Genomic DNA, 57,671 nt, shown 5'->3' on the forward strand with positions numbered 1-57,671 from the left:
TCAGCCTGCGCTTCTCGGCGACCATCCGCACGGCCCGCTCGATCAGCTCCTCCGGGTACTTCCTCTGCGCTGGCATGAGCGCATCCTTCCAAGCTTCAGCGTTCGATACCGAACCCGGAGCGGTTCAAGGCATGGCGGCAATGTACGGGCCACTCCAACCATCTGAGAAGTCGTCACGGCACAGCGCACCTGATCTCTCGTAATCTCCCAGATCAGCCAAAACACCGGGCAAAACGCCAGAAAGGACCCACCTGCAACGCACCTCCGCCAAGACCACCAAGCGCGTCGTCATCCATATTCCCTTCCCCGCCTGCGCCACCACCGCTCCTGAAGGCGCAAACCGATCTACGCGCCGACCCAAGGAGTGTCCACGGCGGACACCCGTACCCTCCGCGGCGATGGCCACAGCCCTGCGCGGAGGGTCTCCCGAGAGATTCGGTCAGAGCCGCACGCGGCCCTGATTCCCGGATCTGACGCAGAACAGCCGGGTGCAACCTGGTCCAGCCCCGTGCTCAGAAGGGGAGTGGCGCTGTCTGACCGGCAGGTTCGTCACAGCCCTGCCCCACAGAACTGGGCGAGACGATGGATCTGTCCGTCGACATACTGGGGCCGGGCATCCCGTTGTCGAAGGAGAGGTATCAGTGGAGGATCCAGGGTTCAGTGTGCAGGTGACCGAAGCCGGGGGCCGAGTGCGTTCACGCCTTCTCTGAGTACGTCCGGATCAGCGAGGACAACCAAGGAAGCACTGAGCGGCTGTTCGATCTGCTACCGCCGTCGGCTCCACACACGTCCAATGCCGGGGACCTTCACGCATATGCTCACGCCCGCTTCATCATGGCCGCCCGCAAACCCCTCGGACGGGACGCGCACGGGTTCTGACGGCCTCACCCATGCCGACGGGTCTTCTCGTCCACACCCCGGACAGCGAGCAGGCCCCGCCCATAACCTGACCTTGACGAGAGGACCAGGAGGGCGGAGCCATGGCTTTCGAGAGTAGCGGAGCGGATCCGAACGCAGAGCCCATCCGTTTTGGCCAACGCATGCAACTGCTGCGCACCCGGCGGGGGATGACCCGGGAGGTACTCGCCGGCCTGCTCGGCAAATCGCCGTCCTGGGTCAAGCAGATCGAGAACGGCCGGTTGCAGATGCCGCGCCTGGACACCGTGCTGGCGATCGCCGAAGCGCTGCGCGTGCGCGACCTCTCCGACCTGACTGGCGGACGGAAACTGGACGCGGGCATGTTCATCGGTCCCGGCCACCCCCGCCTCCCTGCCGTGGCGGAGGCCGTCAACGCCCTGCCAGGCCCCGCCCGGGACCGTCAGGCAGCGTCTGTGGCCCACCTGCGGGCGCGGCTCGCGTCGGCCTGGGCGGCTCGCCACTCGGCTCCGAACCACCGGGACGTGGTCGGCGCGCTGCTCCCGGACCTTATCCGGGACGCCCAACTTGCGGTCCGTCAGGCCGACTCCGCCGCCGACCGGCGAGCCGCCCAGGCGGCGCTGGCCGAGGTGTACTGCCTGTCTCAGTTCTTCGTGGCCTATCAGCCCGACAGCTCCCTGTTGTGGCGGGTCGCCGAGCGGGGCATGGTGGCCGCGCAGGAGAGCGAGGACCCGCGTGCCGTCGGCGTCTCCGCCTGGCTCGCCGCGCAGGCTCACCGCGACTCCGGGCCCGGCCACTTCGACGCGGCCGACAGCGTCACGACGAACGCACTCGCCTACCTGGAGCCGCTTCTGGCGGACGCAACTGATGACGTCCTGTCCATCGCCGGGGCGCTGACCTTCGAAGCCGGGTACACGGCGGCCAGGCGCGGGGACACAGGCGTGGCCTGGGCGCACTGGGATCGGGCACACGAGATGGCACAGCGGCTGCCCAGCAGCTTCTACGACCCCATCACAAGCTTCTCCCGGGCGATCATGGGCGCCCACGCGGTGACCGTGGCAGTGGAACTGCACGCGGGCGGGGAGAGCGTGAGGCAGGCGGCACGGGCGGAGGCCTCCGTGATTCCGTCCCGTCCCCGACGCGCACGGCACCGCATCGAGCAGGCGCGCGCCTACCAGCTCGACGGCCGGGCGGAGGCGGCGCTGGCCACGCTGGAACAAGCATGGGAAGCCGCACCGGAGACGATCAAGTACAACGGCTACGCCAAGCGGATCATCCTCGAAGAAGCCGAGGCTGCTGCTCCGGCACGCAGGCAACGGGCTGCGGACCTGGCCGCGAAGGTGGGCCTGCTCGCCGCCTGATCCTCTGACGAGGGGGCACATTCTGTGCCCCCTCCGGAGAGTGGGCGTACCTACCGTCCGTGACATGGCCGTCACAGGATCTTTCACCGCTGCGGGCGCTGCGCCCGCCTCTTCCGCTCCCCTCCCACGGGCCCATGTGACCCCTGCGTGCAAGGTCGGCGCTGACCGGTGGCCGGACCTGCACTCGCAGTGCAGGGCACCGGGATACCAGCACACTTCGCTCGGGTGGACTCCGGTCTCCTGCGCCTGCGCCTGCGCCTGCCACCAGGGGGCGTCATGAGCGGCGGGACGGTGGTGTTCGAGCCGCGTGACGGCATGTACCGGCTGGTCGTCAACGGGAAGCCACTCGAAGGCGAGCCGGGGCAGCCGCTGCGCTTCGAGACCGCCGCTGAGGCCGAGCGCGTTCGGGACAGCCGGGAGCAACTGTTCGGGGGCCGACGGTGAGCCGCCCTCGCCCGACGTACCCGGAGACGAAGATCCCGTTCGTGTGGCCGACGGTCGGCGCGCGCACCTGGACGGCCCCTGAGCGATCGTTCTTCGGTACCTGCAACCCGGCGGGATCCGCTGACGATCACGTCTGCCCGGTCGGCGTGTACCGGATCAACGGGCGCGTGATCGGCTGCGACTGCATCTGTCACGCCGCCCGCCGAAAGCGGCTGGCCGCACGGTAGAGCCGCCCACAGACCGCAGGACCCTAGGTGCAATGTCAGTACACGGTGTCCTTCTAAACGGTGAACCTCGGTGAGCTGTGAGTGGAACCGGGTACCTGATGGCGCATCAGTCCGCAGAAGCGGGCGGGTGCCTCGGGCTGTCCGTAGCAGATGTGAGGTGTCGTGATGAGAGCCGCGAAGCTGACCGTCCTGGCCGGTCTGCTGGCTGCGACCGTGGCTGCCGTGCCGAGCGCAGCCGTGGCACAGGGGCCAGCGGTGCTGGGGACGGGGCACACGTCGCGGTTCGTGCCGGGCCCGTGCCCGGCCACGCTCCCGCACGGCGTGAAGGCCGCCTGCGGCTACCTGGTGGTGCCCGAGAACCGGGACCGGCCCGACGGGCGGACGCTTCGACTCGCCGTCGCGATCGTTCCCGCCCAGTCTCCGCGGCACCAGCACAGTGACCCGATCGTGTTCCTGCCCGGAGGACCGGGGCAGGACGCCATCAGCGACATTGCGCAGATCACCGCGACCGGTCTGAACCGGGACCGCGATCTCGTCGTCATGTCGCAGCGCGGGACGCTGTCCTCGCCTCCCGCGTTGACCTGCCCCGAGGTCGACAGGTTCTACCAGCAGCGGATCGGGCTGCGCTATGACGCGCCGTCGACCGGCCGCCTGTACGTGCAGGCGGTGTCCGCCTGCCGCGACCGGCTGGCCGGCGAGGGCGTCGACCTCGCCGCGTACAACTCTTCGGAGAGCGCGGCCGACCTGGCGGACCTGCGGACGGCCCTCGGCATCCGGGAATGGAACGTGTTCTCCCACTCCTACGGAACCGAGCTGGCGCTGACGTACATGCGCAGGTACCCGCAGGGGATCCGCTCGGTGACGCTGGACGGGGTGGTGCCGCCCTCGGTGGCGACGCCCGGCTGGACCTGGAGCAGCGTCAAGGAGTCGTTCGACAACATGACCGGTGCGTGCGCGGCGCAGCCTGCCTGCGTGCGGCGCTACCCGCAGCTTGCCGCCGTGTTCACCGACCTGGTGAGCCGTTTGGAGGCACACCCGGTCACCACGCGGGTGACCGTGCCGGGGGTGGCCGGGCCGGTGAAGGTCGTTCTGGACGGCGGAGCGCTGGTGAACTGGATGGTCCGGGCCAGTCACACTCCGGCCGAGTTCCCGCTGGCGGTGGACGAGTTGGCCCACGGCAACCCGCGGGTGGTCGCCGAGCAGTGGGCGAGCACCCGCCTGCCCGGCAGTGAGGGAGTCTTCGCCCACGGTCTCTCCCTGAGCGTGTGGTGCAGCGAGTGGGTGCCCTTCGAGACCGCACGCGAGCAGCTGACGGCCGGTCTGCGGGCCTTCCCGACCTTCCCGATCTCTGTCCTGGCCCAAGCGCCACAGCTGGCGTTCTTGCGCCAAGCGTGCCGCGCCTGGGACGTCCCCGCGGCGGACCCGTCCATCCGTGCGGTCACCCGCAGTGCCATTCCGACCCTCGCCGTCTCCGGGAGCTTCGACGCGCAGACGGGCGCGGTCTGGGGCCGCTACGCCGCGTTGACGCTGCGCAACTCGTTCGTGGTGACGCTCGCCGGCGTCGCGCACGGCGTGTTCGACAACCCCTGCGGCTCACACGTGATCACCTCCTTCTACGACCGCCCCGACCATCCCGACACCCGCTGCGTGGCGTCGGTGCGGCCGGTGCGGTTCATCATCGGGCCGAGGTGAACGCGGTGACGCCGACAGCCGTGGACCAAGCCGACAACACCGCTGACGCCGTCGTCTACGCCGCTCCCGCAGCTGGCGTGCGCCGCGCCGTCCGCCCGCTTTCGCGGCGCAACCTGCTCGGCATCGCGGCGGGTGGCGCGGCTCTCTCGCTCACGCCCGTGCCAGCCTGGGCCGCCGCCCGACGGCCTCCCAGCCCCGGGGAGCGCGCATTCGAGTCGCTGCTGCGGGAGCTCGACGCCAGGATCGAAGCGGCCATGAGGGCCTACGCGATCCCCGGGGCGGCGGTCGGCCTGCTGCTCGGGGACCGCGAGTACGTCAGGGGATACGGCGTCACCAACGTCGACCACCCGACACCCGTCGACCCGGACACGCTCTTCAGGGTCGGCTCCACCACGAAGACCTTCACCGGCACAGCGCTGATGCGACTGGTCGAACGAGGCAGGATCGACCTCGACGCCCCCGTCCGCCGGTACCTTCCCGAGTTCGCGGTGGCCGACCCGACCGCCTCCCGCAAGGTGACGGTCCGCCAACTCCTCAACCACAGCTCAGGCTGGCTCGGTGACGACTACCAGGACTTCGGCCGCGGCGACCACGCGGTCACCCGCTTCGTGGACTCCATGACCCGCCTGCCCCAACTCACTCCGGCCGGACAGACCTTCGCCTACAACAACGCCGGACTCTGCGTCGCCGGCCGCATCCTGGAGGTCACCACCGGAACTACCTACGAGGCCGCCGTACGCAGCCTGCTCCTGGACCCGCTCGACCTGCGCCACAGCCACTTCTTCAGCGACGAGATCATCGGGCTCAACATCGCCGCCCCCCACAACGTCATCGACGGCAAAGCGGTGGTGGAGCCCTCCTTCTGGCACCAACCGCGCAGCCTCGCCCCGACCGGCGGACTCGTCTCGAGCGTGCGCGACCAGCTGGCCTGGGCCCGCTTTCACCTCGGCGACGGCACCGCCCCCAACGGCACCAGACTGCTGAGCAAGGCGTCACTTGAGCGGATGCGCTCACGGCCGGGACCTGGCGGAACCATCGTCGTGGAACTCGACGGGATGGGCGTCACCTGGATGCTGCGGCCCACGGCCCAGGGACCACGGATCGTGCAGCACGGAGGCACCTGGCCGGGCCAGGTCTCCGGCTTCCTGATGGTGCCCGACCGCGGCTTCGCGCTGACCCTGCTCACCAACTCGGTCGGCGGCTCGCACCTGCGCGACGAGCTCTTCACCGACGACTGGGCACTGCGACGCTTCGCCCGGGTCAGCAACCTCCCCGCCGAACCCCGACACCTGAGCGCCGCGGAACTGGCGCCCTACGAGGGCCACTACCTGAACCAGCGGATCAATGAGGCCGGCACGTGGGAGGAGACCCACGTCGAGTTCCGCGCCCAGCGGGGCCGCCTCCAGGGAACGACGACCACCCAGGGCGAGACCAGCGAGCTCGGCGTGGCCTTCTACCGCCGGGACTACGGACTCGACCTCGACCCTTCCGGCCGACCGATCGGCACCCGCAGCGACTTTCTGCGCGGACCCGATGGACGGGTCCTGTGGTGGCGCAACCACGGACGGCTCCACCGCCGCACCGACCAGCGGAAGCCCTGACCCACCACAAGCCTGCTCGCGCGGCTACCCCGGTGGACCTGCGCTACTTCGCCCGCGATGTTCGCACTCTCGGAAGACCAGCGGGCGAGCCACGCACGGCGAATTCAGTGCAGTGCCTGGGCGACGTGCAGCACATCACCCGCCGTCATACTTGGATCTTGCTCCTGAACTGTCAGAGTGTAGGAGCCGTCGAACCAGGTAAGCGTCTCACCCAACTGTTGACCCTGAGTCGACCGTACGACGATGAGCCTGGCCGGATGGCTGCCAACACTGACCGGCTGCCCATCCGTCGGTACGGAGTCGCCAGCAGTTTGCGTGATCCACATGACGCCGTGGGAGATGCCTCCTGCATAGCCTCGTTGCCACGAAGGCGTCGGAGAAGTCACGAAGTGGGCCCCTGAACCGTCAACGTGCACGGTGGGACTGTCAGCGTTGAAGACAACGTCCGGCGTCTGTGCATATCCTGCCGGGAGGTAGCCGGGTTGCCGCAGGTCAGCAGCCAGAACGGTGCCAACTCCTGGGCCCTGCCCCTGGTTGACTTGGCGGCTGCCTAGCGGCTGTCTCAGCGACACGGACAGGTGCTGGGCCGTGCCACCATCGCATACTGCCTCGCTCGGAGCGTGCCGATGACGGACCACCTCAAGTGTCACGGCCCGGGAGGTTTCCTGGGCGATGAGACTGGGCCGATCCTCGCACCCGCTCCAAAACACGGAGGCAGTCAGAGTGCGCCCGTCGGTGCCCACCAAGACCTCACCAGTTACTGCGCTGTTCGCAGCAGGGGAGGCGGCTCCGTCAAAGTAGCCTGCTCCCCAGGCTGACAGGCCGGCCACGGCGACTGTCCCGAGCGCCGTAAGTGTGACGACCCCAGCGCGAGTTATCCGATGTGCCACCCTGCCCACCTCACTCCAGTGCCCGTCCGGTGGGGCCCTTGGCTGTCTCCCCAGGGCCCCACCGGCAAATGCCAGCCGATTGCCTCAATGCAGCCGGCATCAGATCTCCCTGGAGAGTAGGGGGTCCTCGACCCTGGCCCATGCTGGGGCGGGGATGCCGGCCGCAGCGGCCCATGCGAGGGCGCCTTCGGCCGATGCGGGCACCCCCGGCCGGGCGATGGTGTTCAAGTGTGTCGAGTCGGCCCAGGTCCGGTTGGCGGGCCGCGATGCGTGCAAATCGATGGTCTCTCCGATGCCGGCCGCGCGATACTGGACCGCCATGACGAGCGACCATGACTCGGTCGGTCCGACGTTGCGCCGCGTTCTGGCCAAGGCAGGCGGACCGGAGCTGCTGGACCTGCTGGCCAAGGGGCTGACCGGGACCGACCTGACCACACTGCTCCTGGAAGTCTTCCGACGCCGCGCCGACAGGCTCACCCCGGCCGAGGTGATGCGGCGCTATCGCACCGACCGGTTCGTGACCCCGGCCCCGACAGCGTTCGCGCAACTACGACGAGCCGAAGACTTCCTGCTCTCGGCGCTGCCGGACGACTTCCAGATGCTCAGCCTGGCTCCGCTCGTCCCCCTGGCAGCGCATACGGCGGTCGCGACCGTCGACCCGCGCAAGATCGTCGCCACCATTCGTGGCAGCGAGGTCGCAGCCGACCCGACCAATGCCCTGGCCCTGGAGGCAGCCCAGCGGAGATCCCAGGCCCTGGCCGCAGATCCCCGCTCGGCCGTGCCGGTCCGGCTGGCCGCCAGCCAACGCGTCGTGCGCGCCCAGCACTTCGACGCGCCCGGCATGCTCGCCCACTTCCAACTGTTCGCCCTGGTGACCGCCGGCCGGGACACCGGCAGCCGGGCCTTCGAGCAACAGCACCTGGTCGAGCACCTGCATTTCGCCGTCCGGGCGATGGCACGTGCGGGATTGCACCAGACCGAGATCCGCATCACCTGCCTCGACGAGTCCGCCGCTCCGATCCTGGCCCGCACACGCGCAGAGCTGGCCGGAACACCCGGCGTTGACATCATCGACGATCCCGACCGCGTGACCGGACGCGGCTATTACACCGGCCTGTGCTACAAGATCTACGCAACCGTCCATGGTCAGCAGCTGGAGATCGCGGATGGCGGGTTTGTCGACTGGACCCAGCGCCTCACAGGAAGCCGCAAAGAACGCCTCCTCATCAGCGGATTCGGCGTTGACCGACTCGCCGCAATGCTGACGCCACCCACCGACGCCGCACCATGACTTCCGCGCCGGACCAGGTAGCAGTTCCACAGGGTTTGACCCGCGGCGCCGGCAGCCCCGGCAGCCGCCCTCGCGATGGTGTTCAAGCTCGTCGAGTCCGCCGAGGAACGCTGACGGGCGATCACCGGAGCGTCCCTTGTTGCCCTGGTCCGCTCCGGGGCCAGGTTCGAGAACGGCGTCCTGGTCGAGCGGACGCAGGCCGGTGCTGCCTGATCGCCTCGCCTCAGTCCGCTCGGCGAGGTGTCGTCGCGTCGGAGGCCTCGGCAGCCTCTGCTTGGCGGAGCACGTCGTAACCCGCGAACTCGAACATCCGCGTGCCGTGGCGCAGTGGCTGAGGGGCGCCGGCGAAACGGTGCACACCGACGCCGAAACCCGCCTCCACCGCTGACAGCCACTGCAGTTCGAACCCCTGTGCCTCGAACCAGTCGCAGATCTGCGGCACCCGGTCGGGGGCGCCGCGGTGTCGTGTCCAGATGACGGTGCCGTTGGTCGTGCACAGCTGGTTGCAGGCCGCGATGGTGCGCTCGATGTCCGGGTCGGTGATGTTGCCGAAGACGCCACACACAAGGACGAGATCGGCCGGGGCCAGGTCCTCGTACTGGTCGATCAGGGAGGCGTCGCCGGTCACGATCTCAACCTGCCGCAGGCCTGCCTGGTCGGCTTTCTCCCGAGCGGCAGCGGTGTTGCGCGGGTCCAGCTCGACGAGCCTGGCCCTCACATCGTCGCGGCGGGGATGATCGACCAGAACCTCCAGCAGATCGCGGCCATCCCCGGCGCAAAGGCTGACCACCCTCACCTCACCAGCCGGGGCCTCCGACAAGGCCGCAAGGATCCGTCCTTGAACCGCCTGCAGGCGACGTGCCATCAATGAGTCGGCCACTTCGTACTGGTCGTGCCAGGCTCTCCAGTCCACGAACGGATGCTACGACCCCCAACCATCCACTGGCGACCTGTTCGTGACCCACACGACCGCAATCGGTGAGAAGTATCAGCCCATAACGCAGTCAAGGCCCGGCAGATACCGGGCCTTGACCATCTGAGTAGCGGGGACAGGATTTGAACCTGCGACCTCTGGGTTATGAGCCCAGCGAGCTACCGAGCTGCTCCACCCCGCGTCGGTACGCAGGACTCTACGGCACCAACCCGAAACTGCCCAATCGCCTTTCACCTGCCCCGGGCCGCGCCCGATTGCCCACGTGCGACTCGTCCACCGCTGAGGTCCACTCGCGGCCGGGAACTCGGACGGGCCCCCGCTGGACCGACTGAACCGCCGCACCTGGAACAAAGGGCCCGCGTGTCTGCCCGTCCGACGGTCCCGCCGCCGGGCCGAGTCGGTCCCGCGAGTGGTGAGGGCTCGGCTGGCGGAAAGGGCTTTCGCGTGCCGCCGACAGTGCGTTAGCCTTCCCCAGCAATTCGTGGGGATCATGGGGATGCTGTTTCCGGGGGCTTCCAAAGCACGCGGAGAGCCTCACCCGCCCGTCGGCCGTGACCGCCCGCGCTCACCCCCTTTTTCCCTTATGGGAGACGTGCGTGAACCGCTCTGCCCTGCTCCGCTTCACGGCCACGCTGGCTGTCCTCGGCACCTCCGCGCTCGGCTACGTTCCGGCGGCCATCGCCGCAACGCCCGTCGCACAGACAGCGACCGACGCCGTCATTCCCCCGAGCACCACCAACAGTCCGCGCACGGACACTGTCTTCGGCGCCGGCCCCGGGGGCTTCCTTCATGCTCCGGAGGGCGACCAGAACCTGGTGTGGTCCACGTACTCGGGCCAGGACACCCATCTCCAGGGACTGCTGAACAGCACCACCGTTTCCCACGGTGCGGACGTCCTGGTGGCACACCCGACCAACCAGGGCTACCTGCTGCACGACATGGACACCGGGGCCGACACGCGGTTCACCCTTCCCACCGCTGACGCGTACGAGGCCGCCTTCGGCTCGCGCATCGTCAGCATCGCGCCGGGATCCGGCTCCACCCCGGCAGCGCTGCAGATCTTCAGCTCGGCGGGCGGCCAGCAGACCATGACGACGGCCACCGGCTGGCCGAGCGGCTCCAGCATCGGCACGGTGGTAGGCGGCGACGCCGACGCCGCCCTGATGACCTACCTGGAGGGCACGCAAGAGGGCCTGGTGCTGATCGACCTGAACAGCGGTCAGGTCACCCCCGTGTTCAGCGGCCTGACCAGCAGCCAGTTCAGCACGGTTCTCTCGGACCAGTATCTCGGCTGGTACTCCGTCGGTGCCACTTCGACGCTGCATCTCATCCGCCGTTCCGACCCGAGCGCCCCGGAAACGACCGTTTCCCTCCCCGCGCCCCAGATCGCGGGAGCGACCCAGATCGGACTGACCAAGGTCGCGATCGCGGGCAACAATCTGCTCCTGCAGTACACGTACATGGTCGGCGCAGCGTCGACCCACCGGTTCGCGCTCTACCAGATGCCCCTCGCCGGCGGTACGCCGACGCCGCTGATGCCGATGTTGACCTCCCAAATGGTGCCGCTGCCGAACGGCGCGGTGGCGGTCGGAGGGTCCTCGGATTCCGACTGGGGAGTGCACACGTTCACCACGGCCGCCGACGGCTCAGTGGCGGCGACGCTGACGTACGCGGACGCACAGGCGACCTACGCCGTCCGCGGGCTTTCCCTGGCCAATGGCGTCCTGTACGACATCACGGGCGTCGACGCACAGGACGAGAAGCTGTACAGCCGCGCCGTCCAGTGGGGTGGTGCCGCGCCCACCTACCAGGGCGAGACATACTTCGCGTCGCCGGTGCCCACCGACTGCTCCGCCCAGGCCACGTGCGCGCCGCCGCTCGCCTCCCCCGGGGCCGTCGCGCAGCTTGTGCGGGACAGCAGTGCGCCGTACGACTCGATCCAGGTGACCGGCGCCGGCTACGACGTCTACCCCGGCACGAGCGGCGGCGCCTTGGTCGACTCCGACGGCCAGTGGACGGTCTACAACGGCGCCAACGGCACGCAGTACATCGGCACGGACACCGTTCCGGGTCTGCCCGGGAACGTCCTGTGGACCCGTCCGGCCGGGGCTGCGACCCTCACCGACGGCTCCTACGAGTGGGCCGCGGGTGCCACGCCGGGCTCGATCAGCCTGGTCGACCTCGCCCGCAAGGCGACCCAGCAGACCGTCCAGACCGGCGCCGCCTGCGTCCCCACCGAGCTGCAGACCGCCGCGGACCGCTGGATCTACTGGTCCTGCGGCGTCTCCGGCCCGGCCGGTGTCTACGACCTGGCGACCCATCAGGACGTCACCGTGCCCTCCGGCTACGCCGAGCTCGGCGACGGCTACGTGGTCACCCACGACGAGACCGCCGGCGAACTGGTCCTCACCGACATCCACACCGACACCCCCGTCACCTCCGACCTGGCCGCCCTCCCCGCGGGCGCGGTCCCGGACGACCGGAACGTCACCTGGGCCGTGGACAAGTCCGGCGGTGGCGGCATCGCCTACGTGGACGCCCAAAGCACCATCCACCTCGTCAACCCGCAGATCCCCGCGTCCACGACCCAGCCGACCGTCAGCACCACCCTCCAGGCCGGCGAGCAGCTGACCCCGGGCACCAGCATCACCAACTCCTCCGTCTCCTGGGTGATGCAGTCCGACGGAAACCTGGTGGCCTACCTGGCCAACGGCGGCACCACGCCCGGCCCGGCCGTCTGGGCCAGCAACACCGCCGGCCACCCCGGAGCCCACGCCGTCATGCAGACGGACGGCAACCTGGTCGTCTACTCCGCCACCGGCACCGCCCTGTGGGCGAGCCACACCGCCGGCCACCCCGGCGCGCACGCCACCCTCCAGGCCGACGGCGACCTCGTGGTCTCCACGGCGAGCAACTCCGCCCTGTGGGCCGCCGGCACGAACGCCCGCCCGCAGCAGATCGTCGTCGGTACCGTCATGAAGCCGGGCTGGTGGGCTCACTCCCAGCTGACCGAGCTGGTCATGCAGTCCGACGGCAACCTCGTCCTCTACCGCAACCGCGACGGCGCGGCCCTGTGGGCGAGCCACACCGCCGGTCACGCCGGCGCCTACGCCGTGATGCAGCCCGACGGCAACCTCGTCGTCTACCGCCCGGGCGGTGCAGCCCTGTGGTCCACCCGCACCAACAACCACCCCGGCGCGTACGCCCTCGTACAGGACGACGGCAACTTCGTCGTCTACCGCCCCGGCGGCAGCCCCACCAGCGGCGGCGCACTCTGGGCAAGCGGCACCAGCGGAAAATAGGGACACCCCCGAGCCGGCGCGCAGGCCACCGGGACCCACACGCGCCGTCCTCGGCCCCGGCGGCAACCGCTGGCTCTGGCTGCTGATCAGTTCCGACTCAGTGCGGAACGGCCCGCGAAGCGTGCCGTTGCGCCCAACTCCTCTTCGATCCGGATCAGTTGGTTGTACTTCGCGGTGCGGTCGGAGCGGGAGAGCGAACCCGTCTTGATCTGACCGCAGCCCGTCGCCACTGCCAGATCCGCGATGGTGGTGTCCTCCGTCTCACCCGAGCGGTGCGACATGACGGCCGTCCAGCCCGCCTGGTGGGCCGTGGTCACCGCGGCCAGCGCCTCGGTCAGAGTCCCGATCTGGTTGACCTTCACCAGGACCGAGTTGCCCACGCCGGTGCGGATGCCCTCGCGCAGCAGCGTCTCGTTGGTGCAGAACACGTCGTCACCGGTGAGCTGGCAGCGGTCCCCGACGCGGGCGGTCAACTCGCGCCACCCGTCCAGGTCGTTCTCCGCCATCGGGTCCTCGATGGAGACGACCGGGTAGGCGTCGATGAGCTTGGTCAGGTAGTCGGCGTGCTCGGAGGGGGTGCGGCGCACGCCCTCGCCCGCGTAGTCGTAGACCCCGTCGCGGAAGAACTCCGACGAGGCCGGGTCCATGACCAGGCCGATGTCCGCGCCCGGGCGGTAGCCGGTGCGCTCGATCGCGGTCATCACGAAGTCGAGCGCCTCCTCCGCGGTACGCAGCGCCGGAGCGAAGCCGCCCTCGTCGCCGACACCCGTCGAGTGCCCCGCGGCCAGCAGATCGCGGCGCAGCGTGTGGAACACCTCGCTGCCCATGCGGACCGCGTCCAGGAAGGTGTCCGCTCCCACCGGCGCGATCATGAACTCCTGGAAGTCCAGCGGATTGTCGGCGTGGGCGCCGCCGTTGACGATGTTCATCATCGGCAGCGGCAGGAGGTGGGCGTCGGGGCCGCCGAGGTAGCGGTAGAGGGGCTGGCGATGTGCCGCCGCGGCGGCCTTGGCGGCGGCGAGGGAGACGCCGAGGATCGCGTTGGCGCCGAGCCGGGACTTCGTGGCGGTGCCGTCGAGAGCGACCAGCGCGGCGTCGAGACCGGCCTGGTCCGCCGCGTCCCGGCCGCGCACGGACGCCGCGATCTCCCCGTTGACGAGGCTCACCGCACGGTCGACGCCCTTGCCGTGCCAGCGCGCGGAGTCGCCGTCGCGCAGTTCCACGGCCTCCCGGGCGCCGGTGGAGGCACCGGACGGGACAGCCGCGCGCCCCAGGGACCCGTCCGCCAGGACGATGTCGACCTCGACCGTGGGATTGCCCCGGCTGTCGATGATCTGGCGCGCGAGGACGGTCTCGACTGTGCTTGCGGACATGGGAGTTCCTTCCCGTTGTCGTGTGCCGTGGCCCTGGCTGCGACGACGCTGGCGCTGAGCCCGGCAACGCAAACAATACAGCAATGCTGCTCAGTTCTGCTGCTCAGTTCTGCTGCTCAGTTCTGCTGCACAGTATTGCTGTACAGGTCAGGTGCGCAGCCTTGCTGGTCAACGGGGTAAAGTGCGGTATGCCCACCTCGGAAGCCGCCGCCATCGCCGCCGAACTGCGCACCGCGATGGGCAAGCTCACCCGCCGGGTCAAACACGAGGACCACATCCCACTGGGCCAGGCCGCCGTGCTCGGTGCACTCGACCGCAACGGCGCCATGACCACCAGCGACCTCGCCGCCGATCAGCGCGTACGTCCCCAGTCGATGGCCCGGTCCGTGGGGCTGCTGATGGAGCAGAACCTGATCACACGCCGGGCACACCCCACGGACGGCCGCAAGTCGCTGGTCGAGCTGTCGGACGCGGGCCGGGCCGCGCTCGAAGCGGAGCGCAACCGCCGGGCCGGCTGGCTCGCGCAGGCGATCGAGGCCGAACTCACCGACGAGGAGCGGGCATTGCTGGCACGCACTGCCGCCCTGCTGGAACGGCTCGCCACACGCTGACGCCCCGACAGACGCCCAGCGCTCGCAGGGCCCAGAGCTTCTGGCAGGGTGGGCCGGTGACGCTGTTGATATTGAAGCTCGTGCTCGCTCCCCTCCTCGTGGTGGGGTCGTCCCTGGCGGGGCGGCGGTGGGGACCGTCGGTCGCCGGCACGCTTGTGGCGCTCCCGATCGTGGCGGGGCCCATCTTGTTCATCACGTACCTGGAGCACGGCCAACAGTTCGCCGCACACGCCGCGTCGGCGTCGTTGCTCGGCCTGGTCTCGCTCGCGGTGTTCGCAGTCGTCTTCGCCAGGCAGGCGCGGACGCGGTCCTGGCCTGCCACTCTGGTCATCGGCTGGCTGGCCTGCCTGGCCTGCGATCTCCTCCTCTCCATGACCTCCCTTCCGGCACCGGCCGGACTGGGCCTCGCGATGGCGGCGACCGCCCCCGCCACAAAGGCGGCGAGCGCGCTCACCCAGCCCGGAGCGCCCAGGGCCCTGCGCCCGCCGGCGTGGGACCTTCCGGCTCGCGCGGCGGTCACCGCCGCGCTCGTCCTCGCACTGACGACAGCTGCCGCACATCTCGGCCCTGACCTGACCGGGGTGCTCGCGCCGTTCCCGATCGGCACCAGCGTCGTGGCCACCTTCGCGCTGGCGCAGGGTGGGGCACCGGCCGCGCATGCGACGCTGGCCGGGGTACTGCGAGGCCTGTGGGGGTTCGCTGCTTTCTGCTTCCTGGTCGCGGTCCTCGCCGTCCCCGTCGGCGGCCCGGCGGCATTCGCCGCCGCCACTCTCGGCGCGCTCGGGGTCCAACTGACCGTCCGGCGGATTCACCACGTACGCGACCGGACAACGACTCCAGTCCCGCTGCCTGCGACCGAACCGGCGCTGAACAGCGGAGGTTGAGGTTCAGCAGGTCGAACGGGCCCGTTCGACCTGTCCGCGTCGGGTGGGATCACCCTGCCGGAAGTCATTCCGGCATCGCCGCGTGTGTCGGTCGCTCCAGCTGAGCCGGGCTCAGAGAAGTTCGGCGCGAGCGGCCTGGACTCCGGCCTGGAACCTGGTCTGTGCGCCGAAGGAGTCCATGAAGTCCCGGATCAGCCTTTGCACGGTGCGCGTGGAGATGCCGAGCTGGCGGGCGATGCTCTCGTCGGTGAGCCCGGACGCCAGCAGCGTCAGAAGTTCCCGGCGGCGCCCCGCTGCACCCGGTTCGCCCTCCGCCTCGGCTCGTGGCACGCGCATCGCCTGGGACCAGGAGAGCGCGAACAGGCCGGACAACGCGTCGAGCAGCGAGCACGGGCGCACGACCAACGCGGTCTGCAGCGCCGTCCCGGTGCTCACCGGCAACAGGGCCCACCGGTCGTCCACCAGGGCCAACTTGAACGGCAGTGTGGCAAGCATCCGGCAGTCTTCACCGATGTCCATGAACTCCCGGATCGTCGCCAGCCGCTCCGGATCGCGCACGGCGGCGTGCTCGTAGATGACCTGGACGGCCACTCCGCGTCTGATCACCGCCGCCTCGTCCGCGGGCGAGGCGACGAGGATGTGGGGTGCCTTGTCCAGGACCCGCAGGCTGGTTCGGGCGCTGTGCTGCAGTGCCCGCCAGCAGGCCGCGATGGCCTCCTGGCCGCTCACCACCTCGATCAACTCGTCCGGCCCCACTGCCTGGTGGCCCTGCCGGTAGTTGCGCATGAGCTCCTCGACGCGCCCGCGCAGTCGGGTCAGGTCGGCCTCCCGCGCCCGCACGAGCGCCTCCAGGGCGATGTCGGGTGCGGTCGCATACCAGGCGTCGGGCGCGTCACCGCGGCCGGTGTGCTCGCTGCTCTCGTCCCACGCGCCGGCGTCATCGTGCCGGGCGGCGACGACCAGGCCGAGTGCGGCCAGGGAGTGCAGCTGTGCATGGACGCGATCGTGTGCCATGTCGAGTCGCCGGCCGATCTCGGCCGTGCTCAATCGGGGCTCGGTCAGCAACCGGAGATAGAGATACTCCTCGACGGCCGAGAGGCCGAGGCAGTCGAGCAGCGCCGCTGCACCGTCCGTGCGGCTTGCAGGCATGGATGGCCCCTTTCCGCGGCTTGGACGGCGAGGCCGATACGGGGCCGGAGCACGCCGGTCGCCGCATGGCATGTTCCCGCCATTTCAGGTTCCGGCATCGTCCCACGTCTATACCCAGGAAATCCACAGGATCCAGTCTGAGCGCTGTACCGGACGGCGCGTCAGCACGGCTGTGTCGCCGTCGAGACCACCCCACCCCACTGGGAGCCCGACCATGTCCGTGGCCAGAACCCGCGCCACCGGGGCGATACTCGCCGCCGCCTGCTGCGTGACCATCGTCGCCGTCCCGGCGACAGCGACCGCCGCGACCCCGCACACCAGCCGGACCACCCCCACCACCGCGTCCGGCCCCGCAGTCGCCCACCACTCCGCCGCCCGCCCGTTCGGCGCCCACCACGGCCGGGCCCGGTTCGCCGGCGGCGTCTGGGGCGGCTACGTCGCCCAGGGAAGCGGATTCCAGAGCATCTCCGGGTCGTGGACCATGCCCCAGGTCACGTGCAACACCAGCAACGACCTGTTCGCGCCCTGGGTCGGCATCGACGGCTACGGCTCGCAGACGGTCGAACAGACCGGTGTCCAGGTGGACTGCTCCAGCGGTCAGCCCGTCCTGTCCGGCTGGTACGAGATGTACCCGGCGGCGCCGCAGTACTTCAGTGACCCGGTCTCGGCCGGTGACTCCTTCACCGGCTCGGTCACCACCGACGGCTCCGGCAACTACACCCTCACCCTGGCCGACACCACCAAGGGCTGGTCCGAGAACACCACCCAGTACCTCGACGCGCAGGACGTCAGCGCCGAGGCGGTCATCGAGTCGCCCAGCCAGAGCTACCCGTCCTTCAACGAGCTGGACTTCTCCGGCATCACCGTCAACGGCCAGGTCTTCGACTCCTTCTCGCCGCAGGCGATCGACAGCGGCCAGTACACCGAAACCTCCCTGAACAACGGCTCGTTCGCAATCGTCCCCGCCTCCGGGGCCGCCGCCGGGACCGCGCGCAGCCACACCGCGTCGTCGTCCATCGGGCACCGGCCGTCCGTGATCCGGTACTGACCGCTCCCTCTCGTTCTTCCCGCTTGCCGCTCCCCGCTTCCGCTTCCCGCTGACACGTCAGCACCTGCCGGAGCGCCCGAGGCGCTCCGGCAGGCCACCAGCCTGGACTTCACAGAAACGCGAGTGACATGAACCCCTCACCCTCCCGCCCCCGCGGACGCCGGGTGCGTGCCGTGCTCGGTGTGGCCGTAGCGGCAGCGCTGCTCCCGGCATCCCAACTCCTCGCCGCGCCACACGCGTCCGCCGCCCCCGCCGCCTCCGCCGCACCGGGCGCGTCCCAGTCGCACGGGGCCGACACCGCGGCCCGAAGCGCGGACGGCGGCGTGGTCCACTTCGTCCGCAGCCACGGGCACCTGGTCCGGGTCGTCACCCACGGGCGCTACGGCATCGTCGCCGCCGACGGCACTTCGGCCGTCCCGGCCAGACGGCGCGCCAACTCCGGCGGCCTGCAGTACAACGGCGGCGTCGTGCAGCACAGCCCCAGGGTGTACCTGGTCTACTGGGGTTCCCAGTGGGACAACGACAGCAACGGCATCCAGCCCTACATGACGAACCTCTTCAACGGGATCGGCACCAGCTCGGACAGCTGGTCTGCCACCACCACCCAGTACCCGGACTCCAGCGGCACCGGACCCTCGTTCACCGGACCGGTACTGGCCGGCAGTTGGGTCGACGACAGCGCGCCCGCCCCGGCCGCCGCGCAGCAGGCCGACATCGCCGCCGAGGCCGACGCGGCCGCCTCCCACTTCGGCGTGGCCGGCGACCCGGACGCCCAGATCGTGGTGATGAGCCCGCACGGAACCTCCCCCGACGGCTGGCCCTCGTCCGGATTCTGCGCCTGGCACGACTACACCGGCAGCGTCTCGTACAGCAACATGCCCTACCAGCTCGACGCACCCAGCGGCAGCCGCTGCCCGAACGCGGCCTTGGGCGGCAAGCTGGACGCGTTCAGCATCGTCGAGGGGCACGAGTTCGCCGAATCCGTCACCGACCCGCAGCCGTCCAGCGGCTGGGTCGACGCGAACGGCGAGGAAATCGGCGACCTGTGCGAGAGCAACTTCCAGGACGTCACCCTCTCGACCGGCACCTTCGCGATGCAGCCGCTGTGGAGCAACAACGACGGCGGCTGCGTGATCACGCCGGGCTCGGGCACCGGTTCCGCCACGGCCCGCTGATCGGCCCGGCCCAGGCCGGGCCCTGCCGGGCCGGCCGACCCCTCGTGTGGCAGGCCCGGCAGGGATGCTAGAAAGCCCTGGTGACCGATCATCCTCAGCAGCCTCCGACCGTGCGTCTGTTCGTTGCGCTGGCCCCGCCCGACGACGCCAAGGATGAGTTGGCGGGCGCCCTGCAGTTCGCCTACGAGAAATACGCCCACCTGCGGTGGAATCGGATCGAGGACTGGCACATCACTCTGGCGTTCCTCGGCGAGCTCCCGGTCACGCTCATCCCGCTCCTCCGGCCGGCCCTCGCCCGTCTGGCTGCGGGTCGTCCTTCCCTGGGCTTGGGCCTGGATGGCGGCGGCCACTTCGACGAGCGGCTGCTGTGGACCGGGATCGAGGGGGAGCTCGACGGACTGCACGTCCTTGCCGAGGACGTCCGGAACTCGGTGCGGGCCTGCGGCATCGCCTTCCAGGAGCGCCCGCTGCGCCCCCACCTGACGTTGGCCCGGGGACGGCGCGGTCAGCAGGCCGACATCCTGTCGGCGGCCGCGAGCCTCACCGATTTCGCCGGCCGCACCTGGCAGGCCGAGCGTCTCCACCTGGTGGGCAGCAACATCGGCCGCGGCCCAGGGGTGATCCGCTACCGCGACATCGAGTCCTGGCGGCTCGCCGGCGGATCCTGACGGCTGGGGCGGCGCCGGGCCTGCCCTCCGTTCGTCTCGGCGTGGGTCAGCCGATGGTGGCGGTGTCGATGACGAAGCGGTAGCGGACGTCGGAGGCCAGGACTCGCTCGTAGGCCTCGTTGACCTGGTCGGCGGAGATCACCTCGATGTCTGCGCCGATGCCGTGTTCGGCACAGAAGTCGAGCATCTCCTGGGTCAGGGCGATGCCGCCGATCATCGAACCGGTCAGGGTCCGACGAGCGCTGCTGAGCAGGAAGCCGTTGACGACCATCGGTGCGGGGCCGGCGCCGACGTTGACGAGGACGCCGTCCACGGTGAGCAGTCCGAGGTACGCGTTGACGTCGAGGTCGGCGCTGACGGTGTTGACGATCAGGTCGAACCGCCTGGCGAGCTCGGTGAACGTGGCCGGGTCGGAGGTCGCGTGGTAGTGGTCGGCACCGAGGCGGCGGCCGTCCTCCTGCTTCTTGAGCGACTGGGACAACACGGTGACCTCGGCGCCCAACGCGTGAGCGATCTTGACGGCCATGTGGCCCAGGCCACCGAGTCCGACGACCGCAACCTGCTTACCGGGGCCCGCGCTCCAGTGTCGCAGCGGGGCGTAGGTGGTGATGCCCGCGCACAGCAGCGGAGCGGCGGCGGCCGAATCGAGGCTGTCGGGGACGGACAGCACGAAGTCGGCGTCAACGACGATGTGGGTGGAGTACCCGCCCTGGGTGGTGGTGCCGTCGTGGTCGGTGAAGGCGTAGGTGAAGACCGGGCCTTCCGTGCAGTACTGCTCGTCGCCGCCGAGGCAGGGGGCGCACCGGCCGCAGGAGTTGACCAGGCAGCCGACCCCGACGCGGTCGCCGATCCGGTGCCGGGTGACGTCGGTACCGACCTCGGTGACGGTGCCGATGATCTCGTGGCCGGGGACGACGGGGAAAGGCTGGGGACCCCACTCGCCCCGGACGGTGTGGATGTCGGAGTGGCAGATGCCGACGTACTGAATGGCGATCAGGACGTCGTTCGGCCCGACGGGACGGCGTTCGACGGTGGTCGGGGCCAGCGGCAGGCCGGCGGCTGGGGCTGCGTAGGCTTTCACGCGCATGGCTGCTGTCCTTTGACGGGAGTGGGGCCGGGTTGAGTTGGCGGCGGGTGCAGTGGTGCCACCCGACGGGAGTCCCTTCCGTTGGGGGATCACGGCTCTGGCATCCAGATAACCGCGCTTCCCGGCGACGAGCGAGGCACCACGGATGTACGTGCCGGTACATCCCTCTCCTGGCGGGCAGGCTGTCAGGACGGGACGTGGATCCGGTGCCGCAGACCGCAGCTCCCGTGGACCTTCCGAAGCCGGGGAGGTGGATAGGGTGAGGGCGTGTCTGGTTCACCCTCTCCCTCCCCCGCCTCGTCCTCGTCCTCGTCCTCGGCTTCGTCCCCGGCTCCGTCCCCGGCGGAGCCCGCGTCGCCGCGGGGCGGCTCGTTGCGCAGCGAGTACCGGGAGCTGACCCGGAAGCGGCTGCTCGACGCGGTGCGTGAAGTGCTGGAGGAGACGGACTACGCGGCCGCCACGGTCGAGGAGATCGTGCGGCGCGCCGGGGCGAGCCGGGCCACGTTCTACGTGCACTTCCGCTCCAAGGGGGAAGCGGCCGCAGCGCTGCTGGACCGGGTGACCCCCTCGGACCGGGGTGCCTATGCCAGCCTGCCCGAGGCGGCCCGGACGCGAGCCGGGCTGCGCCGCTGGCTGGAGGAGTCCTTGGACTGGTACGAGTCGCAGGCTCGACTGCTGGCGGCGCTCAACGAGGCGATGGCGGTCGAGGGTACGGTCGCCGAGCGCCGTTCGGCGGCGGTGGAGCGGCTGGTCGAGGCGCTGCCGGAGTACCTCGAACGCTGGGGGGACCCGGCGCGGGCGCGGGTGCGCCTGCAGCTGCTGCTGCGGCAGTTCCACCAAGTGGCCATGGACACGGTGGTGCAGGGCGCATGGCAGCCTGACCGCGCACTGCTGCTGGACGAGATGACGGAGGCGTGGTGGGCGGTCCTGGGCGGCGAGGAACGCGCGCCCAGGACCTGACCACCACCCGGGGCCGAACCGCCGCCCGGGGACCTGCCCCCGGGGACCTGACCGCCACCCAGGCCCGCCGCGTCAGTCCGCGCCGACCCCGGTGAGCAGGCGCAGCTCCACCGCGTCCTGGTCCACACCCGACGCGCCTCCGGTGCCGCCGCCAGCGCGGCCGTGGCGGCTCCCCGCCCAGCCGAGCAGGAACGACGCCGGGATCGAGACGATGCCGACGCTCTGCAGCGGGAACCAGGCGAAGTCGAGGGCGGGGAAGAGCGTGCCGGGTCCCCCGGAGACGGTGGGCGAGATCGCCTGCAGGCCGATGGCCAGCGCGGCGCCGCCGTAGACGGACCAGAGCAGGCCGGTGCGGTTGTATCCCCGCCAGAAGAGGCTGTGGACGAGGGCGGGCAGCACCGCGGACGCGGCAACCGTCACGGCCAGCATGGAGAGGAACTGCACGTTGTAGCCCTGGGCGGCGATCGAGAGCAGGATGCCCACAGCGCCGAACAGCACCGCCGACCACCGGACCGTGCGGACCTCCTTGGCCTGGCTCAGGTGTCCGCGGCGGACGGCGTAGGCGTGGACGTCGTGCGCGAGGCTGGCGGCGGCCGTGAGGGTGATGCCGGCGACCACGGCGAGCACGGTGACGAAGACGGTGCAGGCGACCGCCGTCAACAAGGTGACGCCCGCCGTGGTGGAGGGACCGCCCGCCAGGTTTCCGGCCAGAAGCAGCAGTGCCGCTTGGCCGTTGGGGTTGACGGCGGAGATCATGGCGCTGCCCACCACCGCGGCGGCGCCGATGCCGAGGACGGCCAGGGCGAGGCTGTAGACGCTCACCACGCCGAACGCGTACCGGGTGGCGCGGCGCGCTGTGGCACCGTCGGACATGGCGCTGATCCGCATGATCATGTGGGGCATGCAGGCCGCACCCAACACGACGGTGATGTGCAGCCCAGCGATGTTCACCGGGTTGCTCGCGGTGACGCCGAGCTGTGAGGTGGAGCGCAGGTAGGTGGCGGGGTGGCCGCTGCCCTGGGCGGCGGCGGAGAGAAGGGCGTCGGGGCTCCAGTGGAAGTGGGCGAGGAGGCAGACCGTCGCCCCGGCCAGGGTGACGGTGACCAGGAGCACCTTGGCGATCTGCATCAGGCTGGTGCCTTTCATGCCGCCGGCGACCGTATAGGCGATCATCAGGGCGCCGATCAGCACGATGCAGGTCTGCTGCGCTCCGGCGCTGTTCATGCCGAGCAGCATGGCGGTGGCGGCGCCTGCGCCGCTCAGCTGGACGACCAGGAACGGCAGTGACACGGCGAGCGTGGCCACGGTCGCCGCGATCCTCGGCGCGCTGCCGGGGGCGCGCAACGCGAAGATGTCCCCCAGCGTGTACCGGCCGGCGTTCCGCAGTGGACGAGCGAGGACCAGCAGCGTGCCGAGCGCGAGCGCGGTGCTGACGTCGAGCAGGATGCCGTCGTAGCCGGACAGCGCGATGACGCCGGTGGTGCCGAGCATGGTCGCAGCGGAGGTGTAGTCCCCGGAGAGTGCGAGGCCGTTCTGAAACGGCGTCAGGTTGCGGTTTCCGGTGTAGAACTCCCCGATCTCGTCCCGGTCCGGCCCGACCAGGACGCAGAGCAGCAGCGCCAACCCGACGAAGGCGAGGAACGCGATGAGCACCGGAGTGTGCGTGCCCTGGCCGGCGCCTGGCACCGGGGCGGAAGGCGCGGCGGCCAGCAGGGTCGGGCTCACCACTCGGCCCGTCGATGCGTCGGGTTCCGGTTCCGTGCACCAGCGGTCGCGGCAGTCGCGGCGGCCTCCTGCTGCTCTTGGCGCGCCTTGATCCGGTCGGCTTCCGGGTCGAGTTCCCGGGCGAGGCGGCGGTCGTAGGCGAAGGTCGTGCACACGGCCAGGACCCCGAGTGCTCCGCAGAGCAGCAGACCCAGGTTGATCCGTCCGATCACCTCCCTCGCCAGCACTCCGGGCGCGGCTCCGGCCAGCAGCACGAGCGAGACAAAACAGGCGCCGTTCACGCTCACCAGCCGCCGGTCGATCCGGCGGAGACTGTGCCGCAGTCCGTCGACCCTGACCGGCTCCGGCGACTGTGGCCGGACGTGCCGCGGCGGCTGCGACGCGCCACCGAATCCGGCTGGCGGCTGCCCTGAGCGGGACATGGGATGCATCGAAGCGCTCCTCGGTGCGAGAGGGAAAAGCGAGGGGGGACCGCGCGCCGCGTGCGCGGCCTCCGGACAGCGGCGATGGAGTGGCGTCAGCGTAGCCAGCCATGAGGTCACTGACTAGACATACGTCTAATGAAGAGATGTCGTTTCACATACTGGTCGGTCGGCGGCCTGCTCGGCGCCGCGCTTCTCGCCGAAGGCGCGGGAGGGCGCGGGAGAGCGCGGGGAGAGCGCGGGCAAGGGCGCGGACGGCGCTCGGGATCGGCCTGGGTCACCAGGCCCCCGGCCGCGTCGAACGCGCACGCTCGCAGGACGGCAGCCCGGGCCTCCGGCCGGGATGCTTCACGCAAGCGTGATGAGGAGACATGGACACGCCACATCACGGCAAATGTCGACTCCTAGCCTGGTCACCACATCGTCGCGCTGACCGATCGTCAGCTCACGGTGGCCACGCTCCACTTACGTCCCAGGAGGACACAGCCGTGACGCTTCGCCTCAGGACCCTGGTCGGTCTGCTCGCCGCACCGCTCCCGATCCTCGCTCTCGCCGCCACGCCCGCCATCGCCGCGAACACGCCCACCAGCACCGCCGCGGTGCGCGGTGACGTGTTGCCGGCTCTCAGCCACTCCGTGCGCACCGGCGCGATCGCGGCCAACCGCCGAATATCCGTCCAGGTCAGCCTCGCGCTGCGGGACCGGGCAGGACTCGCCGCCTTCCTGAACCAGGTGGCCGACCCCAAGTCCGCCCAGTACAAGCACTACCTGACGGTTCACCAGTTCGCCGCCAGGTTCGGAGCCACCGCCCCGACCATCGCGAAGGTCACCGCCTACCTCACCGCGCAGGGCCTGAAGGTCTCCGCGCCCACCGCCAACCACCTCACCCTGTCGGCGACCGGGACCGCCGCGCAGATCGAGAAGGCCTTCGGCACCCGGCTGGCCACCTTCCACGAGGCCCGCACGGGACGTGACTTCTTCGCCAACACCGCCGCGCCGCAGCTCCCTGCCGCGATCGCCTCCGCGGTCTTGGACGTCTCCGGCCTGAACGACTACGCAAGGTTCGACTCCTACGCCGCACCGGCGTCCATGCCCCGGGCGCAGTCCCACGCGGTCACCGGTCTCACCCCGACCAAGGCCCGCAGCGCCTACAACCTCACCTCCACCGTCGGCGCAGGCTACAACGGCACCGGCTCGACCGTGGCGCTGCTGGAGTTCTCCGCGTTCAAGCAGACCGACATCACCAAGTACGACAGCAACTTCGCGCTCAAGCCGACCACACCGACCGTCGTCAACGTCAGCGGCGGCACCACCGACCTGTCCGGCGAGGTCGAGGACGAACTCGACATCGAGGTCGTCCAGGCCATCGCGCCGGGCAGCACGATCAAGGTCTACGAGGCTCCCAACAGCGACGCCGGCGAGGTGGCGGTCTACGCACAGCTCGTCAGTGACGACGTCCCGATCATCTCCACCAGTTGGGGTATCGACGAGGCCGACGAGACGCCCAGCAACCTCACCGCCGTCCATGCCGACCTCCAGGAGGCGGCCGCCCAGGGCCAGTCCGTCTACGCGGCCTCCGGTGACAACGGCTCCGACGACGCCGGGAACGGCGGCACCTCCGTCGACTTCCCCGCCAGCGACCCGTCCGTCACCGGAACCGGCGGCACCACCCTCGCGCTCACCTCCGGCGGCGCCTGGTCCGCGGAGACCGCGTGGTCGGGCAGCGGCGGAGGCGTCTCCTCCGAGTTCGCCACCCCCGCCTACCAGACGCCCGTCAACAGCGGCAGCCACCGCACGGTCCCGGACGTCGCCGCCGACGCCGACCCGAACAGCGGCTGGGCCGTGTACAGCCAGGGAAGCTGGGGCGAGGTCGGCGGCACCAGCGCGGCAGCCCCCAACTGGGCTGCCTTCACCGCCATCTACGACAACGAGGCGAAGGCCAAGGGCAAGCCCGCCTTCGGCTTCGCCAACCCCACCATCTACTCCCTGGCCCAGTCCACGCACTACAGCTCCGCCTTCCACGACATCACCACCGGCAGCAACGGCGCCTACAGCGCCCACGCCGGCTACGACCAGGTCACCGGCTGGGGTTCCTACAACGGCGCCGGGTTCCTCAGCGCCGAGCTCGGCTGACACACCGTCAACATCACTCCCCCGACAGCCCATGGCGTCCCATAGCGGCCCATGACAGCCCGGGATCCACGCAGCCGGGCAGCCTCCATTCGGGAGGCTGCCCGGTGCAGCATCACGCGGCCAGGACGACCAGGCCGGTCAGCCGGAAGCAGGCGCCGCCGCCGTCCGCCCCATGCAGGGACTCGGCCGTCAGGTCCGCGCCGTGGGCGCGGGCGATCTGGCGGGCCATGGCGAGGCCGAGGCCGGAACCGGGGAGGGAGCGGGCGGCGCCCGCGCGGTAGAAGCGGTCGAAGAGGTAGGGCAGGTCGTCGTCGGAGATGCCAGGCCCGTGGTCGCGGACGGAGAGCTCCAGCGTGTCACCGGCTGGGCCGCGCGCCACGTGGACCTCGACCGGCCCGCGTCCGGCGCCGAACTTGGCCGCGTTGTCGAGAAGGTTCGCCAGCAGGCGGGACAGGCGGGCGGGCACGCCCGAGACGAGTGCGTCGGTGACCCCCGGACCGCGGGTCAGGGAGAACTCCTGCCCGGGCCAGTGCTCGCGGGCTGCGGCGACAGCGTGCTCGATCAGCGGGAACACCCGGACGTGTTCCAACAGCGCCTGCGGCTCCTCGTCGCGGGCGAGTTCGACGAGATCGTTGACCATGCCGGTGAGTTCACGCAGCTGACGACCGAGCGCACCGGACGCGCGGTCGCGCTGTGCGTCGGTCAGCCGGTCGGCGCGGGCCAGGAGTTCGACGTTGGTGCGCAGCGCGGTGAGCGGGGTGCGCAGTTCGTGGGAGGCGTCGGCGACGAGTCTGCGCTGCGCGGTGACCGACTGTTCGAGGGCGTCGAGCATGGTGTTGAAACTGTCGCCGAGACGGGTGATCTCGTCCGGGCGGTGCCGGGACGTGGCGTGGGAGGCGATGCGGTGGTGCGGATCGCGGGTGCGGGTGATGCGTTCGACCGTGGCCGTCAGGCGGGTGACCGGGCGCAGGCCGGTACGGGAGACCCACCAGCCGAGCAGTCCGGCGACCAGGACACCGGCGGCACCGGTCGCGGCCAAGATCGCGGCTGACTGACTCACCGCCCGCTGCACCCCGTCGGAACGCAGCGCGGCTTGGAGGGCTACCCCGGAACGGAACCGGGTGACGAGCATCCGGGCGGGCTGCCCGTCGACGGTGGTCGCGGTGTAGTACGGCGCGCGTGTCCCGGCCGCGACCTCGCGGACGGCCGGACCGACGGGAAGTACGTACGCGTCGGCGGGTGCGCGGGGGTCGCGGGCGGGATCGGCCGGGACCACCTGGGTGCAGGCGGGAGCGGCCAGGTAGCGGCACTGCCCCGCCAGGACGCCGGGCGGGTCGTCGCCGTGCTGCTGCACGGCGACGGTGGCGGCCTGGGTGAGGTCCAGGTCGAGTTGGTGGGTGAGCTCGTAGCGGATCAGGACGAAGGCGGCCCAGCTCAGAGCGAGTGCGACAGCGGCGACGGCGAGGGCGGCGGTGCAGGCGAGCCGGGCCCGCAAGGTGAGGGCGGGCAGCCTCGGCGGCCACAGGGCGGTGCCGCGCGCCGGCCGTGCGGAACGCAGGCTCACGGTGCGGCCAGCCGGTAGCCGATCCCGTGCACGGTCTGCACCAGTCGCGGCTCGCCGTCGGCCTCCAGCTTGCGGCGCAGGTAACCGACGTAGACGGCCAGGGAGTTGGAGTCCGGACCAAAATCGCGACCCCAGACGCGCTCCAGCAGGGTCTCCCGGGTGAGCGCCTGCTCAGGGTGGCGCAGCAGAAGCTCCAACAGCGCCGCCTCGGTCCGGCTGAACTCCAGCAGCCGCGCGCCGCGCCGTCCGGTGCGGGTGGCCGGGTCGAGCGTCAGGTCGGCGTAGCGCAGTTCCTCGTCCGGCAGCTCGGGCGCGGTGCGACGCAGCAGGGCGCGGACGCGGGCCGTCAGCTCGTCGAGGGCGAAGGGCTTGACCAGGTAGTCGTCCGCGCCGGCGTCCAGCCCGTCGACGCGGTCGCTGACGCTGTCGCGTGCGGTGAGGACGAGCACAGGCGTCCGGTCGCCGAGCGCGCGCAGTCGGCGGCAGACCGCCAGGCCGTCCAGGACGGGCATCATCAGGTCGAGGACGACCGCGGCGGGCTCCTCGGTGGCGATCTTGCCGAGTGCGTCGTGCCCGTCTGCCGCCTGGAGCACCTCGTACCCCTCGACGGCGAGGACGTCCGCGACCGCGTCGCGAACCTCGGGGTCGTCGTCGACCACCAGGATCCGTGTCACCTGCTGGTTCTCCTTCCGCATCCGGTGCTGGTCCGCGCCGACCATCATGGCAAAGCGGATCGGGCAAACCACTGTAGAACGGGCGGCTGCCAGAGCTCTTAGAACCCTCTTAGCCCAGGTCACCACGGTGGAGGCATGCACACTCCCCTATCGGTGGTGATCGGCGCCGGAGGAACCGGCGGACACATCTATCCCGGGCTCGCGCTCGCGGAGGCGCTCCGGAGAGCGGACCCCACAGCGGTGGTCTCCTTCGTGGGGACCGAGCGTGGCCTGGAGACGCGGCTGATCCCGCAGGCCGGCTACCAGCTGCACACCGTGGACATGATCCCCTTCGACCGCTCGCTCGGCGCCCGCCGCTACCTGCTGCCGGCCGACCTGTTGCGTGCGGCGCGCCAGGCGCAACGGGTGATCGAGCGTCAGGGCGCCCAGGTCGTGGTCGGGATGGGCGGATACGCGTCCGCTCCGGCGGTCCTGGCCGCGCGGTTGGCCGGGCTGCCCAGCCTGATCCACGAGTCGAACGCGGTGCCGGGACGGGCGAACGCCTTCGCAGCACGGCTGACACCGCACGTCGCGCTCGCCTTCGAGCAGAGCCGGGCCCATCTGCCCGGCGCGAGTCGCGAGCGGGCGGTCACGGTCGGCATGCCGCTGTCGGGGCCGTTGGCCCGCTTGGACCGGCAGGCGTTGCGCGCGTCGGCGCGCCGCCAGCTGGGCGTCCCGGCGGGTGCGCGCCTGGTCCTGTTCAACGGCGGAAGCCTGGGGGCGCAGCGACTGACCGAGGCCGCACTGGACCTGGCGCGGCGCTGGCGACACCGCCTCGACATCCGACTGCTCGTCAAGACGGGTCCGCAGCAGGTGGACCACGCCCGCGCGGCGCTGATGGACAACGGCGGCGCGGCCGTCGCGCAGGCGGTTCCCTACCTGGACCGGATGGACCTCGCCTACGCGGCGGCGGACATCGTGGTCTGCCGCGCCGGGTCGGCGACGGTCGCCGAGCTGGCCACGACCGGTGTCCCCGCGATCCTCGTCCCTTACCCGCACGCACCCGGGGATCACCAGTTCCACAACGCCAAGGTGCTCGCCGACGTGGGCGCGGCCCACATCCTGCGCGACGCCGACACGACCGCCGAGGCCCTGGCGGGGCTTCTCGACCCGCTGCTCGCCGACCCCACCCGCCTCGCCGCGATGAGCGGCGCCGCTGACCCCGGCACCCATGCCCAGGCCGCCGACCTGCTCGCCGCACAGGTCCAGCGCCTGGCCGGCCGCGTCCCCGGTTCGGCCCCGTACCCCTACCCCTATCTCCTGGAGCGCCCAGCATGAGCATCACGAACCTGTCGGAGAAGATCAGCGACACGACGACCACCACGACCGGGAGCGGCCGGTGGGCCGGGCGGACCGTGCTGGTGACGGGAGCGGAGGGCTTCATCGGTTCGACCCTGGTCGACCTGCTCGTCGCCCGCGGTGCCCGGGTGCGGGCGTTCGTCCACTACAAGCCCTACGCCGATCGCGGCCACCTGGCCGGGTATCTCGACCACGACCGCGTCGAGATGCTGGCGGGCGACGTGCGCGATGCGGGCCGGGTCAGCGACGCGGTCGCCGGGTGCGACACCGTCTTCCACCTCGCCGCGCTGATCGGCATCCCGTACAGCTACGACTCGCCGGGCGCCTACGTGCAGACCAACGTCGTCGGCACCGAACACGTGCTGGAGGCCTGCCGTCGGCACGGCGTGCGGCGCCTGCTGCACACCTCCACCAGTGAGGTCTACGGCACCGCGCTGACCGCTCCGATCCGCGAGGACCACCCGCTCCAGCCGCAGTCACCGTACTCGGCGTCCAAGATCGCAGCGGACATGACGGCGCTGAGCTTCCACCACGCCTTCGAGCTTCCGGTGACCGTGGTGCGGCCTTTCAACACCTACGGTCCACGCCAGTCCGCCCGAGCGGTGATCCCCTCGATCCTGGCCCAACTCCACGCGGGAGCCAAGGAACTGAGGATGGGCTCACTGACTCCGACCCGCGACTTCACCTACGTCGCGGATACGGCGGCCGGCTTCCTGGCGCTCGCGGACTGCGACCGCGCCGTCGGCGAGGTCGTCAACCTGGGAACCGGCCAGGAGATCTCCATCGGCGACCTCGCCCGTTCCCTGATCGAGGCCTCGGGCCGCACGGACGTCGAGATCACCGTCGACCCGGCAAGGCTCCGCCCGGCCGGAAGCGAGGTCCACCGGCTGCTGTCGGACAACTCCCGCGCGCAGGACTGGTCCGGCTGGCGGCCGGAGGTGACCCTCGCCGAGGGCCTGTCCCAGACCTCCGCCTGGGTCGCCGACCATCTGCACCTGTTCGACCCGCGTCGCTACGCGGTCTAACGCTGCCCCCTGCGGTGGACGGGGAGGCTGACGCTCAGTCCCACCCCGAGGAGCCCCTGACGCTTCACCGCGTCGGGGGCTCGTTCCGCGTGGGCGGCGCGAGTAGGGTGCGCTCATGGACCTCTCGTGGGACTTGCTGCGCCCCGTGATGCGCGTGCCGTACGTCCCGACCCTCGGCCCGATCCACCCGGACGCACTCGGCCCCGACCTGCTCGCCGACGTGCTGGCGGTCGCCGGAACCGGGCGGTTCCTGCCGCACGACACGGACCAGCGCTGGTCGGCGCTCAAGGACGAGAGCGTCATGCCGCACGACGTCGAGCAGGACCCGGAGCGGACCGTGATCCCGACGATCAGCACCTGGGGGCGCGGGGTGGTGACGGTCCACCACTTCGGCGCCGACCCCGCTCCCGTCGGGGAATTGCTGGAGCTCGCACGGAAGTTGGCCGCGCGGGAGGACGTCGATCGGGCGCGCGCGATCTGGTTCCAGCCCGAACGGCCGGAGCAGGAGCAGGAGCCGGAGCAGCTGTCCGGCGTCGCCGTGACCCGCGTGCAGCTCAAGACCTTCCGTCCCGGCGAGAACGAGCCAGTCGACGGTGTCGAGGATCTGCGGCGCCTGCCTGAGCAGGTCCGGGCACGCTTCGCCGTGTTCGCCGAGCACATGGCCGCGGACGGCTTCGCCTTCCTGTGGCGCCAGTTCCAGGCCGATGCCCTGACCGGGCCCATCCTCACGATCGTGTCCGGCGACAGGGTCGTCGGGGCGATCGGCCCGATGGAGACGATGAAGGACCCTGCCGGGCACGTCCGTCTGCTCCCGCAGTATTTCGGCGTGCTACCCGAGCAGCGCGGCAACGGGTACGGCCGACGCCTGTGGCGCGCGGCGATGCACTGGGGCCAGTCCAGCGGAGCCGAGTATCAGCTGTTGCTCACCGAACTCGGCAGCGCATCGGACACGCTCTGTCAGGCCGAAGGCCTCGACACGCTCGGCTTCGTCCACACTGCGAGGGCCTGACCAGGGGAGCCACAGCGAGACCGCGGCGAACGCTGCGGCGCCGGCGGGGTCGCTGCCTGGAACGGGACCTCAGATGTCGAGTGCATCCACCCAGACCACGGGGTGCGCGGGATCGGTCATGTCCACAGCCACCGATCGGGGGCTGCTCCCCATCGGGCCGTCCGGTTGGTCCTGGCTGTAAACCATGTGCGGACCGACGGGTGGGGTCAGCCCGCAGGGGCCCGTGGGCTTCGAACTGGACGGGAAGATCGTCCAATCTCCGTCGGTCACTCGGGTCGTGGGCGTCGGGGGAGAAATCCGGCTCGCCGTGAGGAAGGAGGCCAGGCCGGCTGCGGTCGTCGTGAAACGCAGACTCAGGTCTGAATCCCCCTGCAAGCCACCCACGGTTGCGGTGAACACGACGCCCGTCGCTCCGCGAGGCAGCACCAGCTCGAAGTGACTCGTCGCGTCCGCGAGCGGGTCGTTGTTCATGGATGTCTGCGGGCAGACTCTGCGATCAGAAGCAGCGACGTGATCATCCGGCGGCGCCCAGGAATCCGCGAGGGATTTCAGCAACCACCACACACCCAGCCCCACAATGACAGCGGCCACGGCCACTGTGACAGCCGCCAGATACCTGCGTCTTCTCGTCACCAGCGCCCCACCCCCGCTCCCCGGCGAAAGCCGTGATCATACGGCAGCACCACGCGGCATGCGCCGCGCCCGGATTCGCGGTCACCAAGAGGCTGATGGGCCGGGGGCAACCCCGACCGCTTGCCTGCCCAGGCCGGGTTCCCTACAGCCATCCTCGACGGATGGCCTGGGCGCCGGCCTGAAAGCGGCTGGTGGCTCCGAGCCGGGTCAGCAGATCCGTGATCCGGCGACGCAACGTGCGCTCGCTGATGCCCAGCTGACGGCCGATCGCGTCGTCCTTGAGGCCCGCGTGCAGCAGGTGCAGCAGCGAGCGCTCGGCGTCGGTGAGGTCGGGGTGCGCCTCGGTCGTCTCCCGCGCGTCGGCGGAGAAGACCGGCGTGGCCTGCTGCCAGCTCGCCTCGAAGAGTTCGACGAGGGCGTCGCACAACCGAGAGCGATGCACCAGCGCCGCGATGCTGCGCGTTCCCGCGCTGCTGGTGCTGAGGGGGATGACGGCGTCGCGCCGGTCGATGACGACCATCTTCAGGGGTACGCGCGGCACCACACGGGAGAGTTCACCGGCGACGACCAGCTCGCGCAGCAGCGCCGCGCGTTCGGGGATCGCGAGGACCTCGCTGGCGTACACCGCACGCACCCGGACTCCACGGGCCAGCAGCTCTCGCTCGACGCGCGAGGCGGTGGCGTCCGGGGTGACGTAGGGCGGGGTGTCGAAGGCGAGGACCTCCTCCTTCGCCCCTGCGAGCAGCTCGGCCAGGCTGGCCGTGATCGCCGCCGGTCCCTCGACGACCTCGACCAGGCGCAGCGGGTCGCTGCGCAGCATGCGCTCGTGGTACTCGGCGGCGTAGGTCTCCACGGCCGCCGCGGTCCGCTCCAGCTCCAGCCGCTTGGCGTGGATCAGCGTCGTCAGGCCCACGCGCGGGTCGACCGCGTGGTAGCGACCGGGGCGACCGGTCTCGACGTAGGCGAGGTCGAGAGCGAGGAGCGAGTCGAGCGCACGGCGGACCCGCTGCTCACCGACACCGAGCAACTCGGCCAACTCCGCGACACCGGCCGGCGAGCGCGCCACCAGATGCCGGTAGACCTCCTCCACCTGCTCGTCCAGGCCCACCGAACCAAGCATCACTGTTCCCGCCCCTTTGACGATGCGTCCGCCCTCGCGGACCGGGTGCCGTGATCCTACGGCCGAAACCGGCGACTGACCGGTTCCGGCCGCCACCAGACCTCCCGCACCCCGGCATTTTGCTGGGAGAGTGCAACAACTTTGCACGACGAGACTCCGCGTCCACCTCGCGCATCCGCTGTTCCTATCCCCGTGAGGCTGTGCCTCCTGAGACGAAGTGACGGGCACCCATGACATCTGGACGGGGCATACGCTCCGGCACGGTCGCCACCGTGCTGGCAGTGGCCGCCGCCTTGCTCAGCACACCGCTGGCCCACGCCGGCAGCCAGCCGAGCGGGAAGGACATCCGCCTGAACGCCGCGGCGCTGACCAAACTGAGTCAGCGCTACGAGAACCGGACCGACGGCACCGCCGGGCAGGTCGCCGCCGAGGAAGGCAGCAGCTCCGCCGCCCCCGCGCTGCCCAGCGCCACCCCGGGCACCAAGCCGCTGCTCGGCACCCACACCGCCGACACCGCAGGCGCGTCAGGCACGTCCGGCACCGGTCCCGGCTTCCAGCAGACCGGGCAGTGGGAAACCGCACGCGGCTTCGCCGAGACGACCACCCTCCCGGGCACCCACGACTGGGTCGACGTCTTCTCGGGCGGCACGGTGGGCCGCTACAACTCCCACGGCGACCAGATCTGGAACCGGCCCGCCACCTCGCTGATGAAGGACTGGCAGGTCACGGCGGAGAACTGGTACCAGCCGTACCCGTACACGCCCAACCTCTACGTCGGCTACAACCCCTACGAGATGTCCACCACCGGCCAACACCCCTACGCCACCGGCGACTTCAGTCACGACGGTGTCGACGACGTGGCGGTGGCCTCCGCGGTGGGCGACCAGCCAGCGCGGCCGTTCACCTCGCCCGGCTCGCAGCTCAACTACGGCACCTTCCTGACCGTCCTGGACGGTCGCACCGGAAAGACCTTGTGGAGCAAGCTCGTTCCCGGCTATGTCGGCACCATGCTGGTCCAGGACGGCAAGCTGATCGTCGCCGAGTCGACCGGCCCGCAGTGGAACGTCGACCCGGTCGCCGAACAGGGCGACAGCCGCAGCAACCTGACGGCCTACAGCTTCAGCCCGCAGCGCGGCGGCACCCTCGCCGCCACCACCGACTGGACCTACTCCACCCAGGCTCCCTGGGCCAACTGGGGCGACGTCGAGCCGGCAGGTCACGGCGAGATCGCCGCGACCTGGTCCGACACTCCGCTCGGACTCGGCAACCCGCGTCCCGCCGACGGCAACGTGCTGCTCATCGACACCGGCGACGGTTCCGTCGCCATGCACGCCAAGACCCCCGGCTACCCGCGCATGGTCGCCCAGGACCCGACCAGTGACCGGGTCCTGGTCGTCGAGCAGAACGACCCCTTCGACGCCGTGCGCTGGGAGCTGACCGCCTTCGACCCGCGCACCGGAGCCCGCAGCGTGATCGCCGAGCGCGACGGCACGGTCCCGGAGGCGTTCGCGGTCAACCCGCACGCACACAGCGGCCAGGCCACCTACGCCGTCGCCGAACTGGGCATCAACGCGGACCTGAGCGACGGCCAGAGCACGGTCTCCGGCTGGGACGCGCGGGGGAACACCCTGTGGTCGTACACCACCGCCTCGACGGTCAGCGGCCCCAACGCGCCCACCATGGCGCTGGCCTACCCGACCGACGGCCGCGGTGAGGTCGTCGCCTCCGTCTCCGACCCGAACAACCCGAGCGCGAGCCTGCCGGACGGCCCCGAGCACACCCAGCTGATCGGGTTCGACCCGCGCGACGGCCACGTCGACTGGCAGAACCAGGGCGCACTCTCCGGCGACACCCTGACGCCGTACCAGAACGGCCTGCTGACCGTCGGCTACGACGACACCGCGTACACGGTCGATCCGCACAGCGGGCGCTCGGACGCGATGCCACTGGCCGGCGACCCCCACGCCGCCGCGACCGTCGGCACCGGCGACCGGCAGGAGCTGATCACCGGCGGCCAGAGCCGCGGCGTCTTCGGCCTCGACGCGCGCACGCTCAAGAGCCCGACGCCGGCGGTGCTGTGGCACGCCACCGTCGACGCCTCGGTGCACGCCGTCAAGGCTCTGCCGGGCGGCCGACAGGTCGTCGTCGGCACCGACCACGGCTTCTCGGTGCTGGACGCCCGGACGGGAGCAGTCCTGCACACCGTCCGCACCGGCGGGTTCGTGGCCTCGCTCACCGTGACCGGTGACAGCCACGGCGGCACCGAGATCGTCGTCCCCGGCAGCAGCCTGACCGCCTACCGGCCCGACGGCAGCGTGCTGTGGACCTTCCAGCCTGCCGGCACCGCGGGCAAGAGTCTCGTCTTCTCCAGCGTCACCACCGACGACAGTGGTCACCTGCTGCTGGAGTACGGCGGCACCATGTCGTCCGCCCTGTACACCGCCGCCAGCGACCCGGCCCCGACCGCGGTCAGCCTGGACGAAGCCACCGGCACGCCGGTCTGGACCGAGACCACGAACGACCCGGGCGCGGCAGCCATCGTGCCGACCAACCCGGCGCTGGCCGACCCGAACGTCCCCGGCGGCCACGGCCACGGCGTGGCCTTCGCGTTCAACGGCACCTTCAGCAACAGCGCCCACCTCGTCCAGATCCTCGACTCCCGCACCGGAGCGGTGATCCGCACCAACGAGACCGTGGGATCGAACACCTTCCTCGCCTTCGCAGCCTCGAAGGCGGACGGCCTGGCCGAGATGCGCACCTTCGACATGACGGACTATCCGGCGGACGGCAGCGCACCCTACGACGTGCCGACCTTCCTCGGCTTCCACTCCGGGACCTTCGCCACCACGCCGTCCGGCGCGACCGCCTTCATCGGCGCGTACACCAGCCTCTTCTCCTACAACACCCCCTTCCCGCAAGGCCAGGACTCCCTCCGGGAGAGCGCGACCGCCTTCGCCCTGGCAGCCAGCCAGGTGCAGCCGGCCGACCTGAACGACGGCAACGGCAGCGACGTCCTCGGCCTGTCCATCGACTGGCGAGCCCTGGACATCTCGCTCCAGGCAATCGGCGGCGACACCTTCGAGCCCGACTACTACCCGCACGGCGTCACCACCTTCAAGTTCACCGACAACATGCCGTCCGGCATCCCGCTCCCGCCGAGCACCACGGCAGCGGCGTCGGGAACCGCCGGCTCATCCTCACTGACCACGCAGGCACAGCAGAAGCTGCTCTTCCCCGCCCCCACCCAGGCGTCCACCTCCGGCGTGACCGGCCAGACCAGCGCCACTCCGCTGGCGAACCAGGGCATGCCGGTCGGCACGGCTGCGCTGCCGATCGAGATCAAGTCCTCCACCCCAACAGCCACGCCGCTCTCCTCCCCCGCCGACAACGCGACTGAGATCACCCGCGGCTACACCCCGCAGCAGATCCAAACCCGCCTGGGCCTCAAGGGCGACGGCACCGGCCAGACGATCGCCATCGTCGACGCTTACGACTACCCGACCGCCGAGGCGGATCTCAACCACTTCTCCGCGCACTTCAACCTGCCACAGACCTGCGACAGCGCCAGCTCCGGCACCGACTGCTTCAACTTCCGGGTCAGCTACGCCGACGGCAGCCGGCCTGCCGGCAACACCGGCTGGAACGAGGAGGAAGCCCTCGACATCGAGTGGGCGCACTCGGTCGCCCCGCACGCCACCATCGTCCTGGTAGAGGCAAACGACCCGTCAATGGCCGCGCTGGAGCGCGCCGACGACGCCGCCGCAGCCCTGCACCCGGCGGCGGTCAGCAACAGCTGGGGCTCCTCGGAGTTCTCCGAGGAGAGCTTCTACGACGGCCACTGCAAGCTCGCCGACTCGGTCTGCGTCCAGTCCACCGGCGACAACGGCTACCCGTCCGGCTACTCCGCCACCAACCCGTACGTCCTGGCCATCGGCGGCACCAGCCTCCAGTTGGACGCCAACGGCAACACCTTGGGCGAGACCGCCTGGCGCTCCACCGGCGGCGGCCTGAGCTTCTTCGAGCCCCGCCCGGCCTACCAGAACGGCGTCCAGCCATCGCCCTACCGGGCGACCCCGGACGTCAGCATGGTCGCCGACCCCAACACCGGCGTCCCGGTCTACCTCACGCTCCAACTCGGCGGCACCAACCGCTCGCTGTGGATGGAGGTCGGCGGGACCAGTCTGGCCGCGCCGATCTGGGGAGCGATCATCACCGACACCGACCAGCTCCGCGCGGCGGCCGGCAAGCCGCACCTGGCCTCGGCCGGCCCGGACGGCGACACCGCACACGCGGACGTCTACGCCCTCGGGAGCGGATACCTCCGCGACATCACGTCGGGCTCGAACGGCCTCTGCGGAGCGGAGTGCACCGCAGGGCCCGGCTACGACACCGTCACCGGCCTCGGTTCCCCGACCGCCGGGGTTGACGCCGCGTTGGCGGCCATGAAGTGAGATCCGGTCAGACACGCTGACCACCAGAACACCGTAGGGCCCGACGCAGGGGAAGCGTCGGGCCCTACGGCCGTGGTTCCAGCAGCGACGTACCTTGCGGCGGAGGCTGGCGCGATTGATGCTCGGACCAGGCGCTTTGACGACCCGCACCACGCCTTGAGGCCAGGAATTCGGCCAGAATGCCATCGCCAGGCAATGAGCCTTTTCCAACCTCATGCTGACGCGTTGAGGTGCAGAGCAAGGACAGCTTTGACGATGTCGGTGATGCGGCTCGGGCTGCAGCGGAGCTTGCGCAGGAGTCGCCAGCCCTTGAGGGTGGCCATGGCCTGCTCTCCGACCGGCGGATCTTCGCGTGGGAGAGGTTGACGGCCTTCTGGCCGGCGGAGAGCTTGTCCCAGCGACCGCGGAAGGGGACGCGGACGGTGCCGCGAGCGCCCTGGTAGCCCTTGTCGGCCCAGCAGCGGATGCGGGCCCTGGTGAGGGCGTCGATGATGCCGTGGGTGCGGGCTGCCTTGATGTCGTGGACGGCGCCGGGTAGGGCGGGCGAGGCCCACAGCAGCCTGCCGAGCGGATCGGTGATGACCTGCACGTTCATGCCGTGCCTCTTGTGCTTGCCCGAGTAGTAGGGCGGTCGGCGGCAACGCGGTCGATGGGCAGCAGGGTGCCGTCCAGGATGACGAACGCTTTCTCGCTGGCGGCCTGGACAGCCTGGTTCAGAGTCGGGGCCAGGGCGGCGAGGACATCGACGGCCTCGCGGCACGTATCGGTAGGCGGTGGCAACGCCGACCTCAAATGCCGCGGCAAGGGCGCTGGTAGGTGTCGCCGCAGCGCAGATGAGCGAGGGCGAGCAGGGCTTGCCGACCCGGTGTCAGCCGACGCCAGCGTGTATTCAGACGGCGCTGCCGTTCGGCCAGGTGGCGTGTGAGCATGCGCAGGGTCGAACTGGACAGGTCTATCGCGGACGGGCAGACAAGCACGGTGACCGTCCTTGAGGTCGATCGAACTTCCGCGCCCGGCCATGCACAGCGCCCGACTGCGAGGGCTGCGACCAGCGGCGGAACCGGCGGCAGGGCTGGTGATCAACTCGACACGCAGAAGGTCTTGAGGAAGCGCGCTCCAGGTGGGCATGATCCCGCGACGCCTTCAACGACTGGAATGCCTTGACCGATCATCTGACCGCTCTCGCAGTGGTCTTCCTCATCCCTGCTACGCCGGTGCTCTTGCTGGCCAACATCCTGACGCTCGCCGACGTCCTCTCGGCGGGGCGGCATGCTTGGTCCGCGGCAGGACTGAATCGCCGACGCTGGATCGCCGCCACCGTCGTCAGCCTCGTGCTTCTTCCCATGGGCTTGGTCGTGAGCGCAATGTGGAGGCTGCGGGCGCGTCGACGGCTCGCCGAAGTAGACCCTGGCAGCGTCAACCCACTCTTCAATCCGAAGAAGTCGTCGCTTTTCGACGCGGCGACAACCTGGCCCGCGCGACTGGTCCGCGGTCTTCTCGTTGCCCTGGCGGCGGTCGGAGTGGGACTCGGGGTGCCCCGGCTGATACACGACAGCGTCGGGGATCCCGCCGAGGTGGGCATCACAGACCTGAACCATGACATCGCCCCCAAGCCATGGATCGAGCAACACTGCACGACCTCGGTCGTCCATGCCCTCCACCTCGACAACGCCGGCGTGCAAGAGAACGGGCACTACTACCAGCGCTGGACGGTCACCCCCAAGCCCGGACACCTGGACCGCGTGCTCCTCGACATGGACAGCGGCACTGTCATCTGCCCGTAGCTGCAGCCACCTCGGGCCGAGACTGGAAAAGCCTCACTGAGGCAACTCGCCCCCTTGTTCGGGATCTCGAAGTCCGCTGCTGACCGGATCGTCGATCACACCGGGCAGCTTCTCGCACTCAAACAGCGGCAGCGGTTCCGCAGGGACGCCGTGCTCATCGTCGACGGCACGCTGGTGCCGACACGGGACCACAGCGTCGCCGAACAGTCCAAGAATTATCGGTACTCCACCAACCACCAGGTCGTCATCGACGCGGACTCTCAGCTCGTCGTCGTGGTCGGGCGCCCACTGCCAGGCAACCGCAACGACTGCAAGGCCTGGGCCGAGTCGGGCGCGAAGGCCGCCGTCGGAAAGGCCACCACGATCGCCGACGGCGGCTACCCGGGCACCGGACTGATCATCCCGCACCGCCGGCCGACAGGCGGCGAACTCTGCGACTGGGAGCGCGAACACAACCGCTCCCACAAACAGGTCCGAGCCCGAGTAGAGCACGTCTTCGCCCGGATGAAGACGTGGAAGATACTTCGCGACTGCCTTCTCAAGGGCGACGGCGTCCACCCCGCCATGCTCGGCGTCGCCCGCCTGCACAACCTCATCCAGGCCGGCTGAGCAGACGAGCCCGTCTGCCGTCAGACCGCACCCAACCACGCGCCAAGATCGATTACGGGACAGTCCTTTAGCGGGGCGTTTCTTCTCTGTCCCATGGTGTGTCACCTTGTAGCGCTGTAGACCGTCTAATTGCGGTGTCCACGGACGCATGGCGGACAGGATTCGGGGTCAGGGTGCGGTGTGGGTAGCCGCTTGACGGGGTTCCGGTGCCGGCTCCGGGGGCCCTGGCTTGACGTTTGCCCCCGAGTCGCGTGTCCATCCCCGGTGTGTCCGCCCGGCGGCGCGCCTGATTCCTCGGGGCAAGGGCGGCCCGGAAGGCGGGTGCGCTGATGGCTGGGCGGGCGGTTCGGGAGCGATGATGCTTACGGGACGGGTGACACTGGTCCTGTGTTCTGAGGTGCAGGTGCCGTGCTGACTCCCTGTCGGCCTGCTGCCGTGGTGGGCCGCCGGGACACCAACGTCCCGGCGGCGCAACCGTGATCCGCGGCTGGTGTTAGGAGCCGGTGAGCGCGTCGAGGACGCGCCCGTTGACCTCATCGATTGGGATGCCTCGGTTGGTCAAGGCGATGTGGACCTTGCCGTTGTCCAGCTTGACGATCAGTGACGCCGCCGCGCCATGGGGCACTCCCCCGGATGCCGCCGCCACGCCGCGGGATTCGTTTATCAGCCAGCCGAGCCCGATGCCGACCTGCCAGCCGGCACTCGGGCGGGCCAGCGGCCGGGTCGCCTCCTCGGCGAGCGGGGCGGGCAGGAGGCTGGACCAGCCGAGCCCGAAGCGGACCAGGTCGGCCGCTGTCGTCCACAAGCCGAGGGCGGCCGGGACGGTGGCGACCTTGGCGGGCGCCGGGACGAACGCTCCGCTGGTGTCGAGCATGTGGCAGCCGACGGCCCGTTCGTCCGCTGCTGGCCAGCGCTCGAGGAATGACGAGCCGGTCATGCCCAGCGGGTCGAGTACCAGCCGGGCCGCTGCCTGGGGGTAGGGCGACCCAGTGATGTCAGCGATCAGCGCCCCGAGCGCGGCGTACCCGCTTATGAATCCCGCCACGCTGCCGCGTACCCCGCTGGAGGCCAGTACCGGCCCGGTCAGCTCGGCCAGGCCGGGAACCGTCTCGGCGAGGGCCTCGGGCAGGGGGGCCAGGCCGTCGGTGCGAGTGAGCAGGTCCCGGACGGTGATGTCGCCGTTGGCGAGCCGGATGGCCCGGAGGTGGTCGTTGGCCGGCCGGTCCAGGTCGAGCCTGCCGTCAGCGGCCAGGCGGAGCACGGCGGTGGCGGTGATCAGCGTGCTGACCGCGTAGACCGGGAACCTGTGGGTCGTGCTGAGCGGCTCTTTCGGGTCCAGCCGCGCCCAGCCGCGGGCCATCGCCCACGGCTTGCCATGGTCGTCGACGCCGGCCAGCACCAGCCCGGGCAGGCCAACCTCACCCAGGGCCTGTTCGGCCACGGAGACCACTGCCTGCGGGACGTTGCCCGCCACGTCGGCGGGCGGCGCGGCGACCCGGGTATCGGTGACCGATTTGCCGACCCGGTGCGCCAATATCCCGCGCAGCCTGTGCGGCGGTTCGTTGGTTCCAGCCGTCTCGATCCGCAGGTCGCCGGCTTGAGCCCGGATGAACCGCGCGCGCTGGGTGATGACGGTAACCTCGTCCCGCAGCCGCCCGGTCCGTGCCATCGTCGACAGGCCCTCTATCAGCTGCCCGGCCGCTGGCCGGTCCAGGAATGACTGCTCGAAGTGCTCGGCCAGTTCTTGTTCTGCGGGCGGCTCCCAGTCCGGCTGGCTGGCGCCCGCCAGCCGGGAGACGACCCAGCTGAGATGGTCGAGCACGGCCTCGTCCGGGTCTGGCCGGCTGTCGCCGACGACCTGCTGCTTGAGGGCTGTCCAGCTCGAAAAGCCGTGCTCGCGCGCGATGGCGAGGTACGCCTCCCACAGGGCGGTGAATTCACCGGCCGCCAGCCGGCGGCGGGCTTCCAGCCTCAGGAAGCGAAGGCTGGGCCGATCCGGAAGTGAACGCGATGATTCGGACACGGTGGTCCCTCCCAATGCCCGGGGGTCCGCGACGTCGGGCGGGAAAGACGACCGTCGACAAGTTCACGCATACCCGGTGAGCTTTAAAGCTCTGCCTGCGGACCCAGCGGTGACCGGAACCACCGCGCTAAGCATATACCTGCGCGCGGGCGGGCGGCCCGGCGTCCTGACCAGCACCAGCGAACTGCTGCCGCCGCCGTTGGTCATAACCGGCCCCGTCGCAGTGGAACTGTCCGCGGGCTCGAGCCGCCCTCCTGCCAGCCGTTACCCGGGAACAGCAAGGAGGTGTGACGTCCTGTGAGTGCGGATGGCTGGGGCCCGCCGACCGTCAGGTCGGCGGGCCCCAGGTGATCGGTGACGGTCAGGCGATGTTGTCCGGTCGGTCGGTGGCGAAGACCTCGGTCACGGGGTCCTCCGGATGGGGACGATGTCGGGGCCACGGGCCGGGATGCTGGTGCGGGCGGCTTCCGGGGCGGCCAGCAGCGCGATGATGGTGATCTGCTGGTTGCAGTGCGGGCAGTTGTGGGTCGCGGCGGGCTCCAACGGGTCTCTTTCCCCGGTGAGTTGACGCCGGGCCTGCCGGGATGCGCGCCGTAGTGGTGGCAGCGGAGTTGCCGGCCGTCGTGCGGCCGGTTCGGGTAGTGCGCGTGGTGGAGGCGGGGCGTCCGCCACGCGATCCTCGGCATCGCCCGCTTGCACAACCTCCTCCAACCCGCGTAACGGCAGGGAGGAGACGCCCCGTCAGCACACCTGCCCCAACCCAAGATCAATTACGGGACAACCCTTAGCGCCGCCACGTCTTTGCGGGTATCTCTGTGGCGTCCCTGCCAGGTGTTCGCAAACAGTGAGCCTTTTCCAACCCGGACCATGAGGATTCGATCTGGCCTCGGAGCGTTCCTCGGTGCCGGAGGGTGGGTTAGAGGGTCGTCGCCAGGTAGGCGTTGCGAGATTTGATCAGCCGTGGCATGTACCAGCTCAGGACAGCACGGTCTGCGATGCGCCCGAGGACTCCAAGTGGGGAGGCGAACTCGATGGCATCGGTCATGACGGTGCCGCCCTTGCCGTCAGGCTCGAAGGTGTGCGCATGGCGCCACTGCTTGAACGGGCCTGCGACTTGCTCGTCCACGAAGTGCCGCGATGGCTCCCAAGAGGTGATGCGTGCAGTGAGTCGCCAGGTTAGGCCGAAGTGGCGGGCTTGGAAGGTGACGGACTGGCCGAGCGTCAGGGAGCCCCGGGTCGTGCCGCCGACGGCCCGTTCGGAGGAGGAGGCCATCGATCGGGTGTGTGCCTCCACATCGAGGCAGGCATCGAACACTTGATCAGGTGGGGCCGACAGCGCCGTGACGATCTCGAAGCGCCGCAGGAGCTCTCCTTGGTGTCGACGGGCACGGGGGGACCTGCGCTGGGGACTGCACGAAAGGACGGAGCTCCTGGTAGACGAGTTCTCGACCAAGATCACCCATGTCCGCCAGGAGCTCCGCGTGCTTGTCTACCGATCGGCGATCGATCTGTCCAGCTCGACCCTGGACTTCCTCTCCCGTCGCCTGGCGGCGTATCGACGTGAGATCGGCAGCCGTTGGCGTCGCCTCTCAGCTGGCCGGCAGGCCTTGCTCGCGCTGGCCCATCTTCGCTACGGAGACACATCTGCCCAGCTGGCGGCCTCCTTCAATATCGGCATCGCCACCGTCTACCGCTACATCCGTGAAGCCGTCGACCTCCTTGCCTCCGCGGTACCCACGCTTAACGAAGCCATCAAGACCGCAAAAGCGAAGGCCTTCGTAATCCTGGATGGGACGCTGTTGTCGATCGACCGGATCGTGGCGGACCGGCCCTACTACTCGGGCAAGCACAAGCGCCACGGCATGAACATCCAGGTCATCGCCGATCCGTTCGGACGACTACTCTGGGCCTCGCCCGCGTTGCCCGGAGCCGTTCACGACATCAAGGCGGCCCGCACCCACGGCATCATCGACGCCCTCACGACAGCCGGCATCCGTACCTGGGCTGACAAGGGCACCAGGGTGCACAGGGCACGATTCGAGTGCCCTACCGCGGACGCTGGGCGACTCTCTCCACTGGCAAGCGCGCGGTGAACTCCTCCCATTCCAAGATCCGCGCGGTCGGCGAACATGCCAACGCAACCCTGAAGTCCTGGCGCCTTCTACGGAGGCTCCGCTGCAGCACCAACCGCGTCACCAACATCGTCAAAGCCATCCTCAGCCTCCACCTCGAAGCATCAGCATGAGGTTGGAAAAGGCTCAATGTTGGCCTTCGCTGGCGCCCCTGTCCTGTCGGTCCCGCTCATCGGCCGGCGCGGATGACAAGGAACGGCGGCAGTCCCGCTCGCTGTGGCTGCTGAGCCGTCACCTGGACGGTAGGGGCGGGCTCGGCAATGGCTTGCAGGGTGAAGCCATGCCGCAGCAGTGCTGTCAGGTACGTGGAGAGCGTCCGATGCTGGTTGCCTGCGCGACGGACAGCGTGGGGGTTGTCCGAGCGCCAGAAGCCTTCGGCGAGGTAGTCCCCGACCACCCGGCGGACGGCACCGGACGCCTCATCGACCGGCGTCCATGAGGCGTCCGGTGCCTCGAAGCACGGGTGAGGGACGCTGAAGACGAGCGATCCGCCGGCCGTCAGGACCCGGCGAACGGCCGCGAACGCGGCGTCGAGGTCCGGCACGTGATTCAACGACAGCCCTGCGGTCACCCAGTCCACCGCACCGTCAGCGACGGTGCCGAGCAGGCATCCGTCGTCGACGGCGTAGACCACCGAGCCCGGCCCTACCGCTCCGGCGGCCCGCGCGTGCTCGATCAATCGGGCTGACGGGTCGATGCCTGTGACCGAAGCCCCACGGGCGGCCAGCGCACGGGCGATGAAACCCTCGCCGCACCCGAGATCGAGGACGCGCTGGCCGGTCAGCGCGTCAGGAAGTTGGTCGAGCAGAACGTCGCGATTGAAGTCGTTCAGCGCGGAACCCGTCCGAAGGAGTTCCGCGTACCAGTCGGCGATGGTGTCCCAGGAGTCAGTCATCAAAGAAAGGACGTTACCCACTCCCTGAGGTGCCCTCCATGGGTTTTCCTTCGCCCTCGCGAGCCGGAGTCCGTCGCCCGGTCGGTCGCGCGACCGACGAGACCACCAGCCGTGCGATCGCCGCGCTCCGCGAGTGCTGCGGCTGACGTCGGCGTGACGGCTGGTGTTCCGACCGCGGGACGGGGGCGCCCGCACCTTGCGCGTGCCGACCGACCTGCTCTGGTTCTCACTGCCTCAAGAGCACTCGACGACGGAACGGGATGCGCCTCCGGCATCCCTTCCGCGCCGACCAGATCATGCGGCTCACCCAGAGGATCCCCGCCGCCCGCCCGCGGTGCCCCGGTCAGGTGCGCCTTGCGAGGTGTTGGGCCCGCAGGCGGTCGGCGAGGATGGCGATGCCCAGGACGCCGCCCAGAACGATGTTGGTGTAGTCGGAGTTGACCTGAAGTGTCGTCAACCCGTTGTTGATGAGCTCCAGCAGGATCGTGCCCGCGACGATTCCGACGATCCGGCCCTGGCCGCCGACCAGGCTGACACCGCCGATGACCGCTGCGGCGATCGCGGAGAGCTCCCATCCGACGCCGACGCCGCTGGCGGAGCCCACACCCATGCGTCCGAGCACCAGCATGGAGGCCAGGCCGGACAGGAGGGAGCTGGCCACGTACATCGTGACGACCCGTCGGTCGCCCCGGATCCCTGCCAGGCGCGCCGCCTCCGGGTTGCCGCCGACCGCGTAGACCTGGCGGCCGGCGTAGGTGCGTTCCAGGAAGAACCAGGCCAGCACCGCGACGATGACGAAGAGGATCAGGGGCACCGGGATCTGGGCGATGTAGGTCTGCCCGACGTCGCCGAAGAAGCCGGAAATCCCCACGATCGAGGTGCCGGAGGTGATCGCCAGGGTGACGCCCTGCGCGACGGTGTAGGTCACCAGCGTCACGACGAAGGGCGGCATCTTCAGCCGGGTCACCGCGAGGCCGTGCCAGAGGCCGACCAGTCCGGTGATGGCGAGTGTGGCGATCACGGCGACCCCGGCCGGCAGGCCGGCCCTGACGTTGAACCAGGACATGAGGATCACCGAGGTTCCCAGCAGCGCGCCGACCGAGAGGTCGATGCCGCCGGTGAGGATGACCAGGGACTCCCCGATCGCGATGAGCCCGTACTGGGCCAGGTCGAACCCCATGCCCTGGAGGTTGACCGCACCGGCGAAGGTGCTGCGGGCGAGCGTGAGTGCGACGAACACTGCCACGCAGGCTGCGACGACACCGACTTCGGGTGTTTCGACCAGCGCGCGCAGGCGATGCCGCGAGGGCGTCTCGACTCCCTCGCGGAGTGGAGCGGTTTGGGTGGTCATGCCGGTTCCTCCGTGCCTACCAGCGGCTGCGTGCCTGCGGCCGCTGTCATGATCCGTTCCTTGGTGAAGTGCTCACGCGGCAGGTCGGCGACGATGCGTCCCTGGGCCATGACCACGATCCGATGGCAGATCCAGAGCAGCTCCTCCAGTTCCGAGGAGGCCACCAGGACCGCCAGTCCGTTCTGCGCCGCCTCGTCGATGAGGTGGTAGATCTCCGCCTTCGCGCCGACGTCGACGCCGCGGGTGGGCTCGTCCAGGAGCAGGAGATCCGGCTTGGCGTGCAGCCAGCGGCCGAAGACCACTTTCTGCTGGTTGCCGCCGGACAGGGATCCGATGGGCTGCTCCTGCGAGTACATGCGCACCCCCAGGTCCTTGACGATCTGCCGGGAGCGTTTCTTGTCGCCCTTGGGGGTGAGCACGCCGCGTGTGGAGTCGCGGCGCAGGGTCGCCAGCGTCGCGTTCCAGCGGACCGGGTGGTGCAGGAGCAGGGACTGCTCCTTGCGGTCCTCGGGCACGAGCCCGATGCCGGCGGCCACCGCGTCGGCCGGGTGCCGCGGGCGGAAGGGCGTTCCGTTCAGTTCGGTCTCGCCGCCGGTGCGGGGCTGGGCACCCATGATGGTGTGGAGCAGTCGGCTGCGGCCGGAGCCCATCAGGCCGGCGACGCCGACGATCTCTCCGGCGCGCAGTTCCAGGTCGACCGGGCCCAGGCCGTCGGCGGCCAGTCCGCGGGCGGCCAGGACGATCCGGGAGTCCACGGTGGTGGGCGGCGCGATGTCGCCGTGGGCCAGCTCGCTGCCGACCATGTCGCGGATCATGCGCTCCTCGGTGGCCTCCGCCGGGCTGAGGTCCGCCACGAGCCTTCCGCTGCGCAGGACGACGACCCGGTCGGCGATGCCGCGGACCTCGTCGAGGCGGTGGCCGATGAACAGCACCGCTCCCCCGTCCGCGGTGTGGCGCCGGGCGAGGTCGAGCACCTTCTCCGCCTCCACCGGCCCCAGCGACGAGGTGGGTTCGTCGAGGATGAGGACCAGGGGCCGGTTCCCCCAGGCCTTGGCGATCTCGATCATCTGCCGCAGTGGGACCGGCAGTTGCTCCACCGGCCGCGTCACGTCGAGGCCGTGGACGCCGATGTCGTCGAGCAGCTCGCGGGCCTCCCTGACGGTGCCGGAGCGGTCGAACAGCATCCGCCGCAACAATCCTGCGTTCCGGGTGGCGTGGGTGTGGCGGCCCAGCAGCAGGTTCTCGGCGACGCTGAGGCGACCCACCAGCGGGAACTCCTGCGCCACCATGCTGACGCCGAGGGCCTTCGCGTGGTCGGGCCGCCCCGGCTGGAGGACCTGGCCCGCGATCAGGATCTCCCCGGCCGTCGGGGAGACGGTGCCGGACAGCACACCCATGAGGGTGGACTTCCCGGCACCGTTCTCCCCCACGACACAGGTGATCTGACCACGCCGCAGCTCGAGCTCGGGAATGTCCAGCACGGTGACGGGCCCGTAGCTCTTCGTCACCGCGCGCAGGACCGCGGCCGCGTCGGCCGCCTGCCCCGTACCGGTGCGGGGAGCGTTGGTGGTCATCTGTCTCACCCCGAGATACCGAGCTGGGCCTGCTTGGCCTCGAAGGCGCTCAGGTTGCCCTGGGTGAGCACGCCCACGCCGGAGCTGAGGGTGCTGCCGTCCGACTCCAGGTAGGGCTTGACGATGCTCATCGTGGCGTTCGTCCCCAGCACCTTCAGGGCGGCGAGCAGGTAGGCGCCGGTGTAGCCCTGTTGGTAGGGCGACTGGACGATGCTGGCCTGGATGACGCCCTGCTTGATGAAGCTGAGGGTCTGCGCGTCCGTGTCGTCGGAGATGACCTTGACCTGGCCAGTCTTCCCTGCTGCCTGGACCGCCTGCGCGGCCGAGGGACCGTCGTAGGAGTAGACCCCGTACAGGCCGTTGACGTTGGGGTCCGTCTGGATCGCGGTCTGCGCGTTGGTGAGGGCGTTGGAGGCGTCCATGCTGTCCGAGAGCTTGTTCACGACCTTGATGTCGGTGCCCTTCAGGGCGTCCTCGAATCCCTGGATCCGCTGGACCGCGTTGGATGCGGTGAGGGAGCCGACCAGGACCACGACCTCGCCCTTGCCGCCGAGAGCGGCCTTCATCGCCTGACCGGCCTTCATGCCCGCCTCGTAGTTGGGGGTGCCCAGGTAGAGGGCCGCGCCGTCCTCGGCGGGGAGGGGCGAGTCGATCGCCAGTACCGGGATACCGGCCGAATCGGCGGACTGGATGGGCGACTTGATCGCGGTCGGGTCGATCGCCGAGACGGAGAAGGCGGAGATGTTCTGGCCGCGCAGGGTTTGGATGATCGACAGCTGCTGGTCGAGTCGGCCGTTGGCGGGGGCCTGGAACGTGCCCTTGGCCCCGAGGTCCGCGATGCCCTTGGTGAAGCCGACCTTTCCTGCGTTCCAGTAGTCCACGGCGACGTTGACGACCATGGCCAGGTCCAGGCCGGACAGGTTCTTGCCCTGCAGGGCCGCCTTGAGGGCGGCGTCGACCTTTGCGAGGTTGGCGTCGTTGAAGGTGATGTCGCCCTGTATCGGCGCTGCCACCGCGGTGGCACCCGAACTGCCGGCGTCGCCGCTGCTTCCGGCGCCCTGCTTGCTGCAGGCGGTCGCGGTCAGTGCCATCGACGCGACCGCCACGGCGACCGCGATGCGGAGGCCTCTGGCCTGACGGGTTGTGGGAGCGCTCATGATGTCCTCTTCCGACGTGTGTCAGGGGTGGGTGGTGAGGAACGACCGTGCGGGGGTCGCACGGCCAGGACTGTCATCGCTGGTATCGCTGTTATCGCTAACATGTGTGGCTGTCCGTCAGCTGTGCATGTGAGCGGGGTGATTCGTGGTCAGCGTCCGGGTGGGCGCCCACTGCTGGCCCGCAGGACGAGTTCCGGCGCGACGATCGCCGTCTGTCGGTGGTCCACGGTCGTTCGTCCCCTCCCGGGAGCGGACACCTCGACGTGGTGCACCAGCAGGCCAAGGCCCCGTCGGCCCAGCTCGCCGAAGTCCTGACGGACCGTCGTGAGCGGCGGCGAGAGGAACGCGGCCTCGGGGATGTCGTCGAACCCCACGACGCTCACGTCCTCGGGCACGCGCCGCCCGATCTCGTGGAGGGCGCGCAGAACTCCGAGCGCCATGTGGTCGTTCGCGCAGAAGATCGCTGTCACCGAGGGGTCATGACGCAGGCGCAGGCCCGCCTCGTATCCCGATCGGGACGACCAGTCACCGGCAAGGCTGTCGGGAACCGGCCGGGACCGGGCTTCCAGCGCGGTGCGCCATCCCTGTTCCCGCGCGTTGGCCTCGAGCCAGTCCCCGGGCCCTGCGACGTGGTGCACGGTCGCGTGGCCGAGGTCGAGCAGGTGACGGACGGCCGCTTCGGCGCCGACGTTGTTGTCCACTCCCGCTCCCGGCAACCGGCCGGGAGCCGTCGCGCCCACGGTGACCATGGGGACGGCGCCGATGTGCCGAGCGAGGGCGGCGACGGTCGACGTCTGCGACGCGATGACGGCGATGCCCTCGACGGCCTGGTCCCGCAGCCGGTCCACGGCCTCGCGGACGGAGCGGACGTCCTGGTGCCGCAGGCTCGCGATGCTGACGAAGTAGCCGGCGCCGCGCGCCGCCTGCTCGATGCCGTGGAGCATCTGCGCAGGCCCGTACAGGGTGCTGTCGAAGCTGATGACGCCGAGCGTCTGGGAGCGACGGGTCACCAGCATGCGCGCCGCGGCGTTGGGACGGTAGTCCAGCTCGCGGACCGCCGCGAGCACCCGTTCCCGGGTCGCCGGGCGGACGTTGGGGCGGTCGTTGAGGACTCGGGAGACCGTCTGGTGGGAGACGCCTGCCAGTGCCGCGACGTCCGCCATGACGGCTTGCGCACCGTGGGCGGTCCTGACTGCTGGCATGAGCAACTCCTGGCAACGGGTGTTTCGATGGCTGGTGTTTCGAAAGAGCTGGGGCTGTCGACCTCCCCCGGCCCGGCAGCCCCAGCGGCCGCGGCACTCGATTGTTAGCGTTCACAAATAGGTGCGTCAATGGGTCGTGCAGGTCACGATTTGGGTTTCCTCTGCCTCGCCGCGACCTCCCCCCGACGGGCATGCGGCAGCGCCCCGCGCACTGTCGGCGGGCGGCGGACGTCAGCGTGCCGCACAGGGCTTCCTGGGCTCAGAAGCCCTGCGCCAGGCGGTGATAGGCCTGGTTCCAGCGCAGTTCCTGGGTGAAGCGCCGCACCGATGTGCCCGCGTCGATCAGGGCCAGTTCCGTGCCCGTCATCTCGGCGAAGTCGTGCAGCCCTTCGGTGTCGACCGCGGTGGAGAGCACGGTGTGATGGGGTCCGCCCGCGGTGAGCCACGCCTCCGCCGAGGTGGGCAGGTCCGGGCGCGGTGCCCAGACGGCGCGAGCCACCGGCAGGGCGGGCAGGGGCTGCGGCGGTTCGACAATGTCGATCTCGTTGGCCACCAGGCGGAACCGGTCGCCCATGTCCGCGAGGCCGACCACCACGCCGACGCCGGGGTCCGCGTCGAAGACCAGCCGCACGGGGTCCTCCCTGCCGCCGATGCCCAACGGGTGGATCTCCGCGCTCGGCCGGGCCGTGGTGATGCTGGGGCAGACCTCGAGCATGTGCGCTCCGAGGATCAGCTGGCGACCGGGCGTCAGGTTGTAGGTGTAGTCCTCCATGAAGGACGTGCCACCAGGGCGCCCTCGTCCCATGGTCTTCAGGGTGCGCAGCAGCGCCGAGGTCTTCCAGTCACCCTCGCCCCCGAAGCCGTAGCCGTCGGCCATCAGCCGCTGCACCGCGATCCCGGGCAGCTGCCGCAGGCCGCCCAGGTCCTCGAAGTTGGTGGTGAAGGCCCTGAATCCGCCCTCGTCCAGGAAGGTCCGCAGGCCCGCCTCGATCCGGGCCGCGTAGCGCAGCGAGGCATGCCGCTCTCCGCCCTGCCGCAGGTGCGGAGCGACCGCGTACAGCTCCTCGTACTCCTTGACCAGCGCGTCGACATCGGCATCCGCAACCGCGTCGACCACCTCGACCAGGTCGTTGACACCGTAGGTGTTCACCGAGACGCCGAACCGCAGCTGCGCCTCGACCTTGTCGCCCTCGGTCACGGCGACGTCGCGCATGTTGTCCCCGAACCTGGCGAGCCGCAAGCTGCGCAGCTCGGCGCGCCCTGCCGCGGCGCGGGTCCAGGCGCCGATCCGGGAGGCGACTCGCGGGTCGCCGACGTGGCCGGCCACCGTCTTCCTGGGCACGCCCAGACGGGCCTGGACGTAGCCGAACTCGCGGTCGCCGTGGGCTGCCTGGTTGAGGTTCATGAAGTCCATGTCGATGCCGGCCCACGGGATCTCGACGTGTGACTGGGTGTGCAGGTGGAGCAGCGGCTTGGCGAGGGCGTCCAGCCCGGAGATCCACATCTTGGCCGGTGAGAACGTGTGCATCCAGGCCACGACACCGATGCAGGCGTCGTCCGCGTTGGCCTCCAGCATCACCCGGCGGATCGCCGCGGCGTCGGTCAGCACCGGCTTCCAGAGCAGCTCGGCTGCCAACTCCGCGCTGGCCTGCAGCTCCTGCGCGATGGCCCGGGACTGCTCGGCGACCTGCCGCAGGGTCTCTTCTCCGTACAGATGCTGGCTTCCGGTCAGGAACCAGACCTGCTTCGGGGCGTCGGGGGTGGTCATGCGCCGGCTCCGGTCGTCGTCGTGTCCTGCTGGCCGTAGACGTTTCGATAGCGGTCGTGGAGCTTGTCGATGTCGTCCTGGCCGAGCCGGGGCACCGGTCCCAACTGCCGGGCCAGGTGCACGGTCCGTGCCACGTCCTCGCACATCACCGCTGCTTTGACGGCCGCCTTGGCGTCCTTGCCGATGGTGAAGACGCCGTGCCCGCGCATGAGGACCGCGGGTGAGCGATGGCCCTTGAGGGTTGCCACGATGCCCTCGCCGATGGAGTGGTCACCGATCAGCGCGAAGGGCCCGACGGGGATGTCGTCGCCGAACTCGTCGCCCATGGCGGTGATCGCGCACGGGATGGGCTCTCCGGCGGCGGACCAGGCGGTGGCGTAGGGCGAGTGGGTGTGCACCACTCCCCCGACCTCGGGCATGTTCCGGTAGACGTAGGCGTGGGCTGCGGTGTCGGAGGACGGCTGGTGGTGGCCGTCGACGACCTCGCCCTCGAGGTCGGTGACGATCATCGTGTCGGGGGTGAGATCCTCGTACGGGACCCCGGACGGCTTGATCACCATCAACTCCCTGCCGGGAACGCGGGCGCTGACGTTGCCGCTGGTCCAGGCCACCAGGCCCCAGCGGATGAGCTCCGCGTGCAGGGCGCAGACCTGGGCCTTGAGCGCGTCGATGGCGGTTTCGGCTGTACTCATGCGCGGACTCCGTCGGGTTCGGGGCAAGCGGTGGGGCGATCGGTGGGGCGATCACTGGTGGGATCGGCGGCGCGATCGGTGGTGCGGGCCTGGGCGCGCAGCGCGCGCAGCCGGTGCATCGCCTGGGAGCCGCCACGGCCGAAGTGGTCGTGCAGCTCCCTGTATTCGGCGTGCAGGAGGTCGTACACGCGGGCGCGGTCCGGGTCCGGGGTGTAGACGGCGCGGTGGATGCTGCCCATGGCGGCCGAGGCAGCGTGGATGTCCGGGTAGGTCCCGGCCGCGACGGCGGCGTGGATCGCGGAGCCCAGGGCGCCGCCCTGCTCGGAGCCGATCACGTTGACCGGACGACGCAGCACATCGCTGTAGATCTGCATGAGGAAGGCGTTCTTCGGCAGCCCGCCCGCCACGGTGAACTCGGTAACCGGGACCCCGGCGAGCTCGAAGGCGTCGACGATGGTGCGGGTGCCGAAGGCGGTGGCCTCCAGCAGCGCGCGGTAGATCTCCTCGGGGCGGGTGTCCAGGGTCAGGCCGAGGACGAGTCCCGACAGGTGGTGGTCGACCAGGACCGACCGGTTGCCGCTGTGCCAGTCCAGTGCCACCAGGCCGTGTGCTCCGACGGGCTGGGCCTCGGCCTTCTCGGTGAGCAGTTGGTGCGGTCCGATGCCGCGCTCACGTGCCTCACGGGCGTACTCCTCGGGAAGCGCCGTGCGCAGCGCCCAGGCGAAGATGTCACCGACACCCGACTGCCCGGCCTCGTACCCCCACAGGCCGGGGACGACTCCGTCCTTCACGGCTCCGCACATCCCCGGTACGTCGGCGAGCCGGTCGGAGTTGATGATGTGACAGGTGCTGGTGCCCATGATCGCCAGCATGTGCCCGGGCTCCAGGGCCCGGGCGGCGGCGCTTGTCACGTGGGCGTCGACGTTGCCCACGCTGACCGGGATGCCCTGGTTCAGTCCGGTCCACGCCGCCGCCCGGGGGCTGAGGCCTCCGGCGCGGCTTCCGAGCGGCGACAGGGGGAAGTCCACCTTGTCGGTGAAGTCACCGAATTCCGGATGGAGCGCACCCAGGAATCCGGGGCTGGGACGCCCTGAGCCGTCCAGCAGGTCGGGCTGGTGGATGCCCTTGTACCCGGCGGTGCACAGGTTCCGGCTCTCCGCGCCCGTCAGCTCCCAGACGATCCAGTCCGCCGCCTCGATCCAACGCTCGGCCGCCCGGTACAGTTCCGGGTCCTCCTCGAGGAGTTGCAGTGCTTTGGCGTACTCCCACTCGCTGGAGATCCTTCCCCCGTAGCGCGGCAGCCAGCTCTCCCCACGCTCGGCGGCGAGCGCGTTGATCCGGTCCGCCTGCGCCTGCGCGGCGTGGTGTTTCCACAGCTTCGGGTACGCGTGCGGGCGCGCCTCGTACTGCGGCAGTTCGCACAGGGGCGTCCCGTCCGGCGTGGTCGGCAGCACGGTGCAGGCGGTGAAGTCGGTACCGATACCCACCACCTGATCCACCGTCACTCCGGCTCGCGCCACCGCCCTGGGCACCGCGAGGCGCAGCACGTCACGCCAGTCGTCGGGGACCTGCAACGCCCAGTCGGGCGGAAGCCGTTCACCTGTCCCGGGGAGCAGGTGCTCGACCGCCCCGTGGCGGTATTCGTGGACGGCCTCGCCCAGTTGCGTGCCGTCGGCGACCGAGACGACCACGGCGCGGCCGGACAGGGTGCCGAAGTCCACGCCGATCGTCACGGCCTCGTCGAGTGATATGTGCTCTCGCACCAGCGGGCTCCAGTGGTACGCGCCTGGCTCGGGGCCAGGGCCGATGTTTGCGATAACAAGACGCTGCCCGAGGTCGCCGCGGTCGAACGCGCTTCAGTCGGGGCGATCTCAGATCCTTGCGGCGTGCGGCAGGTGCCTCCAGCGGCTGCCGGCGAGGACAGCGCGATGCCTGGAGCGATTGTGAACGCTAACAGTTGGGGCGTCAACCACTTCGGCACCGGAGAAACTCAGCCGGGACGGCCCTCCCGCCAGGTCCGGCCCGCCCCTGAAAGGAGGTAGCTACCCGCCCTGCAACTTGCCTCTGTTCGCATCCTTGACACCGCGTCAACCGCCTCGCCCATAATGTCGGCACCGCTCGGCATGCACGCATCCATTCCCCGAAGGATGCGTGTTAGCGCTAACAAATGCCGATCGCCAGAGCCGGCCTGGCAGCCGCGGTGCCACCCCTACGCACTTCCAACGGCCGGCAGGGAGGGAAGACCTTGAGTACAGGCATCAGACTCCCCCGAATCACCAGGCTCCTGTGGTGCGTGGGCACCACCGTCGCCTTCGTCCTCGCATGCGTCCTCGGCTCGTACGCCACAGCGGGCGCGGCACAGCGCGCGACGTCGACCGGGCTTCCGTGCGACACCTACGCCGCCGGCAACACGCCCTGCGTCGCCGCGCACAGCACCGTACGTGCGCTCTACCAGACCTACCAGGGCCCGCTCTACCAGGTGAAGCGCGCCTCGGACGGCGCAACGACCGACATCGGCGTCCTGACCACCGGCGGCTACGCGGACGCCGCCGCACAGGACGCGTTCTGCGCGAACACGGTCTGCACCATCACCCGGATCTACGACCAGAGTCCAGGCGGCAACGACCTGACGGTCGAAGGCGCCGGCGGCAACGGCGCGGCGGACCAGGGTGCGATCGCCAACGCCCTGCCCCTCACGGTCGCCGGCCACCACGTCTACGGCCTGGACGTGCAGGCCGGCGTGGGCTACCGCAACGACGCCACGAAGGGCGTGCCGACCGGCAGCGAGCCACAGGGCGCGTACATGGTCACCAGCGGCACGCATGTCGACGGCAGTTGCTGCTTCGACTACGGCAACGCCGAGACGTCCAACACCGACACGGGCAACGGCCACATGGACGCCATCAACTTCGGCACCGAGTGCTGGTTCGCACCGTGCACCGGCTCGGGACCGTGGGTGCAGGCCGACCTGGAGAACGGGCTCTTCGCCGGCGGCAACGGCTCGAACCCCGCGAACAAGGGCAACTCCAGCCCGTTCGTGACCGCCATGCTGAAGAACAACGGCACCACGACCTACGCCATCAAGGATGCGGACGCCCAGTCCGGCGGCCTGACCACCGAGTACAGCGGCGCGCTGCCCGACCTCGGCGGCTACACCCCGATGCACCAGGAAGGGGCGATCGTGCTGGGCACCGGCGGCGACGACAGCAACGGCTCCGACGGGTACTTCTTCGAGGGCGTCATCACCGCGGGATATCCCAGTGACGCCGTCGACAACGCCGTCCAGGCCGATATCGCCTCGGTGGGCTACAGCCAGGCCACGCAGACCTTCCCGGCCTCCGGCACCGCCTACCGGCTGACGAACGTCAACAGCGGCAAGGTCCTCGACGCCGTCAACTGCGGTACGGCCAACGGCACCTCGATCGACCTGTGGTCCAACCTCTCCAACTCCTGTCAGCAGTGGACGTTCACCCGCACCACCGACGGCCACTACACCGTCACCAACTCCCACAGCGGCACCGTGCTGGACTCGGTCGACTGCGGCATCGACAACGGCACCCGCGTCGACCTGTGGTCGGCACTGGGCAACGTCTGCCAGGAGTGGAACGTCAGCGCGGTGGGCAGCCACTTCACGCTCAGCAACGTCGGCAACGGGATGGTCCTGGACGCGGAGAACTGCGGGACGGCCGACGGCACCGTCGTCCGCCAGTGGGCACAGCTCGACAACACGTGCCAGCAGTGGGACATCGCGCCGTGACGCCGCCTCACCCGTGACACCGACTCACCCGGACCGTCACCCCTGCCCGGCTCACGCGTGAGCCGGGCACCGGCCGGGGGGGGGCCCCCCCCCGGGGGGGGGGGGCCCCCCCCCCCCGCGCGCACCCCCCCCCCCGGGGGGGCCCCCCCCCCCCGGGGGGCGGCCCCCCCCCCCCGCGCGCCGGCACGACCCGCACCGGCCGCCTCCCGCAGGAAGCCCTTGGCCTATAGTTCTGTGAGCGTGCACATACGTGCCGACGGAGGAGGAAGCGATGCCGCGTGGCCCCGAGAGTGCTGCGGGCGCCCCGGGAACTCGACCACCGACGATGGCGGACGTCGCCCAGCGGGCGGGTGTCTCGCACCAGACCGTCTCACGCGTGCTCAGCGACCACCCCCACGTGCGCGAAGTGACCCGCATCGAGGTGCTCCGCGCGATCGAGGAGCTGGGCTACCGGCGGAACTCCTCCGCGCGCGCCCTGGTGACCCGGCGCACGCTGACCCTGGGGGTGGTGGCCTGCCATCCCACCCTCTTCGGCCCTGCCAGCACACTGCTCGGGCTCGAGGAGGCGGCGCGCGAGGAGGGTTACATGGTCTCCACCGTGAACCTGCGCCGCTACACGCGGTCGGCCCTGTCCGACGCGATCGACCACCTTCGCGACCGGGGCGTCGAGGGGATCGTCGTCATCGTCCCGCAGCGCGAGGCCGTCTCGGCGCTCAAGGAGTTGAAAGTCCCGCTCCCGATGGTCACCGTCGAAGGCGGCCACGACCTGGAGATCCCCAGCGTCTCGGTGGACCAGCAACTCGGCGCGCGGCTGGCGACCGGCCACCTGCTTGCCGCCGGGCACCCCACCGTGTGGCACGTCGCCGGACCGATGGACTGGCTGGAGGCCGAAGCCCGCTGCTCGGGCTGGCGAGCGGCGCTCAAGGAGGCCGGCGCTCCGGTCCCCGAGCCCCTCGTAGGCGACTGGACACCGTTGTCGGGATACCGCATCGGCCAGGAGCTGGCCGGCAGAGTCGCGACGAACGCGGCCCAGCCGCACGCCCAGGGACCCACTGCGGTGT

General features: G+C 70.3%; 41 protein-coding genes, 1 tRNA gene and 4 pseudogenes (1 of these 46 running past the window's edge). 23 read left to right on the forward strand and 23 right to left on the reverse strand.

All coding sequences use genetic code 11. The features are described from left to right. Positions 1-980: 980 nt before the first annotated feature. The 6 genes and pseudogenes from I2501_RS13250 to I2501_RS41065 form a co-directional block, all read left to right on the forward strand. The gene (locus tag I2501_RS13250; protein ID WP_196194183.1) at positions 981-2,237 is read left to right on the forward strand and encodes a helix-turn-helix domain-containing protein; all 1,257 of its coding nucleotides are present in this window, start codon (positions 981-983) and stop codon (positions 2,235-2,237) included. A gap of 225 nt (positions 2,238-2,462) precedes the next feature. Next, a complete protein-coding gene (locus I2501_RS13255) occupies positions 2,463-2,681 on the forward strand; it encodes a hypothetical protein (RefSeq protein WP_196194184.1) in 219 nt (72 codons plus the stop codon). A 392-nt stretch (positions 2,682-3,073) separates the two neighbouring features. Further along, positions 3,074-4,600, forward strand: a complete 1,527-nt coding sequence (locus I2501_RS13260) for an alpha/beta fold hydrolase (RefSeq protein WP_196194185.1) — start codon at positions 3,074-3,076, stop codon at positions 4,598-4,600. 5 nt (positions 4,601-4,605) lie between these two features. Next, entirely contained in the window at positions 4,606-6,201 is a 1,596-nt protein-coding gene (locus I2501_RS13265) for a serine hydrolase domain-containing protein (RefSeq protein ID WP_215909615.1), read from the forward strand. A gap of 1,209 nt (positions 6,202-7,410) precedes the next feature. Then, entirely contained in the window at positions 7,411-8,382 is a 972-nt protein-coding gene (locus I2501_RS13270) for a hypothetical protein (protein ID WP_215909616.1), read from the forward strand. Between the two features lie 35 nt (positions 8,383-8,417). After that, positions 8,418-8,595: pseudogene (locus I2501_RS41065) on the forward strand (IS256 family transposase); the annotation flags it as partial. 10 nt (positions 8,596-8,605) lie between these two features. On the opposite strand, the gene I2501_RS13275 reads toward I2501_RS41065, so the two are convergent. Next, positions 8,606-9,295, reverse strand: a complete 690-nt coding sequence (locus I2501_RS13275) for a class I SAM-dependent methyltransferase (protein WP_196194186.1) — start codon at positions 9,293-9,295, stop codon at positions 8,606-8,608. Between the two features lie 128 nt (positions 9,296-9,423). Beyond that, positions 9,424-9,497, reverse strand: a tRNA-Met gene (locus I2501_RS13280). 415 nt (positions 9,498-9,912) lie between these two features. Here I2501_RS13280 and I2501_RS13285 point away from each other — a divergent pair. Then, positions 9,913-12,618 (forward strand): hypothetical protein, encoded by a 2,706-nt coding sequence (locus I2501_RS13285; protein ID WP_196194187.1) that lies wholly within the window; start codon positions 9,913-9,915, stop codon positions 12,616-12,618. A gap of 86 nt (positions 12,619-12,704) precedes the next feature. Here the strand turns inward: I2501_RS13285 and eno are convergent, their stop codons facing one another. After that, a complete protein-coding gene (eno, locus tag I2501_RS13290) occupies positions 12,705-13,991 on the reverse strand; it encodes a phosphopyruvate hydratase (protein ID WP_196194188.1) in 1,287 nt (428 codons plus the stop codon). Positions 13,992-14,179: 188 nt separating this feature from the next. Here eno and I2501_RS13295 point away from each other — a divergent pair, with 188 nt between their 5' ends. Both I2501_RS13295 and I2501_RS13300 read left to right on the forward strand, forming a co-directional pair. Next, positions 14,180-14,602 (forward strand): MarR family winged helix-turn-helix transcriptional regulator, encoded by a 423-nt coding sequence (locus I2501_RS13295; protein ID WP_196194189.1) that lies wholly within the window; start codon positions 14,180-14,182, stop codon positions 14,600-14,602. Between the two features lie 185 nt (positions 14,603-14,787). Beyond that, positions 14,788-15,486, forward strand: coding sequence for a hypothetical protein (locus I2501_RS13300; RefSeq protein ID WP_215909617.1), 699 nt, complete (start codon positions 14,788-14,790; stop codon positions 15,484-15,486). A 111-nt stretch (positions 15,487-15,597) separates the two neighbouring features. Here I2501_RS13300 and I2501_RS13305 read toward each other — a convergent pair whose 3' ends face one another. Further along, the gene (locus I2501_RS13305) at positions 15,598-16,635 is read right to left on the reverse strand and encodes a helix-turn-helix transcriptional regulator (RefSeq protein WP_196194190.1); all 1,038 of its coding nucleotides are present in this window, start codon (positions 16,633-16,635) and stop codon (positions 15,598-15,600) included. Positions 16,636-16,849: 214 nt separating this feature from the next. Here I2501_RS13305 and I2501_RS13310 point away from each other — a divergent pair, with 214 nt between their 5' ends. From I2501_RS13310 to thpR, 3 genes are all read left to right on the forward strand, one after another. Then, the gene (locus I2501_RS13310; protein WP_236046313.1) at positions 16,850-17,683 is read left to right on the forward strand and encodes a G1 family glutamic endopeptidase; all 834 of its coding nucleotides are present in this window, start codon (positions 16,850-16,852) and stop codon (positions 17,681-17,683) included. Between the two features lie 128 nt (positions 17,684-17,811). Next, a complete protein-coding gene (locus I2501_RS13315) occupies positions 17,812-18,858 on the forward strand; it encodes a hypothetical protein (RefSeq protein ID WP_196194191.1) in 1,047 nt (348 codons plus the stop codon). Positions 18,859-18,968: 110 nt separating this feature from the next. Then, positions 18,969-19,526, forward strand: a complete 558-nt coding sequence (gene thpR / locus I2501_RS13320; protein WP_328806352.1) for an RNA 2',3'-cyclic phosphodiesterase — start codon at positions 18,969-18,971, stop codon at positions 19,524-19,526. Positions 19,527-19,572: 46 nt separating this feature from the next. Here the strand turns inward: thpR and I2501_RS13325 are convergent, their stop codons facing one another. After that, positions 19,573-20,613 (reverse strand): NAD(P)-dependent alcohol dehydrogenase, encoded by a 1,041-nt coding sequence (locus I2501_RS13325; RefSeq protein WP_196194192.1) that lies wholly within the window; start codon positions 20,611-20,613, stop codon positions 19,573-19,575. A 267-nt stretch (positions 20,614-20,880) separates the two neighbouring features. Here I2501_RS13325 and I2501_RS13330 point away from each other — a divergent pair, with 267 nt between their 5' ends. Next, positions 20,881-21,573, forward strand: coding sequence for a TetR/AcrR family transcriptional regulator (locus I2501_RS13330; protein ID WP_196194193.1), 693 nt, complete (start codon positions 20,881-20,883; stop codon positions 21,571-21,573). Between the two features lie 72 nt (positions 21,574-21,645). On the opposite strand, the gene I2501_RS13335 is transcribed toward I2501_RS13330, so the two are convergent. Both I2501_RS13335 and I2501_RS13340 read right to left on the reverse strand, forming a co-directional pair. Further along, a complete protein-coding gene (locus I2501_RS13335) occupies positions 21,646-23,298 on the reverse strand; it encodes a sodium/solute symporter (RefSeq protein WP_196194194.1) in 1,653 nt (550 codons plus the stop codon). Further along, a complete protein-coding gene (locus tag I2501_RS13340) occupies positions 23,295-23,720 on the reverse strand; it encodes a DUF485 domain-containing protein (protein WP_196194195.1) in 426 nt (141 codons plus the stop codon). Before I2501_RS13340 ends, I2501_RS13335 begins: the two co-directional genes overlap by 4 nt. Before the next feature lie 488 nt (positions 23,721-24,208). On the opposite strand from I2501_RS13340, the gene I2501_RS40235 reads away from it, so the two are divergent. Next, positions 24,209-25,852 (forward strand): S53 family peptidase, encoded by a 1,644-nt coding sequence (locus tag I2501_RS40235; RefSeq protein WP_196194196.1) that lies wholly within the window; start codon positions 24,209-24,211, stop codon positions 25,850-25,852. A gap of 112 nt (positions 25,853-25,964) precedes the next feature. Here the strand turns inward: I2501_RS40235 and I2501_RS13350 are convergent, their stop codons facing one another. Beyond that, the gene (locus I2501_RS13350) at positions 25,965-27,347 is read right to left on the reverse strand and encodes a HAMP domain-containing sensor histidine kinase (RefSeq protein WP_196194617.1); all 1,383 of its coding nucleotides are present in this window, start codon (positions 27,345-27,347) and stop codon (positions 25,965-25,967) included. A gap of 65 nt (positions 27,348-27,412) precedes the next feature. After that, the gene (locus I2501_RS13355) at positions 27,413-28,135 is read right to left on the reverse strand and encodes a response regulator transcription factor (protein ID WP_236046365.1); all 723 of its coding nucleotides are present in this window, start codon (positions 28,133-28,135) and stop codon (positions 27,413-27,415) included. A gap of 90 nt (positions 28,136-28,225) precedes the next feature. Here I2501_RS13355 and murG point away from each other — a divergent pair, with 90 nt between their 5' ends. From murG to I2501_RS13370, 3 genes are all read left to right on the forward strand, one after another. Further along, positions 28,226-29,407, forward strand: a complete 1,182-nt coding sequence (murG, locus tag I2501_RS13360; RefSeq protein WP_196194197.1) for an undecaprenyldiphospho-muramoylpentapeptide beta-N-acetylglucosaminyltransferase — start codon at positions 28,226-28,228, stop codon at positions 29,405-29,407. After that, a complete protein-coding gene (locus tag I2501_RS13365; protein ID WP_196194198.1) occupies positions 29,404-30,453 on the forward strand; it encodes a GDP-mannose 4,6-dehydratase in 1,050 nt (349 codons plus the stop codon). The genes murG and I2501_RS13365 overlap by 4 nt, the downstream gene beginning before the upstream one ends. A gap of 115 nt (positions 30,454-30,568) precedes the next feature. After that, on the forward strand, positions 30,569-31,462 hold the full coding sequence (locus tag I2501_RS13370) for a GNAT family N-acetyltransferase (protein ID WP_196194199.1): 894 nt from the start codon (positions 30,569-30,571) through the stop codon (positions 31,460-31,462). Between the two features lie 69 nt (positions 31,463-31,531). Here I2501_RS13370 and I2501_RS13375 read toward each other — a convergent pair whose 3' ends face one another. Continuing rightward, positions 31,532-32,053, reverse strand: a complete 522-nt coding sequence (locus I2501_RS13375) for a hypothetical protein (protein WP_196194200.1) — start codon at positions 32,051-32,053, stop codon at positions 31,532-31,534. A 184-nt stretch (positions 32,054-32,237) separates the two neighbouring features. Beyond that, complete coding sequence (locus I2501_RS13380) at positions 32,238-33,215, reverse strand: helix-turn-helix domain-containing protein (protein ID WP_196194201.1); 978 nt, start codon at positions 33,213-33,215, stop codon at positions 32,238-32,240. Positions 33,216-33,445: 230 nt separating this feature from the next. Here I2501_RS13380 and I2501_RS40240 point away from each other — a divergent pair, with 230 nt between their 5' ends. Next, on the forward strand, positions 33,446-37,666 hold the full coding sequence (locus I2501_RS40240; protein WP_196194202.1) for an outer membrane protein assembly factor BamB family protein: 4,221 nt from the start codon (positions 33,446-33,448) through the stop codon (positions 37,664-37,666). A gap of 212 nt (positions 37,667-37,878) precedes the next feature. Here I2501_RS40240 and I2501_RS13390 read toward each other — a convergent pair. Next, positions 37,879-38,643 (reverse strand): annotated as a pseudogene (locus I2501_RS13390) (transposase family protein). Positions 38,644-38,826: 183 nt separating this feature from the next. On the opposite strand from I2501_RS13390, the gene I2501_RS13395 reads away from it, so the two are divergent. Next, positions 38,827-39,450: a hypothetical protein gene (locus I2501_RS13395; protein ID WP_196194203.1), complete on the forward strand. Its 624-nt coding sequence runs from the start codon at positions 38,827-38,829 to the stop codon at positions 39,448-39,450. Positions 39,451-39,483: 33 nt separating this feature from the next. Next, positions 39,484-40,059 (forward strand): annotated as a pseudogene (locus tag I2501_RS13400) (transposase); the annotation flags it as partial. Positions 40,060-40,552: 493 nt separating this feature from the next. On the opposite strand, the gene I2501_RS13405 reads toward I2501_RS13400, so the two are convergent. The 3 genes from I2501_RS13405 to I2501_RS13415 form a co-directional block, all read right to left on the reverse strand. Continuing rightward, on the reverse strand, positions 40,553-42,082 hold the full coding sequence (locus I2501_RS13405; protein ID WP_196194204.1) for a serine hydrolase domain-containing protein: 1,530 nt from the start codon (positions 42,080-42,082) through the stop codon (positions 40,553-40,555). A gap of 402 nt (positions 42,083-42,484) precedes the next feature. Continuing rightward, on the reverse strand, positions 42,485-42,625 hold the full coding sequence (locus I2501_RS13410; protein ID WP_196194205.1) for a hypothetical protein: 141 nt from the start codon (positions 42,623-42,625) through the stop codon (positions 42,485-42,487). Between the two features lie 373 nt (positions 42,626-42,998). Further along, positions 42,999-43,445 carry an SRPBCC family protein gene (locus I2501_RS13415; RefSeq protein ID WP_196194619.1) on the reverse strand — a complete coding sequence of 149 codons (447 nt, stop codon included), beginning with the start codon at positions 43,443-43,445 and terminating at the stop codon, positions 42,999-43,001. Between the two features lie 118 nt (positions 43,446-43,563). On the opposite strand from I2501_RS13415, the pseudogene I2501_RS13420 reads away from it, so the two are divergent. Further along, positions 43,564-44,327, forward strand: a pseudogene (locus I2501_RS13420) (transposase family protein). Between the two features lie 56 nt (positions 44,328-44,383). On the opposite strand, the gene I2501_RS13425 reads toward I2501_RS13420, so the two are convergent. From I2501_RS13425 to araB, 8 genes are all read right to left on the reverse strand, one after another. After that, complete coding sequence (locus I2501_RS13425) at positions 44,384-45,109, reverse strand: class I SAM-dependent methyltransferase (RefSeq protein ID WP_196194206.1); 726 nt, start codon at positions 45,107-45,109, stop codon at positions 44,384-44,386. A gap of 343 nt (positions 45,110-45,452) precedes the next feature. Next, positions 45,453-46,460, reverse strand: coding sequence for an ABC transporter permease (locus I2501_RS13430; protein ID WP_196194207.1), 1,008 nt, complete (start codon positions 46,458-46,460; stop codon positions 45,453-45,455). Then, positions 46,457-48,034 (reverse strand): sugar ABC transporter ATP-binding protein, encoded by a 1,578-nt coding sequence (locus I2501_RS13435; protein WP_196194208.1) that lies wholly within the window; start codon positions 48,032-48,034, stop codon positions 46,457-46,459. Before I2501_RS13435 ends, I2501_RS13430 begins: the two co-directional genes overlap by 4 nt. A gap of 5 nt (positions 48,035-48,039) precedes the next feature. After that, positions 48,040-49,191: a substrate-binding domain-containing protein gene (locus I2501_RS13440; protein WP_196194209.1), complete on the reverse strand. Its 1,152-nt coding sequence runs from the start codon at positions 49,189-49,191 to the stop codon at positions 48,040-48,042. 149 nt (positions 49,192-49,340) lie between these two features. Then, positions 49,341-50,393: a LacI family DNA-binding transcriptional regulator gene (locus I2501_RS13445; protein ID WP_236046315.1), complete on the reverse strand. Its 1,053-nt coding sequence runs from the start codon at positions 50,391-50,393 to the stop codon at positions 49,341-49,343. Between the two features lie 259 nt (positions 50,394-50,652). Beyond that, positions 50,653-52,161 (reverse strand): L-arabinose isomerase, encoded by a 1,509-nt coding sequence (gene araA / locus I2501_RS13450; protein WP_196194210.1) that lies wholly within the window; start codon positions 52,159-52,161, stop codon positions 50,653-50,655. Then, on the reverse strand, positions 52,158-52,853 hold the full coding sequence (locus I2501_RS13455; RefSeq protein ID WP_196194211.1) for an L-ribulose-5-phosphate 4-epimerase: 696 nt from the start codon (positions 52,851-52,853) through the stop codon (positions 52,158-52,160). Before I2501_RS13455 ends, araA begins: the two co-directional genes overlap by 4 nt. Further along, positions 52,850-54,616, reverse strand: coding sequence for a ribulokinase (gene araB, locus I2501_RS13460; RefSeq protein WP_328806353.1), 1,767 nt, complete (start codon positions 54,614-54,616; stop codon positions 52,850-52,852). Before araB ends, I2501_RS13455 begins: the two co-directional genes overlap by 4 nt. 530 nt (positions 54,617-55,146) lie before the next feature. Between araB and I2501_RS13465 the strand changes: the two genes are divergently transcribed. Both I2501_RS13465 and I2501_RS13470 read left to right on the forward strand, forming a co-directional pair. Then, positions 55,147-56,610 carry an arabinofuranosidase catalytic domain-containing protein gene (locus tag I2501_RS13465; RefSeq protein ID WP_328806354.1) on the forward strand — a complete coding sequence of 488 codons (1,464 nt, stop codon included), beginning with the start codon at positions 55,147-55,149 and terminating at the stop codon, positions 56,608-56,610. A gap of 271 nt (positions 56,611-56,881) precedes the next feature. Further along, positions 56,882-57,671, forward strand: partial view of a LacI family DNA-binding transcriptional regulator gene (locus tag I2501_RS13470; RefSeq protein WP_196194213.1) — the 5' portion only. Its footprint extends 284 nt past the window's final position; only the first 790 of its 1,074 coding nucleotides appear in the window; the start codon lies at positions 56,882-56,884; the stop codon falls past the right edge of the window.

Source organism: Streptacidiphilus fuscans (assembly GCF_015690355.1).
GTDB classification, from domain to species: Bacteria; Actinomycetota; Actinomycetes; order Streptomycetales; family Streptomycetaceae; genus Streptacidiphilus; species Streptacidiphilus fuscans.

Bases quoted from the DNA above. Each gene is read 5' to 3' on its own strand.
- I2501_RS13310 (WP_236046313.1), top strand. From the start codon at position 16,850: ATGTCCGTGGCCAGAACCCGCGCCACCGGGGCGATACTCGCCGCCGCC.
- I2501_RS13370 (WP_196194199.1), top strand. From the start codon at position 30,569: ATGGACCTCTCGTGGGACTTGCTGCGCCCCGTGATGCGCGTGCCGTAC.
- I2501_RS13260 (WP_196194185.1), top strand. From the start codon at position 3,074: ATGAGAGCCGCGAAGCTGACCGTCCTGGCCGGTCTGCTGGCTGCGACC.
- murG (WP_196194197.1), top strand. From the start codon at position 28,226: ATGCACACTCCCCTATCGGTGGTGATCGGCGCCGGAGGAACCGGCGGA.
- I2501_RS13380 (WP_196194201.1), bottom strand. From the start codon at position 33,215: ATGCTTGGTTCGGTGGGCCTGGACGAGCAGGTGGAGGAGGTCTACCGG.
- I2501_RS13365 (WP_196194198.1), top strand. From the start codon at position 29,404: ATGAGCATCACGAACCTGTCGGAGAAGATCAGCGACACGACGACCACC.
- I2501_RS40240 (WP_196194202.1), top strand. From the start codon at position 33,446: ATGACATCTGGACGGGGCATACGCTCCGGCACGGTCGCCACCGTGCTG.
- I2501_RS13425 (WP_196194206.1), bottom strand. From the start codon at position 45,109: ATGACTGACTCCTGGGACACCATCGCCGACTGGTACGCGGAACTCCTT.
- I2501_RS13455 (WP_196194211.1), bottom strand. From the start codon at position 52,853: ATGAGTACAGCCGAAACCGCCATCGACGCGCTCAAGGCCCAGGTCTGC.
- I2501_RS13445 (WP_236046315.1), bottom strand. From the start codon at position 50,393: ATGCCAGCAGTCAGGACCGCCCACGGTGCGCAAGCCGTCATGGCGGAC.
- I2501_RS13270 (WP_215909616.1), top strand. From the start codon at position 7,411: ATGACGAGCGACCATGACTCGGTCGGTCCGACGTTGCGCCGCGTTCTG.
- I2501_RS13305 (WP_196194190.1), bottom strand. From the start codon at position 16,635: ATGCCTGCAAGCCGCACGGACGGTGCAGCGGCGCTGCTCGACTGCCTC.
- eno (WP_196194188.1), bottom strand. From the start codon at position 13,991: ATGTCCGCAAGCACAGTCGAGACCGTCCTCGCGCGCCAGATCATCGAC.
- araA (WP_196194210.1), bottom strand. From the start codon at position 52,161: ATGACCACCCCCGACGCCCCGAAGCAGGTCTGGTTCCTGACCGGAAGC.
- I2501_RS13435 (WP_196194208.1), bottom strand. From the start codon at position 48,034: ATGACCACCAACGCTCCCCGCACCGGTACGGGGCAGGCGGCCGACGCG.
- I2501_RS13250 (WP_196194183.1), top strand. From the start codon at position 981: ATGGCTTTCGAGAGTAGCGGAGCGGATCCGAACGCAGAGCCCATCCGT.
- I2501_RS13440 (WP_196194209.1), bottom strand. From the start codon at position 49,191: ATGAGCGCTCCCACAACCCGTCAGGCCAGAGGCCTCCGCATCGCGGTC.
- I2501_RS13340 (WP_196194195.1), bottom strand. From the start codon at position 23,720: ATGTCCCGCTCAGGGCAGCCGCCAGCCGGATTCGGTGGCGCGTCGCAG.
- I2501_RS13325 (WP_196194192.1), bottom strand. From the start codon at position 20,613: ATGCGCGTGAAAGCCTACGCAGCCCCAGCCGCCGGCCTGCCGCTGGCC.
- I2501_RS13295 (WP_196194189.1), top strand. From the start codon at position 14,180: ATGCCCACCTCGGAAGCCGCCGCCATCGCCGCCGAACTGCGCACCGCG.
- I2501_RS13315 (WP_196194191.1), top strand. From the start codon at position 17,812: ATGAACCCCTCACCCTCCCGCCCCCGCGGACGCCGGGTGCGTGCCGTG.
- I2501_RS13355 (WP_236046365.1), bottom strand. From the start codon at position 28,135: ATGGTCGGCGCGGACCAGCACCGGATGCGGAAGGAGAACCAGCAGGTG.
- I2501_RS13430 (WP_196194207.1), bottom strand. From the start codon at position 46,460: ATGACCACCCAAACCGCTCCACTCCGCGAGGGAGTCGAGACGCCCTCG.